At 63.2% G+C, this 53,686-nt stretch carries 45 protein-coding genes, 1 tRNA gene and 1 riboswitch; of the genes, 21 read left to right on the plus strand and 25 right to left on the minus strand.

The features are described from left to right. Positions 1–103: 103 nt before the first annotated feature. Positions 104–1,054: a ribosome biogenesis GTPase YlqF gene (gene ylqF / locus AAHB08_RS19390; protein WP_139437034.1), complete on the minus strand. Its 951-nt coding sequence runs from the start codon at positions 1,052–1,054 to the stop codon at positions 104–106. 326 nt (positions 1,055–1,380) lie between these two features. Between ylqF and AAHB08_RS19395 the strand changes: the two genes are divergently transcribed. From AAHB08_RS19395 to uhpC, 8 genes are all read left to right on the plus strand, one after another. Continuing rightward, positions 1,381–2,772, plus strand: coding sequence for an alkaline phosphatase (locus AAHB08_RS19395; protein WP_342059822.1), 1,392 nt, complete (start codon positions 1,381–1,383; stop codon positions 2,770–2,772). A gap of 23 nt (positions 2,773–2,795) precedes the next feature. Next, on the plus strand, positions 2,796–4,163 hold the full coding sequence (locus AAHB08_RS19400) for an alkaline phosphatase (protein ID WP_342059823.1): 1,368 nt from the start codon (positions 2,796–2,798) through the stop codon (positions 4,161–4,163). Between the two features lie 50 nt (positions 4,164–4,213). Next, the gene (locus AAHB08_RS19405) at positions 4,214–4,897 is read left to right on the plus strand and encodes a hypothetical protein (protein WP_342059824.1); all 684 of its coding nucleotides are present in this window, start codon (positions 4,214–4,216) and stop codon (positions 4,895–4,897) included. Between the two features lie 82 nt (positions 4,898–4,979). Beyond that, positions 4,980–5,714 (plus strand): substrate-binding periplasmic protein, encoded by a 735-nt coding sequence (locus tag AAHB08_RS19410; protein ID WP_342059825.1) that lies wholly within the window; start codon positions 4,980–4,982, stop codon positions 5,712–5,714. A 227-nt stretch (positions 5,715–5,941) separates the two neighbouring features. Then, on the plus strand, positions 5,942–6,337 hold the full coding sequence (gene rnk / locus AAHB08_RS19415; protein ID WP_025327497.1) for a nucleoside diphosphate kinase regulator: 396 nt from the start codon (positions 5,942–5,944) through the stop codon (positions 6,335–6,337). A gap of 210 nt (positions 6,338–6,547) precedes the next feature. Then, positions 6,548–7,138 (plus strand): transcriptional regulator UhpA, encoded by a 591-nt coding sequence (gene uhpA / locus AAHB08_RS19420; protein ID WP_139437025.1) that lies wholly within the window; start codon positions 6,548–6,550, stop codon positions 7,136–7,138. Then, on the plus strand, positions 7,135–8,652 hold the full coding sequence (gene uhpB, locus AAHB08_RS19425; protein WP_342059826.1) for a signal transduction histidine-protein kinase/phosphatase UhpB: 1,518 nt from the start codon (positions 7,135–7,137) through the stop codon (positions 8,650–8,652). Before uhpA ends, uhpB begins: the two co-directional genes overlap by 4 nt. A 27-nt stretch (positions 8,653–8,679) precedes the next feature. Further along, complete coding sequence (gene uhpC, locus AAHB08_RS19430; RefSeq protein ID WP_342059827.1) at positions 8,680–10,014, plus strand: MFS transporter; 1,335 nt, start codon at positions 8,680–8,682, stop codon at positions 10,012–10,014. Positions 10,015–10,116: 102 nt separating this feature from the next. Here uhpC and AAHB08_RS19435 read toward each other — a convergent pair whose 3' ends face one another. Further along, a complete protein-coding gene (locus AAHB08_RS19435) occupies positions 10,117–11,244 on the minus strand; it encodes a GGDEF domain-containing protein (protein WP_139437019.1) in 1,128 nt (375 codons plus the stop codon). A 485-nt stretch (positions 11,245–11,729) separates the two neighbouring features. Here AAHB08_RS19435 and AAHB08_RS19440 point away from each other — a divergent pair, with 485 nt between their 5' ends. The 4 genes from AAHB08_RS19440 (at position 11,730) to AAHB08_RS19455 (ending at position 15,339) form a co-directional block, all read left to right on the plus strand. Continuing rightward, complete coding sequence (locus AAHB08_RS19440) at positions 11,730–12,530, plus strand: transporter substrate-binding domain-containing protein (RefSeq protein ID WP_342059828.1); 801 nt, start codon at positions 11,730–11,732, stop codon at positions 12,528–12,530. Between the two features lie 96 nt (positions 12,531–12,626). Further along, positions 12,627–13,586, plus strand: a complete 960-nt coding sequence (locus AAHB08_RS19445) for an amino acid ABC transporter permease (RefSeq protein ID WP_342059829.1) — start codon at positions 12,627–12,629, stop codon at positions 13,584–13,586. After that, positions 13,570–14,313 carry an amino acid ABC transporter ATP-binding protein gene (locus tag AAHB08_RS19450; protein WP_342059830.1) on the plus strand — a complete coding sequence of 248 codons (744 nt, stop codon included), beginning with the start codon at positions 13,570–13,572 and terminating at the stop codon, positions 14,311–14,313. Before AAHB08_RS19445 ends, AAHB08_RS19450 begins: the two co-directional genes overlap by 17 nt. A 186-nt stretch (positions 14,314–14,499) precedes the next feature. Then, the gene (locus AAHB08_RS19455; protein WP_342059831.1) at positions 14,500–15,339 is read left to right on the plus strand and encodes a sterol desaturase family protein; all 840 of its coding nucleotides are present in this window, start codon (positions 14,500–14,502) and stop codon (positions 15,337–15,339) included. 86 nt (positions 15,340–15,425) lie between these two features. Here AAHB08_RS19455 and AAHB08_RS19460 read toward each other — a convergent pair whose 3' ends face one another. The 10 genes from AAHB08_RS19460 to AAHB08_RS19505 all read right to left on the minus strand — a co-directional run bounded on the left by AAHB08_RS19460 (position 15,426) and on the right by AAHB08_RS19505 (position 26,745). Beyond that, on the minus strand, positions 15,426–16,826 hold the full coding sequence (locus AAHB08_RS19460) for a basic amino acid/polyamine antiporter (protein WP_342059832.1): 1,401 nt from the start codon (positions 16,824–16,826) through the stop codon (positions 15,426–15,428). 9 nt (positions 16,827–16,835) lie between these two features. Further along, a complete protein-coding gene (locus AAHB08_RS19465; RefSeq protein ID WP_342059833.1) occupies positions 16,836–17,738 on the minus strand; it encodes a homocysteine S-methyltransferase family protein in 903 nt (300 codons plus the stop codon). A gap of 275 nt (positions 17,739–18,013) precedes the next feature. Next, positions 18,014–18,556, minus strand: a complete 543-nt coding sequence (locus tag AAHB08_RS19470; protein ID WP_162519225.1) for a hypothetical protein — start codon at positions 18,554–18,556, stop codon at positions 18,014–18,016. Positions 18,557–18,575: 19 nt separating this feature from the next. After that, entirely contained in the window at positions 18,576–19,895 is a 1,320-nt protein-coding gene (locus AAHB08_RS19475; RefSeq protein ID WP_139437003.1) for a hemolysin family protein, read from the minus strand. Between the two features lie 192 nt (positions 19,896–20,087). After that, positions 20,088–20,798, minus strand: a complete 711-nt coding sequence (phoU, locus tag AAHB08_RS19480; RefSeq protein ID WP_025327511.1) for a phosphate signaling complex protein PhoU — start codon at positions 20,796–20,798, stop codon at positions 20,088–20,090. Positions 20,799–20,969: 171 nt separating this feature from the next. Further along, positions 20,970–21,788 (minus strand): phosphate ABC transporter ATP-binding protein PstB, encoded by an 819-nt coding sequence (gene pstB, locus AAHB08_RS19485; RefSeq protein WP_005328825.1) that lies wholly within the window; start codon positions 21,786–21,788, stop codon positions 20,970–20,972. Positions 21,789–21,893: 105 nt separating this feature from the next. Beyond that, entirely contained in the window at positions 21,894–23,543 is a 1,650-nt protein-coding gene (pstA, locus tag AAHB08_RS19490; RefSeq protein ID WP_342059834.1) for a phosphate ABC transporter permease PstA, read from the minus strand. Between the two features lie 50 nt (positions 23,544–23,593). After that, complete coding sequence (locus tag AAHB08_RS19495) at positions 23,594–25,831, minus strand: phosphate ABC transporter permease (RefSeq protein ID WP_342059835.1); 2,238 nt, start codon at positions 25,829–25,831, stop codon at positions 23,594–23,596. 201 nt (positions 25,832–26,032) lie between these two features. Next, positions 26,033–26,572, minus strand: a complete 540-nt coding sequence (gene tadA / locus AAHB08_RS19500) for a tRNA adenosine(34) deaminase TadA (RefSeq protein WP_342059836.1) — start codon at positions 26,570–26,572, stop codon at positions 26,033–26,035. After that, positions 26,569–26,745: a hypothetical protein gene (locus AAHB08_RS19505; protein ID WP_342059837.1), complete on the minus strand. Its 177-nt coding sequence runs from the start codon at positions 26,743–26,745 to the stop codon at positions 26,569–26,571. The genes tadA and AAHB08_RS19505 overlap by 4 nt, the downstream gene beginning before the upstream one ends. A gap of 239 nt (positions 26,746–26,984) precedes the next feature. Between AAHB08_RS19505 and AAHB08_RS19510 the strand changes: the two genes are divergently transcribed. The 4 genes from AAHB08_RS19510 (at position 26,985) to aceA (ending at position 31,147) form a co-directional block, all read left to right on the plus strand. Then, positions 26,985–27,061: transfer RNA gene (locus tag AAHB08_RS19510), tRNA-Pro, on the plus strand. 247 nt (positions 27,062–27,308) lie between these two features. Further along, a complete protein-coding gene (locus AAHB08_RS19515) occupies positions 27,309–27,449 on the plus strand; it encodes a hypothetical protein (protein WP_163153711.1) in 141 nt (46 codons plus the stop codon). Between the two features lie 704 nt (positions 27,450–28,153). Beyond that, positions 28,154–29,761, plus strand: coding sequence for a malate synthase A (gene aceB, locus AAHB08_RS19520; RefSeq protein ID WP_342059838.1), 1,608 nt, complete (start codon positions 28,154–28,156; stop codon positions 29,759–29,761). Between the two features lie 72 nt (positions 29,762–29,833). After that, entirely contained in the window at positions 29,834–31,147 is a 1,314-nt protein-coding gene (gene aceA, locus AAHB08_RS19525; protein ID WP_025327517.1) for an isocitrate lyase, read from the plus strand. Positions 31,148–31,240: 93 nt separating this feature from the next. Here the strand turns inward: aceA and hda are convergent, their stop codons facing one another. The 3 genes from hda to upp all read right to left on the minus strand — a co-directional run bounded on the left by hda (position 31,241) and on the right by upp (position 33,843). Then, entirely contained in the window at positions 31,241–31,942 is a 702-nt protein-coding gene (gene hda / locus AAHB08_RS19530) for a DnaA inactivator Hda (protein WP_162519142.1), read from the minus strand. Between the two features lie 102 nt (positions 31,943–32,044). Next, complete coding sequence (locus AAHB08_RS19535; protein ID WP_247626565.1) at positions 32,045–33,073, minus strand: DUF2066 domain-containing protein; 1,029 nt, start codon at positions 33,071–33,073, stop codon at positions 32,045–32,047. A gap of 143 nt (positions 33,074–33,216) precedes the next feature. Next, the gene (gene upp, locus AAHB08_RS19540) at positions 33,217–33,843 is read right to left on the minus strand and encodes a uracil phosphoribosyltransferase (protein WP_005302745.1); all 627 of its coding nucleotides are present in this window, start codon (positions 33,841–33,843) and stop codon (positions 33,217–33,219) included. Between the two features lie 175 nt (positions 33,844–34,018). Here upp and purM point away from each other — a divergent pair, with 175 nt between their 5' ends. Next, positions 34,019–35,056 (plus strand): phosphoribosylformylglycinamidine cyclo-ligase, encoded by a 1,038-nt coding sequence (gene purM / locus AAHB08_RS19545; protein WP_182788445.1) that lies wholly within the window; start codon positions 34,019–34,021, stop codon positions 35,054–35,056. 8 nt (positions 35,057–35,064) lie between these two features. Next, positions 35,065–35,703: a phosphoribosylglycinamide formyltransferase gene (purN, locus tag AAHB08_RS19550; protein WP_265436670.1), complete on the plus strand. Its 639-nt coding sequence runs from the start codon at positions 35,065–35,067 to the stop codon at positions 35,701–35,703. 174 nt (positions 35,704–35,877) lie between these two features. Here purN and AAHB08_RS19555 read toward each other — a convergent pair whose 3' ends face one another. The 5 genes from AAHB08_RS19555 to AAHB08_RS19575 form a co-directional block, all read right to left on the minus strand. Continuing rightward, positions 35,878–36,639: a Nif3-like dinuclear metal center hexameric protein gene (locus AAHB08_RS19555; RefSeq protein WP_446699552.1), complete on the minus strand. Its 762-nt coding sequence runs from the start codon at positions 36,637–36,639 to the stop codon at positions 35,878–35,880. Positions 36,640–36,781: 142 nt separating this feature from the next. Next, a complete protein-coding gene (locus AAHB08_RS19560) occupies positions 36,782–38,116 on the minus strand; it encodes a sigma-54-dependent transcriptional regulator (protein WP_182788439.1) in 1,335 nt (444 codons plus the stop codon). A gap of 55 nt (positions 38,117–38,171) precedes the next feature. Continuing rightward, positions 38,172–39,206 (minus strand): sensor histidine kinase, encoded by a 1,035-nt coding sequence (locus tag AAHB08_RS19565; RefSeq protein ID WP_106886368.1) that lies wholly within the window; start codon positions 39,204–39,206, stop codon positions 38,172–38,174. Positions 39,207–39,311: 105 nt separating this feature from the next. After that, on the minus strand, positions 39,312–40,733 hold the full coding sequence (locus tag AAHB08_RS19570) for a sigma-54 dependent transcriptional regulator (RefSeq protein WP_342059839.1): 1,422 nt from the start codon (positions 40,731–40,733) through the stop codon (positions 39,312–39,314). 246 nt (positions 40,734–40,979) lie between these two features. Then, entirely contained in the window at positions 40,980–41,828 is an 849-nt protein-coding gene (locus AAHB08_RS19575) for a DUF2726 domain-containing protein (protein WP_342059840.1), read from the minus strand. 256 nt (positions 41,829–42,084) lie between these two features. Here AAHB08_RS19575 and AAHB08_RS19580 point away from each other — a divergent pair, with 256 nt between their 5' ends. The 3 genes from AAHB08_RS19580 (at position 42,085) to ppx (ending at position 46,223) form a co-directional block, all read left to right on the plus strand. After that, the gene (locus AAHB08_RS19580; protein WP_139434884.1) at positions 42,085–42,597 is read left to right on the plus strand and encodes a glycine cleavage system protein R; all 513 of its coding nucleotides are present in this window, start codon (positions 42,085–42,087) and stop codon (positions 42,595–42,597) included. Positions 42,598–42,673: 76 nt separating this feature from the next. Further along, positions 42,674–44,743: a polyphosphate kinase 1 gene (gene ppk1 / locus AAHB08_RS19585; protein WP_342059841.1), complete on the plus strand. Its 2,070-nt coding sequence runs from the start codon at positions 42,674–42,676 to the stop codon at positions 44,741–44,743. Continuing rightward, complete coding sequence (ppx, locus tag AAHB08_RS19590) at positions 44,733–46,223, plus strand: exopolyphosphatase (protein ID WP_342059842.1); 1,491 nt, start codon at positions 44,733–44,735, stop codon at positions 46,221–46,223. Before ppk1 ends, ppx begins: the two co-directional genes overlap by 11 nt. Positions 46,224–46,281: 58 nt before the next feature. On the opposite strand, the gene mgtE is transcribed toward ppx, so the two are convergent. The 5 genes from mgtE to AAHB08_RS19615 all read right to left on the minus strand — a co-directional run bounded on the left by mgtE (position 46,282) and on the right by AAHB08_RS19615 (position 53,628). After that, complete coding sequence (gene mgtE, locus AAHB08_RS19595; protein WP_202046125.1) at positions 46,282–47,625, minus strand: magnesium transporter; 1,344 nt, start codon at positions 47,623–47,625, stop codon at positions 46,282–46,284. A gap of 124 nt (positions 47,626–47,749) precedes the next feature. Further along, positions 47,750–47,919, minus strand: a riboswitch (M-box (ykoK) riboswitch). Positions 47,920–48,098: 179 nt separating this feature from the next. Further along, positions 48,099–49,307 (minus strand): flagellar hook-associated protein FlgL, encoded by a 1,209-nt coding sequence (gene flgL / locus AAHB08_RS19600; protein ID WP_342059843.1) that lies wholly within the window; start codon positions 49,305–49,307, stop codon positions 48,099–48,101. 3 nt (positions 49,308–49,310) lie between these two features. Then, a complete protein-coding gene (gene flgK / locus AAHB08_RS19605; protein ID WP_342059844.1) occupies positions 49,311–51,299 on the minus strand; it encodes a flagellar hook-associated protein FlgK in 1,989 nt (662 codons plus the stop codon). Positions 51,300–51,302: 3 nt separating this feature from the next. After that, positions 51,303–52,415: a flagellar assembly peptidoglycan hydrolase FlgJ gene (gene flgJ / locus AAHB08_RS19610; RefSeq protein WP_319916630.1), complete on the minus strand. Its 1,113-nt coding sequence runs from the start codon at positions 52,413–52,415 to the stop codon at positions 51,303–51,305. A gap of 115 nt (positions 52,416–52,530) precedes the next feature. Next, positions 52,531–53,628 carry a flagellar basal body P-ring protein FlgI gene (locus tag AAHB08_RS19615; RefSeq protein WP_111910118.1) on the minus strand — a complete coding sequence of 366 codons (1,098 nt, stop codon included), beginning with the start codon at positions 53,626–53,628 and terminating at the stop codon, positions 52,531–52,533. Positions 53,629–53,686 lie beyond the last annotated feature (58 nt).

Genomic DNA, 53,686 nt, shown 5'->3' on the forward strand with positions numbered 1-53,686 from the left:
TGGGTTGGGCCTACTTTTCCCTGCCCTCGCCCCTCACAAAAACGCCAATACGGTACCCGGCGACCCGGGGGGCGCCTCTTCATTATTCTTGCCACAATAGCGGTTATTTCTGACGCTTTCTGGCGTACTTGCGACGGGCCCGCGCCTGGCGCTCCTCTTCCCGCTCCGCCTTCTCCTTGGCCTTCTGCTCCGCCTCCTCGGCCGCCAGCACGATCTCGGCGCTCACCATCTCCGGGGTCTCCAGGGAGATGCGCCCCAGCATGCCTGAGCGGAACTCGTTGACCAGGATCTCGGAGGCCTTGTGCAGATCCGCCAGGCCGCCCTTGCGCATGAAGGCGCGCTGGCGGGCGATGAGCTCCAGCAGCTCGATCTCGGTCTCGGGCAGATCGCTAATCTGGTACCGCGCCTTGATCCGCTCCGGATAGGCCTTGATGAAGTAATCGGCGGCGAACATGGCGATGTCGGCGTAGTCGAAGACGGTGTCCTTGATGGCCGCTGTGATGGCCAGCCGGTAGCCGCAGGAGGGCGGGTTGAGCTTGGGCCAGAGGAACCCCGGGGTATCTGTCAGGATGACGTTGTTGTCCAGCTTGATCCGCTGCTGGGACTTGGTCACCCCCGCCTCGTTGCCGGTCCGAGCTATGATGCGCCCCGCCAGGGTGTTGATCAGGGTGGACTTGCCCACGTTGGGGATGCCCATGATCATGGCCCGCACCCCGCGCAGGTCGAAGTTGCGCTCCGGCAGCATCTCGTGGCACAGGGTCAGCAGCGCCTTGATCTTCTCCGGCTCCTGCTGGGTCAGGGGCAACGCCTTGATCCCCTTCTCTTGTTCCATGTGCGCCACCCACAGCTCGGTGATCGCCGGATCGGCGAGATCCGCCTTGTTCAGCACCTTGATGACGGGAGTATCCCCACGCAGCTCGGGCACCAGGGGGTTCTCGCTGGAGAAGGGGATGCGGGCATCGAGCATCTCGATGATGACATCGACCTGGGGCATGACCTCGGCAATTTCTTTGCGGGCCTTGTGCATGTGGCCGGGGAACCAGTTGATGGACATATCCGTTACTCTCTCATTGGGGATGCGGGCTCCCGCCGGGGGCTGCGGGCGCCTGGTGATGCGCCAGACCGCTGGCACTCATCGCAAGGGGGCGCATTTTACCTGCTGCGGCCCCGATTTGACAGGCCATTGTGGCAACGGGCGTACACGGCAGCGGCGCCGGTGCCACCACGACCGCCCGGGGCCAAAGGTCAGACAGCAATCAATAACTCATTGATACAACATAACATTTATCTGGCACCTTCATCGTATTGTCATCCAGACTCACTAAAAGTGTCATCTGCCCCCTCTAGGCTGCGCTCAGGTTTTACAAGGAGCGAACCCCAATGAGAAACATGGCAGGACTTGCAGTGATGATAGGCGCCACCCTGGTCGCCGGCTGCAACTCCAACAACGACAGCAGCACCCCGGAGCCCAGCGCCAAAAACGTCATCTTCTTCCTCGGCGACGGCATGGGCCTCAACACCCTGACCGCCGCCCGCATCTACGGCGTGGGGGAAGAGGGCAGCCTCACCATAGACAGCCTGCCGGAAACGGCCTTCATCAAGACCTTCTCCCACGACGCCCAGGTTACCGACTCGGCCCCCTCCATGGCGGCCTACATGACAGGGGTCAAGAGCAACAACGGCGTCATCAGCATGGACAGCGACGCCACCTATGAGAGCGACTGCAGCAAGAGCGCCGGCAAGCCGGTCACCACCCTGCTGGAGCTGGCCAAGGCCGACGGCCGCGGCACCGGCGTGGTCACCAGCACCCGGGTGACCCACGCCACCCCGGCCGCCACCTATGCCCACATCTGCAACCGGGACCTGGAGGCGGACATCGCCGCCCAGCTGGTACCGGGCGGCGCCGGCTACAACACGGCCCTGAAAGAGGGGCTGGACGTGGTGCTCGGTGGCGGCAGCAGCTTCTTCCTGCCAAAAGCCGACAAGGGCAAGCGGGAGGATGGCCGCAACCTCATCGACGAGATGCAGGCCAAGGGCTACCAGTTTGCCAGCACCCTGGACGAGCTGAACCAGGCCGAGGCGGGCAAGCCGCTGCTGGGACTGTTTGGCTCAAGCCACATGAAATATGACCTCGACAGGCCCGCCAGCGAGCCGTCGCTGGCCCAGATGACCCTGGCCGCCATCAAGCAGCTCAAGGAGAAGGAGAAGGGCTACTTCCTGATGGTGGAGGGGGGTCGCATCGATCACGCCCTGCACGACACCAACGCCAAGCGCGCCCTGCAGGACACCCTGGCCTTCGACGACGCCATCAAGGCCACCCTGGACGAGGTGAAGAAAACCGACCCCGAGCTGAAGAACACCCTGATCGTGGTCACCGCCGACCATGACCACACCCTGGTACTCAACGGCTACGCGAAGCGCACCGGCAAGACCACGGCTGGCAACCCCGGGGTGCTCGGGCTGGTGAAGAACTACACCGATGGCGAGCCGAGCAAGGACAGCGACGGCATGCCCTACACCATCATCGGCTTTGGCAACGGCTACAACCGGGTGGACGGCCCGCGCAGCAGCGTGGCGCCGCTGGACGATGCCACCGTCTCCGCCGACGACTATCACCAGGAGGTGGTGGTCAAGGTGGGCGAGATAGGAAACGAGACCCACGGAGGCACCGACGTCTTCCTCGGTGCCATCGGCCAGGGAGCTGACAGCTTCCACGGCTCACTCGATAACACCGCCGTGTTCGGCAAGGTCAAGGCTGCGGCCAAGCTGTGAGGATCATTCCCGTGAGAAAAACCATGAACAAGACCCTGGTCTGCACCGCCCTGTTCGCCGCCCTCGGCGGCCTCTCCCAGGCCCACGCCGCCGACGCCAAGAACGTCATCCTCTTTATCGGCGACGGCATGGGCCCCACAGTGCTCACCGCCACCCGCCTCTACAAGGTGGGGGAAGAGGGAAATCTCGAGATGATGAAGCTGCCACGCAGTGCCCGCATCAAGACCTTCTCCCACGACGCCCAGACCACGGACTCGGCCCCCTCCATGGCGGCCTACACCACCGGGGTCAAGATGAACAACGAGGTGATCGCCATGAGCAGCGACACCAGGGCCGTGGCGCCGTCCAAGGATGCCAACGGCAACAAGGGCATCAACAACTGCACCGGCGACAACGGCACCCCGGTGCCGACCATACTCGAGCTGGCCAAGGCGGCGGGCAAGTCGGTGGGGGCCGTCACCACCACCGAGCTGACCCATGCCACCCCGGCGGCCACCTACTCCCACATCTGCCACCGGGATGCCGCCTACGCCATCGCCGAGCAGGCGGTACCGGGCGGCGCCGGCTTCAACGCCGCGCTCGGGGACGGGGTGGACGTGCTGATGGGAGGTGGCGCCAATCACTGGACCCCCTACAGCGCCAGCAACAAGGGGGGCCGGGCCGATGGCCGGGATCTCACCGCCGAGCTCGGTGCCCAGGGCTATCAGTACGTCACCACCCAGAGCGATCTCGCCAAGGTCGGTAGCGGCAAGGTGCTGGGCCTGTTCAGTACCAAGTCCCACCTCGACTACGAGCTGGACCGCGTCGCCAAGGGAGCGGCCAACACCCAGCCGTCCCTCTCCGAGATGACCGCCAAGGCGATCGATCTCTTGAGCCAGAACAGCCAGGGTTACTTCCTGATGGTGGAAGGGGGCCGCATCGACCACGCCCTGCACGCCACCAATGCCAAACGGTCGCTGACCGATGCGGTGGCGCTGGACGAGGCGGTCAAGACGGCGCTGGGCAAGGTGGACCTGACCGATACCCTGATCGTGGTCACCGCCGATCACGACCACACCATGACCATCAACGGCTACTCCGCCAAGGGCAACCCTGTGCTGGATCTGGTGAAAAATAGCGACGGCTCGACCCAGAACGATGTGGATGGCAAGCCCTTCACTACCCTGGTGTTCGGCAACGGCCCGAACCGCGCGGATCAGCGCCCCACCCTCACCAGCAACGAGGTGATGGGGGACGACTACCTGCAGGAGACCGGGGTCAAGCTGGGCTCGGAGACCCACGGCGGCGGCGATGTGATGCTGTTCGCGGGCGGCGCCGGCAGCGGCCGCTTCAAGGGCACGCTCGACAACACCCTGGTGTTCGGCAAGCTCAGGGAGGCGCTCGGCCTGTAAGAAAGCGGGCCCGGTGTCACGCCGGGCCCGCTTCTTTCGAGCGATCACCCATGATGCGACTGTTACTTCCGTTATGGCTTCTTGGCAGCAGCCTCTGCTTCCCCCTGCTGGCCGACGAGGCGCCCGATCTGGCCGCCCGCATCCGCTATCAGGACAGGATCACCAGCAGCGACGGCATAGCCCGGGAGAACCACTGGCAGGAGAAATGGATCCGGGTCGGCAACCAGGTGTGGAGCCAGCGGCTCATCCCCCTGCCGCTCGCCCGCGCCTACCACGCCAGCCACGATGCCACCCCGGGCCACAAGCACTTCACCCACCAGATGGCGGCACGCTGGGTCAGCCGCAGTGATGAGGGGGAGCTGCAACTGCGCTACGCCGACGCCTGGCACAACCAGCTGGTGGAGGTGCCGCCGGAGGAGTATGGCCAGGTGGCCTTCACCCCCCACTGGGACAAGCTTCGCCACCTGGTGGATCCGGCCTTGCTGCAGGGCATGACCCCCCTCAACGACGCGGCCCCCGAGCAGGCCCGCTGGTACGAAAAACGCGAGGGCAGGCAGCGCACCCGCATCCTCTGGTCGAGCCAATGGCAGTTGCCCCTGGTGGTGGAGTCCGCGAGCCTGGACGGCTATCGCAGCTACCGGATGGAGGTGACCCTCAAACCCCTGCCAAAGCAGCTGCCCTGGCAGCAGCTGGGCGGCTACCAGACCCTGGATCTGCGGGACTTCTTCGACTGACGGCCCGCTCCCCCCGATGGGTTGGCTGACTTGGGGTAACGGGATGTTACACTCTGTGTACTCATCCCTGACCCGGTCTCCTATGCGCCTTTCCCTACTGTTTCTGCTCTGCTGCGCCCTCCTCTTCCCGGGCCCCGGCGCCCACGCCGTGGTGGTCCTGGCCGCAGACGTTCCCCCTTATGTCATTCGCTCCCAGCAGGGGGCCCCGAGCGGCATGGCCATCGAGGTGCTGGAGGAGGCGGCCCGCCGCCTCGGGGAGCCCCTGGAGATAGAGCTGATGCCGCTGGCCCGTGCCCTCAGCCAGACCCGCCACCGGGCGGACGTCCTGCTGTTGCCACCGGCCCGAAGTCCCCAGCGCGAACCCCTGTTCCTCTGGATTGCCCCCCTGCTGGAGGAGGCCTTCGTGCTGGTCAGCCACCGTCAGCACCACCCGGCCCCGCTCTCGGCCAAGGCGCTGACCGGCCTGACCCTGGGGGCGATGCGCGGCTCTCATGGTCAGAGCCTGATCCAGCCCCTGAAGGGGGTAACCCGGGAGCTGGTCACCGAGGAGGTCAACAATGCCAGCAAGCTGGCGCTGGGCCGCATCCAGGGCTGGGCCGTGGCCTGGAACACGGCCCGCTACAACCAGCAGCGGGCCGGCTTGCCGCTGGGGGATCTGGTGCGCGGCGACACCCTGCAAGAGAGCGCCCTCTATCTGGCCGCCAGCCCGCGGTTTCCTGCGGCCGAGGCGCTGCGCTGGCGCAAGGCGATCGAGGGGATGCGCGAGGATGGCAGCCTGGCGCACATCCTCAAGCAGTACGATTATCAGGCGCCCTGACCCTGGGCCGGACATTTGCCAAAGCCATTCAGAATGGTTATGGTATCCCCATGAAAGCGCTCATGATTTTTTCCAGTCTGCTCACACCCCGTTGAGCCCCCGCCCTCGCCCCTGACAGCGAGTCGCTCGGGGGCATCGCGCTTGCGATCTATTCTCACAATCCGAACCCTTTTTCGACCAGCTTGTCCGTCATCCTGGTCCTTTCAGCCATTGATAAGGAATACCCAATGCAACAGCCTCATCTCGTCATCTCCAACCTGGATCTGGATCGCATCGAGCAACTGCTCGGCAACCACCCGCAACACCTGGCCCTGCAAGAGGAGCTGAACCGCGCCGAGATCCGCGACCCCGCCGACATGCCGCCGGACGTGGTGACCATGAACAGCACGGTGCGCTTCAAGATGCAGAACAGCGGCAACGACTTCTGCCTGACCCTGGTCTACCCGAAGGACGTGCAGGGGGACGAGTCGAAGATCTCCGTGCTGGCACCGGTCGGCAGCGCCCTGCTTGGCTTGAAGGTGGGTGACAGCATCGCCTGGCCGGGCCCCGCCGGGCGCACCATACAGGTGGAGATCCTGGAGGTGGTCTATCAGCCGGAGCGCGCGGGCGAGCTGCACCGCTGACCGGGCCGGGCACGCTCTGCCGCCCAGGCGAGCAGGGCGTGCCTCTCCTTATATTGCCGCCCTGAATCCCGCACTCGGGTGAAGCACCCATCACAGCATCTCCTGCCCCGGGGTTCTCCTCCCCCTTGAGCCTCCCCTTGAGCAAGAAGGCGAGCGGGAGTATCTTGTTGGCCGCGCCAGCGCCCTGGCCGCAGATTTCAGGCTGACATCATGATAAAAATTGCCCTCATCGACGATCACCAGATAGTCCGCTCCGGCTTTGCCCAGTTGCTCAATCTCGAACCCGATCTGCGGGTCGTCGCCGAATTTGGCAGCGCCGCCGACGCCCTCGCCGGCTTGCCGGGCAGCGGCGTCCAGCTGTGCGTGTGCGACATCTCCATGCCGGATCAATCCGGGCTGGACCTGCTCAGGCAGCTGCCCGCCGGCCTCGCCGTGGTGATGCTGTCGGTGCACGACAGCCCGGCCCTCATCGAGCAGGCCCTGCAGGCCGGCGCCAAGGGGTTTCTCTCCAAGCGCTGCAGCCCGGAGGAGCTGATCGCCGCGGTGCGCACCGCCGCCCAGGGTGGCTGCTACCTCACTCCGGACATCGCCCACAAGCTCGCCAGCAGCCACAGGGATCCCCTCACCAACCGGGAGCGGGAGGTGGCCCAGCTGCTGGCCGGCGGCATGGAGGTGAAGGCCATCGCCGAGCGCCTCGGCCTCTCCCCCAAGACGGTGCACGTGCACCGCGCCAACCTGATGGACAAGCTCAACGTCAACAACAACGTGGAGCTGGCCCACCGCATGCTGGACAGCTGGTGATCTCCCGGTTTGCCAGCTATGTCGCCATCGCCCTGGCGGCCAGCTTCATCTTCGCCGCCGGCTGGTTCTGCCTCTGGAGCATAGGCCTGCACCTGGTGGAGAGCCCGGTGCTGGCGGTGCTGCTGTTCCCCTTCGGGCTGCGTCTGGGCCTGCTGTTGCAGAGCCCCCTCCCCTACTGGCCGCCCCTGCTGCTGTGTGAGGCCCTGCTGCTGTACTGGCTCGATGGGGAGGTGGGCATGCCCCTGTGGCCCCTCATCCTGGCCGGCAGCCTGCTCACCCTGCTGCCGCTGCTCATCGCCCGTCGCCAGCGGGTACGTGACGACTGGCAGCAACTGCTGGTGCTGCTCGCCACCGTCACTGTGGCGGCGGCCCTGCAATCCCTGCTCTGGCATCTGGCGGGGGAAGATGGCCTCACCGCCCTGCTGCTCACCCTCACCGGCGGCCTCACCCTCACCTCCACCTGCATGCTGATCTGGCACTATCTGACCCGCGCCACCTGGGTGCCGCTCGGTCCTGCCCTCATCGATCAGCCGGTGGACTGGCGCTTTCGCCACCTCATCTGGTACCTGCTGCTGTTCGTGCTGAGCCTGGGGCTGCAGCTCGGCCTGCCGGACTCCCTGGTGCGCTTCACCCCCTTCTGCCTCGCCATTCCCATCATGGCCATGGCCTGGCGCTACGGCTGGCAGGGGGCTCTGCTCGCCACCCTGATGAATACGGTGGCCCTGATGGCGGGCCAGGCCTGGCACGAACATCCCCTGGATCTGCTGCTCTCCCTGCTGGCCCAGAGCCTGACCGGCCTGCTGCTGGGGGCCGGCATCCAGCGCCAGCGCGAGCTCAATCAGGCGCTGATCCGCCAGCTCGCCCACAACCGCCAGCTCACCGAGCGACTGCTGGAGACCGAGGAGAGCATCCGCAAGGAGGTGGCCAGGGAGCTGCACGACGACATAGGCCAGACCATCACCGCCATCCGCACCCAGGCGGGCATAGTGCGCCGCCTCGCGCCGGACAACCCCAATGTCGGCCAGAGCAGCGCCCTTATCGAGACCCTGTCGCTCGGCATCTACGATGCGGTGCGCGGCCTGCTCGGTCGCCTGCGCCCGCGCCAGCTCGACGACATGAGCCTGGAGCAGGCGGTGCGCGGCCTGCTGCGGGAGCTTGAGCTGGAGCGGCGCGGCATCGTCACCCGCCTGGAGTGGGGGCTCGTGGATGAGGCGCTCTCGGACGCCCAGCGGGTCACCCTGTTCCGGGTCTGTCAGGAGGGGCTCAACAACGTGGTCAAGCATGCCAATGCCAGCGCCGTCACCATACTGGCCCGCCAGCAGGCCGACAGGGTGCTGCTGCAACTGGACGACGACGGCTGCGGCCTGCCCGAGCAGACGCCCCAGGGCTATGGCCTGCTCGGCATTCGCGAGCGGGTGCAGGCGCTGGGGGGCACGCTGCGCCTCTCCTGCGCCCAGGGGACCCAGCTGACTGTCAACCTCCCCAGCCGCAAGCGGGAGGAGTCCCATGACTGATCCAGGATCCAGCAGGCAGGGCGCCCCATGCTGAGCTTTATGAAGAGCCGCCCGGCGGCCCCTCTGGTGCGGGATCAGGCCGAGATCGATGCCAGCTATCGCCATTGGCGCCTCCACATACTGCTGACCATGTACCTGGGTTATGCGGTCTTCTACTTCACCCGCAAGAGCTTCAACTTCGCCATGCCGGACATGCTGGCGAGCGGCATCCTGGACAAGGCCGACATCGGCATGATGTGGACCCTGTTCTACCTCACCTATGGCTGCTCCAAGTTCGTCTCAGGCATCATCAGCGACAGGGCCAACCCCCGTTACTTCATGGGGCTGGGGCTGATGGCGACCGGGGTCATCAACATATTGTTCGGCCTCTCGTCGGCCCTCTGGATGTTCGTGGCACTCTGGATTGCCAACGCCTTCTTCCAGGGCTGGGGCTGGCCCCCCTGCTCCAAGCTGCTGACCAGCTGGTACTCGAGGACAGAGCGCGGCTTCTGGTGGTCTGCCTGGAACACGGCCCACAACGTGGGCGGGGCCCTGATCCCGCTTATCGTCAGCACCATAGCCCTGCAGCACGGCTGGCGCTACGGCATGATAGTGCCCGGCCTCATCGCCATACTGGCCGGGCTGCTGCTGTGCTGGCGGCTGCGGGACACCCCGAGCACCCTGGGGCTGCCCACGGTCGGACAGTGGCGAAATGACGCCCTGGAGATGGCCCAGCAGACCCAGGATGTCGGCCTGGACCCGCGCCAGATCCTGCACAAATACGTGCTCGGCAACCCCTACATCTGGCTGCTCGCCTGCTGCTACGTGCTGGTCTACGTGGTGCGCACCGCCATCAACGACTGGGGCAACCTCTACATGACGGAGCAGCGCGGCTTCAATCTGATGAGCGCTAACTCGGCCATCTCGATGTTCGAGGTGGGGGGCTTTATCGGCGCCCTGGTGGCGGGCTGGGGCTCGGACAAGCTGTTCAATGGCAACCGGGGCCCGATGAACCTCATCTTCGCCATGGGGATTCTGCTCTCGGTCGGGTCGCTCTGGCTGATGCCCTTCTTCAGCTACGTGATGCAGGCGGCCTGCTTCTTCACCATCGGCTTCTTCGTGTTCGGCCCCCAGATGCTGATCGGCATGGCGGCCGCCGAGTGCTCCCACAAGGATTGCGCCGGGGCCGCCACCGGCTTCGTCGGGCTGTTTGCCTACATGGGGGCGGCGCTGTCGGGGTATCCGCTGGCCAAGGTGATGGAGATCTGGCACTGGAACGGCTTCTTCGTGGTCATCTCGGTGGCGGCCGGGGTCTCGGCCCTGCTGCTGCTCCCCTTCCTCAAGGCCCAGGCGCCGCGTACCCTAGCCACCGAAGCGGGCTAAGAGGCCGCCTCCCGACCCTGCTGCCGCACCTCTTCAGGCTCAAAGCCCAGGCGCCGCGTACCCTCGCAGCCGAAGCGGGCTGAACATCAGGGTCATCAAAGATCAGGCCGGCAGGCAGACCCGGTTCTTGCCGCTGCGCTTGGCCTGATAGAGGGCGCGATCCGCCTGCCCGAACAGGGTGTCGAGATGCCAGCCCCGGGCATAGGGCACCAGCCCCAGGCTGGCGGTGACCTGGATGCCGTCCAGGGGCAGCGTCGCTATGCCCTGGCGGATCTGCTCGCAGCGCGCCTGCTGGGCCGGGGCATCCCCCTCGGGCAGCAGCAGCACGAACTCCTCGCCGCCGAAGCGGCTGGCCACCAGATCCCCCTGACCGGCCAGATAGGCCCCCACCGCCGCCAGCACCCTGTCCCCCGCCTCGTGACCGTGGCGATCGTTGATCTGCTTGAAGTCATCGAGATCCAGCACCACCAGGGCTCCCTGTTTGGGCGCCTGTGCACAGCGCTCCATGAAGCCACGCCGGTTGAGCAGACCCGTCAGGGGATCCTGGCTCGCCTGCCGTCGCAGGGCCAGGGCCCGGTACTGGGTACAGAGCAGCAACACCCCGAAGGTGGAGAGGTAGTTGCCCATCAGCATGGAGAGGAAGGGCAGCACATTGACCACGTGCTGATCCATCAGCACCCTCACCTCGCCGCTGAGCAGGGCCCCCATCCGGATCAGGTTGAAGCCGTAGAGCAAAATGTTGACCACGGTAAACACTAGAATGGCGGGCAGATAGGCGGGATAACCGTGGCGCCACACCTGCCACACGATCACTGCCCCCAGCACCATGTAGCTCAGGCAGGCCAGCAGCACCCGGGGCGCCATCTCGTCGTTGAACAGCACGCTCCAGCAGAGGATCAGCAGGTAGACCAGCATGAAGAGCGCGAAGGCCCGCCAGGCCGGCGGCTCGCCGAAGAAGCGCTGCAGGGCCAGCGGCATCAGCGCGATGCAGAGGGTGATGAGCAGGTTGGCCAGCCAGATCCCCGCGATGTGGGGGGCGAACGCCTGCATAAAGAACAGCGACTGGGCCGCCAGGGCACAGAGGCTGGACCACCACCAGAGCCCGAGGCCGGGGATCTCCCTGTGGGTCGACCAGATGATGGAGAGGGTGATGAACCCCAGGCTGTAGCCCCCGAGGGCCATCAACATCAGGGTAAACACGTCCAGATTGAGCAGAATTGAGGCGTCCATTCCCGAACCTTACTATGGGGATGGCTGAGTATATGGGAAGCCCATGACAAGACACAGAGGGAGCCCTCTGGCGCAAAGAAATATTTTCCAGACAGCCAACTGGCCCCCTCTCACTCGGCCAGCCGGCCTGATGCCTACGTTCCAGGTTCGTTCGGACCCAGATTTCCCGCCGACCACACAGCAAAATGCCTGCCAACTATTTTTGCACTTGAACCCGCGCCCTTAGATAGATATGTTGTTTTCATGTGGTTTTATGAGCCGTGCCGCGAGGAAAAAGTGCCACTAACCTATTGAGTCGTCTGACACAATCGGATTTTGGTACATTTTTCACTCACCGGATGGAGAATAGAATCTCATATGGGGCTTTTGCCTCAATCAAGACAATAATCCTGTCTTGCCTGCTGCCGGATGCAGCAGTCTCTTGTGCCATGGAGTCGCACGGAGCAGGTTCAAGGCCGAACACACTTACGACAGAGACGTCACTTATGATCAAAAAACTCATTCTCTCTACCCTGCTGCTGTGCGGGCTCGCCAATGCTGCCACCAGCTCAGCCCCCAGCTCCACCCTGGACGCCGTGCTGGAGCGCGGTGTGCTGCGGGTCGGCTTCGACGCCGGCTATCAACCCTTCGAGATGACCAACAAGCAGGGCCAGTACATCGGCTTCGACGTGGATCTGGCCAAGATGGTCGCCAAGGAGATGGGCGTGAAGGTGGAGTTCGTCAACACCGCCTGGGACGGCATCATCCCGGCCCTGCTGACCGACAAGTTCGACGTCATCATGGGCGGCATGACGGTCACCCCCCAGCGCAACCTGCGCGTCAACTTTGCCGATCCCTACATAGTCGTGGGCCAGACCATAGTCCTTCGCAAGGACAAGGCGGGGGAGATCAAGTCCTTCCAGGACCTCAACGACCCCAAGTACAAGATCGCGGTCAAGCTCGGCACCACCGGCGAGCAGGCGGTCAAGCGCATGATCCCCAAGGCTACCCTGCTGCAGTTTGAAACCCAGGACGACGCCAAGCTGGAAGTGATCAACGGCAAGGTGGATGCCTTCGTCTACGACCTGCCCTACAACGCCATCTTCGCCTCCCAGAACACCGGCGCCGTGGTGCACCTGGACAAGCCCTTCACCTTCGAGCCGCTGGCCTGGGCCATCCGCAAGGGGGATCAGGACACCCTCAACTGGTTCAACAACTACCTGCGCCAGATCAAGGGCGACGGCAGCTACGACCGTCTCTACAAGAAGTGGTTTGAATCCAACGCCTGGCTCAACCAGCTCAAATAACCTCTCAAGGGGCGGCTCGCCGCCCCTTCACGCAGACCCCACACAATAACGACAAGAGAGGTTGTGACAGTGATCAACCCCAAAATCACAAGACAGATGGAAAAACAGCCCAACCTGCTGCTCTGGCACGGCGTCTTCCTGCTGATGGTGCTGGCCGCCATCTTTGGCATCTACAAGGCCGTGCAGGCGGTGGATTACACCTGGCGCTGGGAACGCATTCCCCAGTACATCGCCTATCAGGCCGAACAGAAACAGTACGCAGAATTTGACGGCACAGTGGTGACCGGCACCACAGCCGCAGAGAAGGGGCAGCTCTTCCTGCAAGACGATCTCGACCCCAACCGTCGCCAGGCCATCGCCAGCACAGGCGCCCAGGTTGCCGAAGGGGATACCGTCTTCCTCGGTGACACCCTGGATGTGCAACTGAGCTGGACCGCCGGCCCCATCGCCTGGGGTGTCTGGGTCACGGTCAAGCTCTCCCTGGTGGCTGGCGTCTTCGCCATCCTGCTGGGCACCCTGGCCGGCCTCGCCCGCCTCTCACCCAATCCCGCCCTGCGCAACCTGGCGGTCACCTATGTGGAGCTCATTCGCGGCACCCCGCTGCTGGTGCAGATCTTCATCGTCTACTTCTTCATCGGCACAGTGCTCAACCTCGACAGATTCACCGCCGGGGTGGCGGCGCTGGCCGTCTTCACCGGCGCCTATGTGGCCGAAATCGTGCGCGCCGGCATCAGCTCCATCCACAAGGGGCAGATGGAGGCGGGCCGCAGCCTGGGCCTCACCTCGGCCCAGACCATGCGCTATGTGATCCTGCCCCAGGCGTTCAAGCGGGTCTTGCCGCCGCTGGCGGGCCAGTTCATCAACCTCATCAAGGACTCCTCCCTGGTCTCGGTCATCTCCATCACGGATCTCACCAAGGCGGGACGGGAGGTGGTCAGCTCCACCTTCAGCCCGTTCGAGGTGTGGTTCACCGTGGCCCTGCTCTACCTGGTGCTCACCGGCACTCTCTCCTTCCTGGTACGCCGTCTGGAGGTGAAATATGCGCGCAGCAACTGATCCCATTATCAAAGCTCGCGGTGTAGAGAAGTTCTACGGCACCGAGGTGCACGCCCTCAAGAACGTCAGCACCCAGGTGGCGGAAGGGGAAGTGGTGGTGATAGTGGGCCCGAGCGGCTCTGGCAAATCCACCTTCCTGCGCACCCTCAACCAGCTCGAGACCATCAACGACGGCCATATCGAGGTCGATGGCATCAGCCTGACCGAGCCGGGCGACGTCAACAAGCTGCGGGAAGAGGTGGGCATGGTGTTCCAGTCCTTCAACCTCTTCCCCCACTTGAACGTGCTGGACAACATCAGCCTCGCCCCCCAGAAGGTGCGAGGGTTGTCCCGCCAGGACGCCGAGGAGCGGGCCAAGGCCCTGCTGCTGAAAGTGGGGCTGTCGAACAAGGCCCAGAGCTACCCCTCCCAGCTCTCCGGCGGCCAGCAGCAGCGGGTGGCCATCGCCCGGGCGCTCGCCATGCAGCCGCGCATCATGCTGTTTGACGAGCCCACCAGCGCCCTGGACCCCGAGATGGTGGGAGAGGTGCTGGACGTCATGAAGGGCCTGGCCAAAGAGGGCATGACCATGGTGGTGGTGACCCACGAGATGGGCTTTGCCCGGGAAGTGGCGGACAGGGTGCTCTTCATGGAGAGCGGCGAGCTGCTGGTGGATGAAAAGCCCAGCGACTTCTTCGACAATCCCCCCTCCCCGCGCCTGCGCCAGTTCCTGAGTCAGGTGCTGTAAACAGGAGCAGAAGAGGGAGCCCTGGGCTCCCTCTTCACTATTCTCACCTCGCCACCTCCCCCTGATCCTTCACTGGGCTGCAAGCCGTCATCTGGTTGCCCGTCGCGCGGACGGTGACAGGATGTTAATGAAATTTTAAATCCATTCGGTATGCTGGAACCCAACTGGTCCAACCGGATGCCTCACATGGATGTGCAACTGCTGCTGCTCTACCTCTCCCCCCTCTTTCTGGCCTTCGTCGGCTGGGAGATGCTCTATCTGCGCAAACACGGGGCGGCCTTTCCCACCGCCACCTATCATTGGCGCGACCTGTTCGCCAATGCCGCCCTGGCCCTGATGCACCAGGGGGGCGATGCCCTGGCGGCCATCGCCATCGCCTATCTCTATGACGCGCTGTGGGGCTGGCGACTGTTCGACATAGAGCTCAATGTCTGGAGCCTCTTGCTGCTGTTCCTGCTGCAGGATCTCTGCTACTGGCTGTTCCACTTCGCGAGCCACCATGTGCGCTGGCTCTGGGCCTCCCACGTGGTGCATCACAGCTCGGAGCGGCTCAACCTCTCCACCGCCTTTCGCCAGAGCCTGATGTATCCGGTCTCCGGCATGTGGCTGTTCTGGATCCCCATGATCCTCATCGGCTTCCCCCCCGAGGCGGTGGTCGCCACCGTGCTGCTCAGCCTGGGTTTTCAGTTCTTCGTCCACACCCAGGTGGTGGGCAAGCTCGGCTGGCTGGAGGCCATCTTCAACACCCCCTCACACCACAGGGTGCACCACGCCAGCAACCCCAGATATATCGACCGCAACTTCGCCGGGGTGCTGATCATCTGGGACAGGCTGTTTGGCACCTTCGTGGAGGAAGACCCCGCCGAGCCCTGCCGCTTCGGCATCACCAAGCCTATCCACAGCTTCAATCCCCTCACCCTCACCTTCCACGAGTGGCGCGACATGGTGCAGGAGGCCCGAGGCCTGCCCTGGTCAGAGAAGCTCAAGGTGCTGTTTGGCAAACCGGCGGGTCCCGCCAGCCGCTAAGTCCTTGCCGCAGCTAAAACAAGTCCGTGCCGCAGACAAAAAGAGAGCGCCCCTGGGCGCTCTCTTGCATTTGATCATCAGCTCGCTCAGACGTGGGCAAAGGACCAGATGGCGGGCACCAGGCTCACCAGGGTAATCCCGGCCAGCAGCCGCTCACGCCCGCTGAGCCGCTGATCCGCCCCGAGCTGGCGGCGGCTGTAGAGAAACAGCAGCAAACCTGGCCCGTAGAGCAGCAAGGAGAGCAGCAGGTACTCCACCCCGGCGGCATAGAGCAGCCAGAGACCGTAACCGCTCGACACTAGGGCCACCGCCCGCACCAGGCCATTGCCCTGCCCGCTTAAGGAGAGCTTGAGCAGGAACAGGCCGATGAGCAGGTAGGGCACCAGGATCATCGAGGTGGAGATGAGCAGCAGGTTGGTGTACCCCTTGCCGAGCAGCCACACCAGCAGCAAACAGCCCTGCACCGTCAGGCTGGTGAGCCAGAGCGACGCTATGGGGGTGCCGTTGCGATTCTGGCGCCGGAAGATGGCCGGGAAGGCGCCGTGACGCGCCGCGCTGAACGGCACCTCGGCCGAGAAGAGGGTCCAGCTCACGTAGGAGGCGAGCACCGACACGATGAGACCGGCGCTGATGAGCACCTTGCCCCAGGATCCCGTCATCTGGGCCATCAGTCCCGCCATGGAGGGGTTGGGCAGGGCCGCGAGCTCGGGGCGACTCAATATCCCCAGCGCCAGCACAGAGATGAGCACATAGAGCAGCAGCGCCAGCACCACGCCGAGCACTGTGGCCGTGCCCACGTCCCGCTTGTTTCTGGCCCGGGCCGAGAGCACCGCCGCCCCCTCGATGCCGGTGAAGACCCAGAGGGTGATGAGCATGGTGTTGCGCACCTGCTCGGAGACCGGCGTTGCCAGGGTACTGCCCTGCTGATCCGCCGCGAAGGTGACAGGATCGAACCAGTAGCAGGCGAACAGGATGAACAGCAGCAGCGGCAGGCTCTTGGCCAGGGTCGCCACCAGGTTGAACAGGGCCGCCTGCTGCACGCCGCGGGCCACCAGCAGGTGCACAGCCCAGAGGATGCAGGACTCGCCGATGAAGGCCCCTAGGGTGTTGCCGTCACCAAACCAGACCTTGTCAGGGGTATCGACGAAACTGCCCAGCGCCGCGAAGGCGATGACCAGATAGCCCACCACGCCGATGGTGGCGCAGAGCCAATAGCCCCAGGCGGAGAAGAAGCCCACCAGATCGCCAAAGCCGGCGCGGGCATAGCTGTAGATGCCGCCGTCGAGATCCGGTCTTAGCCGCGACAGATAGAGGAAGCTCGCGGCGAGCGCCAGAATGCCCACCCCGGTCACCCCCCAGCCGATCAGCACCGCGCGCGCCCCCGCCACCTCGGCCATGTTCTGGGGCAGGCTGAAGATCCCCGCCCCCACCATGGAGCTGAACACCAGGGCGGTGAGGGACCAGAGCCCTATCTTGCTCTCTTTCATGGGATCTCCTTAGCGCAGCCGGCTGGCCAGCGCCTCAATGTGTTCCGGGCCTATGCCGCAGCAGCCGCCGATGAGGTTTGCCCCGGCTGCGCGCCAGCGCTCGGCCCAGCCGAGGTAATCCAGCGGCCCCAGATCGGCGCGGATCTCGTCCAGGCCGTCGTTGGCGGTGGCCTCCTTGGGCTGGGGCGGGAAGGCGTTGGCGTAGGCGCCGAGGCGAATGCCGCTGCGACCCAGAGCCTGCAAGCCGGCGCAGGCCACCTTGAGCGCCCCCTCAATCACCTCGGGCTGGCAGCAGTTGAACAGGATGGCGTCCACCCCGGCCGACACCAACGCGGTCACGGCATCGGCCACCCGCTCCCCGGAGCGCAGGGTCGGCTCGCTGCCCGGCGCCTCGTCCTCCAGGGTGAAGGAGACCCAGAACGGCTTGCCGTCCTCAGGCAGCAGGGCCTTGAGGGCCAGCGGCTCGGCAATGAGGCTCATGGTCTCCGCCAGCCAGAGATCCACCCGAGGGGAGAGCGCCCGAACAAGCGGGGTCGCCAGCTCGCTCACCCTGCCCGCGTCGAACAGGTCGGCACGGTAGGAGCCAAAGAGCGGTGGCAGGGAACCGGCCACCAGCACGGCGCCCCCCTGGTCGTCGGCCACCTCCCGCGCCAGTTGCCCGGCCAGGGCCGCAAGCCGCTCCCCATCCGCGGCGAAGCGCTCGTCACCGATATGAAACGGCACCAGGGCATAGCTGTTGGTGGTGATCACCCGGGCCCCGCTCGCCACATAGGCCTGATGCACCTCGCGCACCGTCTCTGGCGCCTCCATCAGGGCCAGGGCCGACCACTCCGGCTGGCGAAACGGTGCGCCCCGCCGTGCCAGCTCGCGCCCCATGCCGCCATCCAGTACCCACAAATCCTGTGTATCCATCTCTGTCTCTCTGCGTCTCCCCGTCATGACGGGTGTTTATTGTGTGGAACAACATTAAGCCATCAAAACATCTAGACGGCTATATGTCCTGTGCATCATGGCGCAAAGCAGGGGGAGAGGCAATCGGGAACGAGGAACAAATCCGGACAAGCTCAGGATGATAGCGGCAAAGGAAGGCCCCCCGTCCTCGCCATCCTGGGGCCGGGGCCATGGCCCTGAACGACAAGAGGCCACCCCGGGGGGTGGCCTCTTGTGAAGCATGGATGGCTGGCGACTCAGCGCCCTGCCAGTACCCGCTTGGTCTGCTTGACCCAGTCGGAGACACGCCCCTGCTGGGGGAATCCTTGCCAGATCTGCTCCCACTGGGCGGGGCTGAGCGGGCGGCCCAACCTGCGCTGCACCCCGGCATAGAGGTAGTCGTGGGCCGTGGTACGGGCCTGGGCCGAAGTGAGGAACTTGGCCACAGGGTCGGTCAGGCGCACGTCCCGCATGCCGAGCAAGGGGTAGTCGCTGTGCACCGCCGCCAGCATGGTTTCACGCATGGCAGATTCTATGTAGCCACGGGCGAACAGGGCAGTCACCGACTCCAGCGACCCCTGATCCGGACCATGGTACTCCTCATCGAACACCGGGCTCGGCTCTGCCACTGCACTCTGCACCACGGCATCGGGGTCCGGCTGCGGCGCTACCACGGCAGCCTTGGGGGCCACGGGCTTGGGAGCGGCGGAGGGTTTGCGGGGCGCGCTCTGGCTGCAGGCCCCCAGCGCCAGGGCGAGAGCCACACAGCTCAACGCACGGGAATAAGACGGCATCTTCATGACTCCTTGGTAACTCCTTTCACGATTCCAGGGCGGGTTTGTCGATCACATTGGGTTCAATGCGGGTGACCAGCAGCTGATCGATCTTGTAACTGTCGATGTCCACCACTTCGAACTTGTAGCCCGCGTATTTCACCGAGTCGGTGCGCTTGGGGATCTTGCGCAGCATGAACATGATGAAACCGGCGATGGTCTCGTAGTTCTGCGCGTCCGGGAACTCCTCGATGTCGAAGGCCCGCATGACGTCGGAGATGGGGGTGACCCCGTCCACCAGCCAGGAGTTCTCGTCCCGCTGGACGATCTGCTCTTCCACCACGTGGGTGGCCCACTCCCCCATGACGGTGCTCATCAGGTCGTTCATGGTGACTATGCCCACCACCAGGGCGTACTCGTTCATCACCACGGCGAAGTCGCCCCTGTGGTTCTTGAAGTACTCCATCGCCTCGTAGAGGTTCAGGGTGTCGGGAATGATGATGACACTCTGCACCAGGGAGCCGCTGTTGAGATCGATGCTCTGGCCGCTGATGACGCGGATCAGCAGCTCCTTGGCATCCACGAACCCCTTGATGCTGTCGAGGTTGTGGTCACAGACCAGGAACTTGTTGTGGGGGTGCTCGGCTATCTTGGCCTTGATGCTCTCCTCCCCCTCTTGCAGGGTGAAGTAGATGAGGCTTTCGCGGGCCGTCATGGCGGAGGTGACGCCGAGGGACTGCAGCTCGAACACGTTCTCGATGAGCTGGTGCTCTTCGCGCTGGATGACGCCGGCCTCGGCCCCCGCATCCATCACCGCGTAGATGTCGTCCGAGGTGATCTCGTCGTTGCGCACCATGGAGACCCGCAGCAGGCGGAACAGGGCGTTGGCCATGCCGTTGAAGAACCACACCAGCGGCATCAGCAGGGTCACGCACAGCAGCATGGGACGCACCACCACCACCGCAACCCGTTCCGGCATCGTCATGGCGAGGCGCTTGGGCATCAAGTCCGCTATCAGGATGAACATGCCGGTGACGAACACGAAGGAGGCGATCGAGCTTATCTGGGAGAGCCAGGGGCCCTGATAGAAGCCGGAGATAAGCTCCTTGATGGCGGGGTTCAGGGCGGATTCGCCCAGGATGCCGCCCAGGATGGCGACGGTGTTGAGGCCTATCTGCACCACGGTAAAGAAGTTACCCGGCTGGGCCTGCAGTGCCAGCACTTTTTCGGCATGGCGATTGCCCTCGTCGGCCATCACCTGCAACTTGATCTTGCGGGAGGCGGCGAGGGAGATCTCGGAAAGCGAGAAGAACACGCTGCCGGCGACCAGCAGCATCAAAAAGAACAAACTATCGGCAAAACTCATGATTAACCTATTGCGACAGCCGCCTTAGCACAAGACGGCAAACTGGGCCCGGGAAACCGGACCGTGACTCCATCCGGGACTCACACAGGGGCCATATTCTAGCAGAAAAGCGCCCAGTGGGGCGCGTTATCTTAAGCCGTCCCCCAATGCAATAAAAAAGGCGCTCAACGCGCCTTTTTATTCATCGTGGATTCAATGCTTGCCGAGCAGGTCGCTCAGTTCATCCGCCTTGGTGTGGCGCACGTCCTTGCCCTTGACGTAGTAGACGATGTATTCGCAGATGTGCTGGCAGCGATCGCCGACCCGCTCTATGGCCCGGGCCGCCCAGAGCACGTTCAGTACCTGGGGTATGGTGCGGGGATCTTCCATCATGTAGGTCATCAGCTCGCGGATGATGGACTCGTACTCCCGGTCCACCTTGTCATCTTCCTTGTAGACGGCGATGGCCGCTTCCAGATCCATGCGGGCGAAGGCGTCGAGCACGTCGTGCAGCATCTTGATGGTGCGACGGCCCATGTTTTCGAGGGACACCAAAGGCGGCTGCGGCTTGTTGGCGTTGTCGGTCAGCATGCGGGCTATCTTGTCCGCCACGTCGCCGATGCGCTCCAGATCCGTGATGGTCTTGATGATGGCCATCACCAGGCGCAAGTCGGAAGCCGTGGGCTGACGCTTGGCGATGATGCGGGTGCACTCCTCGTCGATGGCCACTTCCATGGCGTTGACCTTGTGGTCGTTGGCCACTATCTTGCGCGCCGCATCCAGATCCTGGATGTGGATGGCGGAGATGGCGTCCGTCAGCTGCTGCTCCACCAGACCGCCCATCACCAGCACCTGGTTGCGCACGTTCTCGAGCTCGGCATTGAACTGACCGGAGATGTGTTTATTGAGGTTCATATTGTCCATACAAATAATCCTTGTTGCTCCGAGTATGCCTTAGCCGTTGAACCGACCGGTAATCTGTTTATTGATGCTCATCTTGTTCATACCAATGATCCTTGTTGCACCAACCATGCCTTAGCCGTTGAACTGACCGCCAATCTGTTTCTTGTGGTTCATGTCAGTCATTCTCATCTCTTAGCCGTAACGACCGGTGATATAGTCCTCGGTCTTCTTCTTGGCCGGGGTGGTGAAGATGGTGTTGGTGTTCGAGTACTCGATGAGCTCGCCCATGTACATGAAGGCGGTCTGATCCGACACCCGCGCCGCCTGCTGCATGTTGTGGGTCACTATCACCACGGTGAACTGGCTCTTGAGCTCGTTGATCAGCTCCTCGATGGTGAGGGTGGAGATGGGGTCGAGCGCCGAGGTCGGTTCATCGAGCAACAGCACTTCCGGCTCGATGGCGATGGCACGGGCGATCACCAGACGCTGTTGCTGGCCACCTGAGAGACCGAACGCGTTGTCGTGCAGGCGATCCTTCACCTCTTCCCACAGGGCCGCGCCGCGCAGTGAGCGCTCGGCGGCCTCGTCCAGGGTGCGTCTGTCGTTGATGCCCTGCAGGCGCAGGCCATAGACCACGTTCTCGTAGATGGATTTCGGGAAGGGGTTGGGGCGCTGGAACACCATGCCCACCTGACGGCGCAGGGCGGAGACATCCACGCTCTTGTCGTAGATGTTGTGGCCGTGCAGCTGGATCTCCCCCTCGATGCGGCAGATCTCCACCAGATCGTTCATCCGGTTGATGCAGCGCAGCAGGGTCGACTTGCCACAGCCGGACGGGCCGATAAAGGCCGTCACCTGCCCTTTCGGGATCTTCATGTTGACGTTGAACAGCGCCTGCTTGTTGCCGTAGTACAGGTTGAGATCCTTGACCTCAAGGGCGGTCTGCTCCGGGCTCAGGTTGAGCAGGTCCAGGGCGGTATGCTGGGTCGAAGTCGGTGTTACGTTGATCATCTGTTACCTCAAATCAGTTCAAGGTGGCCGGATACACTCCGGCGACCATCATGCTGTTGATGGCGGCCGCCGGGCCGCGCATCTCTTGTCTCAGGGGTGGCTGGATTAATGCTCCAGCGACCGGAATTTCTCGCGCAGGTGGTTACGAATACCGATGGCCGTCAGGTTGAGGCCCACGATCACCGTCACCAGCAGGAAGGAGGTGGCATAGACCAGGGGCCGCGCCGCCTCGACGTTCGGGCTCTGGAAGCCGACGTCATAGATGTGGAAGCCCAGGTGCATGAACTTGCGCTCCACGTGCAGGTACGGGAAGTTGCCATCCATCGGCAACGTGGGAGCAAGCTTCACCACCCCCACCAGCATCAGCGGTGCCACTTCACCGGCGGCCCGGGCGATCGCCAGGATGAGGCCGGTCATGATGGCCGGGCTCGCCATGGGCAGCACGATGCGCCACAGGGTCTCGGCCTGGGTGGCACCCAGTGCCAGGGAACCCTGGCGTATGGTGCTCGGGATCCGCGCCAGCCCCTCTTCGGTGGAGACGATCACCACCGGCAGGGTCAGGATGGCCAGGGTCAGCGCCGACCAGATGACGCCGGGTGAGCCAAAGGTCGGGCTCGGCAGCGCTTCCGGGTAGAACAGCTGGTCCAGGGAGCCACCGAGGGTGTAGACGAAGAAGCCCAGACCGAACACGCCGTAGACGATGGAGGGCACACCCGCCAGGTTGATCACCGCGATGCGGATGATCTTGGTCAGGCTGTTCTTGCCCGCGTACTCGTGCAGGTAGACGGCAGCCACCACCCCAAGGGGCGTCACTATGATGGCCATCAGCAACACCATGAAGACGGTGCCGAAGATGGCCGGGAATACGCCGCCCTCGGTGTTGGCCTCACGGGGATCGTCGGAGACGAACTTGCCAATCTGGTGGAACCAGTGACCCACCTTGGCGGGCAGGCTCATGTCGTTGGGCCAGACCACGTCCAGCACCTTGGACATGGGCATGGTCACCTGCTCGCCACGCATGTCCTTGACCGTGATGGCGTCACGGTCCGCCTGGGCACGCAGGGAGAAGAGCTCCTTCTCCAGCACCTGATAGCGATCGTTCAGGGCCTGGCGCTGCGCGGCGAGGTCCGCCTTGAGCACGTCGGTCAGCTCCCCTTCCAGCTCCGCCTTGCGCTCTTTCAGGCGCAGTCGCTCCAGCTGGTAGTTGATGCCGCCGATGTCTCCCTTTTGCAGATCGTTGGCCTGCTCCGACAGGGCGTTGGCACGGGCCAGTACCCGTTGCAGGGCGGGATGCAGATCCTGGGTCAACTCGCGGCCATCCTCCTTCACCGAGGTGATGTAACCGTAGAAGTTGCCGTTGGTGGCACGCTCGACCATGGCGAGCTCGGCGGGCTGGGTACGGGACTTGATGTCGGTCTCCAGCACCCAGCGGAAGTCGAGGTCGACGAACTCGCGGTTGCCGGTCTTGACCAGATAACGGGTCAGCAGCTCGCGCTCCTCCCCCTCCAGCGCCTGACCCGCGGCGCGCAGCCGCTCCACAGGTACCAGCTCGCGGTCGTTGATCTCGCCGATCAGCACGCTCTTGTTGCCCTGGGCGTCTTCAAGCTGCCACTCATAGATGGGGTGCGGCCAGAAGTAGACCAGACCACGCCAGCCGATCAGCAACAGCAGACCCAGTACGGCCACCAGACTCAGGCTGACGGCGCCCCCCGTCATCCAGATCCAGGGGGCCCCCGATTTAAACCACTTACCCATTATCGATTCCTTGTTCATATACAGAGCGCCGCTTTTGATGGAACGGCTCATTACAGAGAGCTGTACTTTTCACGCAACCGCTGACGGATGAACTCGGCCAGGGTGTTGAACATAAAGGTGAATACGAAGAGGACGAAGGCTGCGAGGAAGAGCACCCGGTAGTGGGAGCTGCCCACTTCCGACTCCGGCATTTCCACCGCTATGTTCGCCGCCAGGGTACGCAGCCCCTGGAACATGGAGAAGTCCATGATGGGGGTGTTGCCGGTGGCCATCAGCACTATCATGGTCTCGCCCACGGCGCGGCCCAGGCCCATCATCACAGCCGAGAAGATGCCCGGACTCGCGGTCAGGATCACCACCCGGCTCAGGGTCTGCCAGGGGGTGGCGCCGAGCGCCAGCGAGCCCTGGGTCAGGTGCTTGGGCACCGAGAAGACCGCATCTTCGGCGATGGAGAAGATGGTGGGTATGACGGCGAAGCCCATGGCGATACCGACCACCAGGGAGTTGCGCTGGTCAAACTTGATGCCCATCTCGTGGGTCAGCCAGATGCGCGAATCCCCGTGCATGAAGGCATTCTCGATGAGCGGGCTCAAGGCGAAGGCGCCCCAGCCAATCAGCAGCAGCACAGGAATGAGCAGGATGGCGTGCCAGCCCTCCGGCAGCCAGGAGCGGCCGCGCTCCGGCAGGTAGTTCCACACCAGGGCGGTGAGCAACATGCCCATCGGCAGCAACAGCAGCAGCAGGATCACCCCTGGCAGCGCCCCTTCGATGATGGGGGCCAGCCACAGACCCGCCAGGAAGCCGAGGATGACGGTCGGCAGCGCCGCCATGATCTCCACCGTCGGCTTGACGTATTTGCGCAGACCCGCCGACATGAAGTAGGCGGTGTAGATGGCACCGGCGACGCCGAGCGGCACCGCAAACAGCATGGCGTAGAAGGAGGCCTTGAGGGTCCCGAACACCAGGGGCACCAGGCTCAGCTTGGCTTCGAAGTCGTTGCTGGCAGAGGTGGACTGCCACACATACTGGGGCTCCGGATACCCTTCGTACCACACCTCTTGCCACAGGGCGGACCAGGTCACCTCGGGGTGATCGTTCTCCACCTCGAATACCTTGAAGTCATTCCCCTGCTGGGTCAGCAACAGGTTGTGACGGGGAGAGATGGCCAGGGCCGCCAGGGCGCCCCCTTCTATGGTCTCGCCAAGCAGCTTGGCCTCGCCGGTGGCGTGGAAGAAGTTGATGGTCCCGTCGTTGGTGGCGCTGATGAAGCCCTTGCGGAAATGCTCCGGGGTCAGCAGCGCGACCGGGCCGTCGCCCTTGAAGTCACGGATCTGGGTGAACTGGCGCTTGCCATCCTTCGCCACCTCGAACCACTGGGAGATGACGCCATTGTCATTGCCCACCATCAGGGAGGAGGCGCCGGAGAGCAGGGCAACCTGGGTCACGTCGGCGTTGGGGGCATTGATCTCCATGACGTCGCGCAGGGAGATGTCGCTCAGGTTGTGGATGTCATAGACAGACAGGCGATTGCCTTCACGCACGAACAGGATGCGAAGATTGGGGGTCAGCAGCATCTGATCCACGTGACGAGGCAGGGAAGGAATGGCGTAGTTCTGGCGGCTCCACTCGATCTCGCCGGAGAGGAAGTTCTCCTCACCGCTCATCACCGTCATCACGCCACGGCCATCCTCGGTCACGGCGGCGGTGGCCATCTTGTCCTTGGTCGCCTCGAACACCATGCGGGTCAGCGCCTTGCCCTGGGGATCTATCACCACAGGCTCTTCGCCGAAGGGATATTGCAGGCTGGGCTCGATGACGCGCACATCGTTCGGGTAGGAGACCTTGAACGAGGGCTGCACCACCATGGCCTTGCCATCGGCAAAGCCATAGGCGATGAGCTTCTGGCCCGGCGCGGGAGGGGCGACGGCGGTGACGTCACCGGCCACACTGGCCTGACCCAGCACCTGACCCACCTTGACGCCGCCATCCGCCTTGACGGCGAAGAAGCTGACCTGACCCTGGTCGTTGAAGCGATACCCTATCTCGTTCTGCTCCTCGACGCCGAGCCAGGCCGTCTTGCCCTGCGTCGGCAGGGTAAAGGAGGAGGTCGCCTCCACGCTGGCGCCATTGAAGATGGGTTTCACCACATAGAGCAGGTAGAAGAAGATAAGCAGCAGGGCCACCAGTACCAGGGCTCCCCCTGTGGTGACGCCGTATTTGGCCAATTTATCCTTGATCCGGCGTTTTCTACTGCCCGCCATGACCAGGTTTAACGATTCCGATGACATGCAAGACCTCAATGTGAGCTAGGCTTGGCGGCATTATATGGCGGTTGCATGACAGTTTTGTTACATCGAGAGCCTCTGTGAAGAGGTTATTTCAGGAGGGATACAGACCGGAGGTCGAGGGCAAGCCGAAGTGCCAACCCTCTGTTTTATATGTGGATATGTGAATAAATCCGGGACGGGCAAGACGATGCCCCGCCCGCCTCAGAGGGCCGGGCCACCACTTTGTTTCAGCGCCTCTCTGGCCGCCTTCTTCTCGGCGCGGCGCCGCTTGAAGAAGTCCGACAGCTGGGCCGAGCAGGCCTCTGCCAGCACGCCTCCCGTCAGCGCCACCCTGTGGTTGTGGCGCGGATCCTGCAAAATGTCGAACACCGAGCCCGCCGCCCCCGTCTTGAGATCGCGGGCCCCGTAGACCACCCGCTTCACCCGGCTGTGGATCAGGGCACCGGCACACATGCAGCAGGGCTCCAGCGTCACATAGAGGGTGGTGTCGAGCAGCCGGTAGTTCTCCAGCGTGATGCCGGCGGCACGGATCGCCATGATCTCCGCATGGGCGCAGGCGTCATGGGCGCTGATGGAGCGGTTCCACCCCTCGCCGACCACCTCGTCCCCCAGCACCAGCACGGCACCGACCGGGATCTCCCCTATCCCTTCCGCCCTGGCCGCCAGGGCCATGGCATGACGCATCCAGCGCTCGTCCTGCCGTGCCTGATCGAAGAGATCATTGTTTTCTGATGGCGTCACGCCCTTACCTCTCTGTCGCTATGCAGCCTGCGCACCTCGGACAGCAGCACAGTGCCGACCAGGATCTCACCCGTTTCCCCTTCCGCCCTGGCCGCCAGGGCCATGGCATGACGCATCCAGCGCTCGTCCTGGGTGAACTGCATCTCGGCTGCATTCTTCTGTACTGGCTCCACGGCCGATCCTCTCATTTATCTGCATTCATCATCAAAGACGGCCCTGTCCGCTCGGCCCGGATCCAGGGCCACCTGCACCAGGCGAGGTGGGCGGCGATTATGCCAAAACTCCCGCCAAGGCCCAAGTTGCATCTTGGTTGAGCAATAAAGAAGCAATCGGCATCTCCCTGATAAAAAAGGAGTTGCACCCTTCTGATCATCCTATTAGACTCCCTTCCCGTCAGCCGAGCTGACTCCGTCGGTGTGTAGCGCAGCCAGGTAGCGCATCTGCATGGGGTGTAGAGGGTCGGAGGTTCGAATCCTCTCACACCGACCATTTTCCCCGAAAATAGCCCAGTCAAACGACTGGGCTATTTTTTTGCCTTCTTTCTGCCCGTCCTCTTCTTGTCTCACCCCGGTGGCTTGCACAGAGGCGGTGATGGCATGAATTTTATACAGAACCACTTGAAGCTTTCATAAAGTCCCGCTAGGATACGCAACTTTTCCGCCGGCCATCAGACAGGGAGGTGGCATCAGGGTGAGGGAATCACCAACCGGCTTGCAATCCATTGAGGCAAGCACCCATGAACCAAGCAGTCGACACTCAGCCCGATCAGCCCCTTCTCTCCTCACCCCATTCAGATCTCGAATCCACCGACACCGGCCTCGGCGGCACAGTGCATCTCGATGTGATCGATCTCGCCGCGCCGGATGATGACTACTGAGGCGGATCTGGCCCAGCCCCTCTCCAAACCCTGCGGATGAAAGGCCGGTTTTGTTGTCCGGCACCCCGTCCCGACCCGGCTAAAAAGCCGCCAACGAAAATAACCATAAAATGCTGATAAACATCTAGGGATTGGTGTTATTCACTACTCCGTTCCCCGTCATCTCCCTCCCCCCTGCCCCCGCCCCTTGATACAAACCTACGTTATTGCTCGTCATTTCTACCACTCGCCCCCCTATGCCCCCACTTCGCAAGATTTGACCATTTCGTTTTAAACAGCAGTTCACCTGTCAATGACGTCACATACCAGATGCAGACTGTGTTGGTAGCAGGCATTTCATACAGCTGTTTTCGCAAAGCCTGGAGTAAGGTCGGGATTTGTTTTTGCATTGGTAATTTTATTACGTAATTAATTACATTTTTGATGTGCCGCACCCGGCGCTTTCATCCCCCCTGACAGCCTTGTCGGCCGAGAGCATAACCATCTGCGTAGAGCTTTTATGCTAATCACATAACCACTTTAAAAACATCAACTTAAACACCAACCAAAAACACCTGTTTTAAAATTCAAGTTGACGAACCAAGCATTATTTTGCACCTTATGAGTCGTGTTACCCCGCTGTTACGGGGAGTTTAAGAGAAACGGATATAGACGTTAGTCGTAGTTAGTAAGTTCAAAATGTAACTTTCAAAGGAGTGAAACCTATGTCGGCACCGGCCCAGACCATCAGCAGCACCCGTCTGCGCATCCAAGGCGAGATGCTTCCCGATTACGCGCAGATCCTGACGCCGGATGCGGTGGCCCTGGTATCCGAACTGGTGGAACGCTTCGCTCCTCAGCGCAATGAACTGCTGAAACAACGGGTGGCTCGCCAAGCTCGCATCGATGGCGGCGAGTTGCCGGACTTCCTGCCCGAAACCGCCCACATCCGCGAAGGCAGCTGGACAGTGCGCGGCATTCCCGCCGATCTGCAGGACCGCCGCGTGGAGATCACCGGCCCGGTCGAGCGCAAGATGGTGATCAACGCCCTCAACGCCAACGTCAAGGTGTTCATGGCGGACTTCGAGGATTCACTGGCGCCCGCCTGGAACAAGGTGATCGAGGGGCAGATCAACCTGCGCGATGCGGTCAATGGCACCGTCTCCTACACCAGTCCGGAAGGCAAGGCTTACACCCTCAATCCCGATCCCGCCGTGCTTATCTGCCGGGTTCGTGGTCTGCATCTGCCGGAAAAACACGTCACCTTCGATGGCGAGGCCATCCCCGGTGGCCTGTTCGACTTCGCCCTCTACTTCCTGCACAACCACAAGGCGCTGCTGGCCAAGGGCTCGGGCCCCTACTTCTATGTGCCCAAGCTGCAGAGTCACCTGGAAGGTCGCTGGTGGAGCGAAGTGTTCGCCTGGACCGAGGACAAGTTCGGTCTGCCCCGCGGCACCATCAAGGCCACCGTCCTCATCGAGACCCTGCCGGCAGTGTTCGAGATGGACGAGCTGCTCTATCAGATGAAGGATCACATAGTGGCGCTGAACTGCGGCCGCTGGGACTACATCTTCAGCTACATCAAGACCTTGAAGAACCACCCTGACCGTGTTCTGCCGGACCGCCAGGTGGTGACCATGGACAAGCCGTTCCTCTCCGCCTACTCGCGCCTGCTGATCAAGACCTGTCACAAGCGCGGCGCCCTCGCCATGGGCGGCATGGCCGCCTTTATCCCGGCTAAAGATCCTGCGGTGAACGAACAGGTATTTGCCAAGGTGAAGGCTGACAAGGAGCGTGAAGCCAACAACGGCCACGACGGCACCTGGGTCGCCCACCCCGGCCTCGCCGATACCGCCATGGCGGTGTTCAACGCCGCCATCCCGGCTGGTGCCAAGAACCAGATAGGCGAACTGCGCGAGCAGGATGCCCCCATCACCGCCGCCGATCTGCTGGCCCCCTGCGAGGGGGAGCGCACCGAGACGGGCATGCGCACCAACATCCGGGTCGCCCTGCAATACCTGGAGGCCTGGATCAACGGCAACGGCTGCGTGCCCATCTACGGCCTGATGGAAGACGCCGCCACCGCCGAGATCTCCCGTACCTCCATCTGGCAGTGGATCCGCCACGGCAAGAGCCTCACCAATGGCAAGGTGGTGACCGAGGCGCTGTTCCGCCAGATGCTGGCCGAGGAGCAGGAGGTGGTCAAAGCCGAGGTGGGCGAGGCCCGCTGGCAGGCAGGTCGTTTCGCCGAGGCGAGCGAGCTGATGGAGCAGATCACCTGCGCCGACACCCTGATCGATTTTCTGACGCTGCCCGGTTACGAGCGGCTCTGAATCCGGGCCCCGGGAGGGGCTCGTCCATAACAAATCAATGGAAACGTGAAATCAATGAAAGAGGGAACTGATATGGCACTGACCCGTGAGCAACAGATCCAGGCTATCGAGAAAGACTGGGCAGAAAACCCCCGCTGGAAAGGGATCAAACGCGGCTACAGCGCCGAAGACGTGGTGAACCTGCGCGGCAGCCTGCAGCCGGCACACACCCTGGCCCAGCGCGGCGCCGACAAGCTGTGGGAACTGATCCACGGCGGCGCCAAGAAGGGCTACGTCAACTGCCTCGGCGCCCTGACCGGCGGCCAGGCGGTGCAGCAGGCCAAGGCGGGCATAGAGGCCATCTACCTCTCCGGCTGGCAGGTGGCGGCGGACAACAACTTGTCCTCCACCATGTATCCGGATCAGTCCCTCTACCCGGCCAACTCGGTGCCGTCCGTGGTGGAGCGCATCAACAACTCCTTCGCCCGTGCCGACCAGATCCAGTGGGCCAACAAGGTGGGCCCGCAGGATGCCGGTTTCATCGACTACTTCCTGCCGATCGTCGCGGATGCGGAAGCCGGATTCGGCGGCGTGCTGAACGCCTTCGAGCTGATGAAGGGGATGATTGAAGCGGGCGCCGCCGGCGTGCACTTCGAAGATCAGCTGGCATCGGTGAAGAAGTGCGGTCACATGGGTGGCAAGGTGCTGGTGCCGAGCCAGGAAGCGGTGCAAAAACTGATCGCCGCCCGTCTGGCCGCGGATGTCTGCGGCACCACCACCCTGGTGATCGCCCGTACCGACGCCAACGCCGCCGACCTGCTGACCACGGATGCCGATCCCTACGATGCCGGCTTCCTGACCGGTGAGCGTACCGCCGAGGGCTTCTACAAGGTGCAGGCCGGTATTGAGCAGGCCATCTCCCGCGGCCTGGCCTATGCCCCTTACGCCGACATGGTGTGGTGCGAGACCGCCAAGCCGGATCTGGACGAGGCGCGTAAGTTTGCCGAGGCCATCAAGGCCCAGTACCCGGACAAGATCCTGGCCTACAACTGCTCCCCGAGCTTCAACTGGAAGAAGAACCTGGACGATGCCACCATCGCCCGCTTCCAGCAGGAGCTGTCCGACATGGGCTACAAGTACCAGTTCATCACCCTCGCGGGCATCCACAACATGTGGTTCCACATGTACGAGCTGGCCTACCAGTACGCCCGCGGCGAAGGGATGAAGCACTACGTCGAGATGGTGCAACAGCCGGAGTTCGCCGCCGCCGAGCGTGGTTACACCTTCGTGGCCCACCAGCAGGAAGTGGGTACGGGTTACTTCGACAAGGTAACCACCGTCATCCAGGGTGGCCAGTCCTCAGTGACAGCGCTGACAGGTTCCACCGAAGAAGATCAGTTCCACTGATAGACATTGAGATAGCAAAACCCCGGCCTGGTGCCGGGGTTTCTTTTTGCTCGCCACTCAAAGATGTGGCGCAGACAGGCAATCACCGTTGGCTCAGAGCTCGAGGATCTCTTTGACAAAGGGGATGGTGAGCTTGCGCTTGGCACGAAAGGAGGCGTTATCGAGCTGATTGAGGGTGGTGAGCAGGGTGCGCATGTCGCGGGACAAGCGGTTGAGCAGGAAGCGGCCCACGTCTATGGGCAGTTTGAAGCCCCGCAGCTCGGCACGCAGCTGCAGGGCACTGAGCTTGCCTTCATCATCGAGCTCGTCGAGATGGAAACTCACTCCCCAATCGAGGCGAGAGGCGAGATCCGGCAGTTGCAACCCCAGCTTGCGCGGGGCGCTGCAGCCGGTGACCACCAGGGTACCCTCGCCTTTCTCTTTCCAGCGATTGTAAAAATCGAACAGGGCCCGCTCCCACAGGGCGTTGCCGGCGATGGCTTCCAGGCTGTCGAGACAGACCAGGGGCAGGCTTTCGAGGGCGTCGAGCATGCTGGGATCCAGCTGTTCGAACTGGTCGAGGGAGAGATAGGCGGCGGCGGCGTCGCGGGCATTGACCTCGGCACAGGTGGCGTGCAGCAGGTGGGAGCGTCCGGAGCCCTTGGCTCCCCAGAAATAGAGGAAAGGAGCGCCCTGACCGATGGCCGCATTCTTGAGGGCGGTGATCAGATGGGCGTTGTTGCCGGGATAGAAACTGACGAAGGTTTCATCATCCGGTAATTGTACGGCTAAAGACAGTTGGGCCGGTTGCTTCACTCGTTGGGCTTTGACTGTGATATTTGCGCCCAAGTGTATCATTGCAGCGGCAGATAGAGAACCGCCCGGGTCATGCCGGGCGGTTGGGATCAGCAGAAAGCGTCAGGGCTGCGACCACTGGTAACGCAGACCGCTCTCGTTGTCTTCGATCTGGTGCAGGCGACTCTCCAGTTGCAGGCCCCTTACCAGCTCGGCCTTGTCCCCCTGAAGCGACAGGTTGAAGGTCACCTTGTCCCCCTCCAGCTTGCCGATCGCCACCTTGGTGACGCTGGCCATGCCCTGCAGCATCTTCTGTATCTGGATCATGCCATCGATGCCGGACAACCCCTCCACCACCAGGGTCTGGCTGGAGACGACCCCGGACAGGCGAGTGCCGTACTGTTGCACCAGCCAGCCAGCCAGGGCATCGGCCATGCCCTGCGCCACCTCGGCCTGGGTACCCGAGCCGGCCCCCTTGGTCAGCTCGGTCAGCTCTGCGCCGCCCTGAGCTCCCGGCTTGGCGCCATAGAGCCCCCAGTCGATGCTCCACTTCTCCCCTTCCGGCGTCAGCTTGCCCAGCACCACCATCTCGGCGCCATAGCGCTCGCTCGCCTTGAGGATGGGGTCGGCGAAGCGGCCCCAGACATCGGTGGCGCTGACCGCCATGTTGTCGTCCAGATCCATCAGCGGGATGCTGACCGGCAACCCCATGGCCTGGGCCTGGCCGCGCAGGGCGGCGGACCAGCCGTCGCTGGACTGATCCGGCAGTATGCGGCGCTCCCCTTCATCTATTACCAGCCAGAGTGCCATTTGCGGGCGGACGGGCCCGAGCAGGGGGAACTTGCTCTGGCCTACCAGGGCATTGACCTTGGCCACGTTGAAATCGGCCTTGAGAAACTTGACCGGTCCCACATCCTGATAGCCGTAGTGCTGCACATAGTCACCGGGGGCCGCCAGCGCCTTGGCCACCTCGGGCTGGGTGAGGATGTCGCGCCTGCCGGTCACCTTGACGAGTACCTCCCCCAGTGCCTGGGACTGGGCGGCCGTCATGTCGCCGCTGGTCGGCGCCTTGCCCTGATAGAGGTCGGTCACCTGGGCAGCCGACACCATGAGTGGCAGACAGCAGAGGAGAGTCGCTAAGCGTTTCAGCATAAAGAAGATTCTCGAAATGGGGGATGCTGCTTATGGTAGCGGCAAGGCGCGCATGGCAGCAAGCCGGAGGGCGGGATAAACGACGGAGCCGGCAAGGTGCCGGCTCCGTTTGCGCTCAGAGAGAGCGGCTATGGCGTCAGGGGTTACTTGGTGCCGAAGATCTTGTCGCCGGCATCCCCCAGACCCGGGACTATGTAGCCCTTCTCGTTCAGTCCCTGATCGATGGAGGCACAGAACAGCTCCACGTCGGGGTGAGCGGCTTCCAGCGCCTTGATCCCTTCCGGGGCGGCAACCAGCACCAGCACCTTGATGGACTGGCAGCCTTTCTTCTTCAGCAGATCGATGGTGGCAATCATGGAGCCGCCGGTGGCCAGCATGGGGTCGATGACCAGGGCCAGACGCTCTTCGATGTTGCTGACGATCTTCTCGAAATAGGGAACCGGCTGCAGGGTCTCTTCATCGCGGTAGATGCCGACCACGCTGACACGGGCACTCGGCATGTGCTCGAGCACGCCATCCATCATGCCAAGACCGGCGCGCAGGATAGGCACGACGGTGACCTTCTTGCCCTTGATCTGGTCAACTTCCACTGGCCCGTTCCAGCCATCGATGGTAACTTTCTCGGTTTCGAAGTCAGAGGTCGCTTCGTAGGTCAACAGACTGCCCACTTCCTTGGCCAGTTCACGGAAACGCTTGGTGCTGATGTCGCCTTCGCGCATCAGGCCGATCTTGTGCTTGACCAGGGGGTGTTTGACTTCAACGACTTTCATTATTATCTCCTCGAACCGGCGCCAAAAAATCGCGGAATCATACAACAAAAGCCGCGGCTTGTAGAGCATTTCTGCGCAAAAACGCGCAAACGATTTTCTTTCTGCTTTTACCCGCCCACTGGTAGAATACGCCCCGAATTTTACCCTCCACTTCTCTATATGACGGGGAATACGCGTGACTGACAAAACCTCACTGAGCTACAAGGATGCTGGCGTGGATATCGATGCCGGCAATGCACTGGTTGAACGTATCAAGGGCGTGTCAAAGCGCACTCGTCGTCCTGAAGTCCTTGGTGGTCTTGGCGGCTTTGGGGCCCTGTGTCAAATCCCTGCTGGCTACAAGGAGCCGGTACTGGTCTCCGGTACCGACGGTGTGGGCACCAAGCTGCGTCTGGCCATCGATCTGAAGAAGCACGATACCGTGGGCATCGATCTGGTGGCCATGTGCGTCAATGACCTCATCGTGCAAGGCGCCGAGCCCCTGTTCTTCCTCGACTACTATGCCACCGGCAAGCTGGATGTGGACACCGCCGCCGCCGTGGTCACCGGCATAGGTGCAGGCTGCGAGCAGTCGGGCTGCGCCCTGGTGGGCGGCGAGACCGCCGAAATGCCTGGCATGTATGAAGGGGAAGACTACGACATCGCCGGCTTCTGCGTCGGCGTGGTGGAGAAGAGCGAGATCATCGACGGCAGCAAGGTCGGCGAAGGGGATGCCCTGATCGCCCTGGCCGCGAGCGGCCCCCACTCCAACGGCTTCTCCCTGGTGCGCAAGATCCTGGAAGTCTCCCAGGCCGACGTGCATCAGCCGCTGGGTGACACCACCCTGGCCAACGCCCTGCTGGAGCCGACCCGCATCTATGTGAAGCCGGTGCTCAAGCTCATCAAGGAGTGCGAGATCCACGCCCTGTCCCACATCACAGGTGGCGGCTTCTGGGAGAACATCCCCCGCGTGCTGCCCGCCAATACCCAGGCGGTGATCGACGAACAGAGCTGGCAGTGGCCGGCGGTGTTCAGCTGGCTGCAGCAGGCTGGCAACGTCACCCGTCACGAGATGTACCGCACCTTCAACTGCGGTGTCGGCATGATCATCGCCCTGCCGGCGGATCAGCTGGACAAGGCGCTGGCCCTGCTCAAGGCCGAAGGCGAGAACGCCTGGCACATAGGCCACATCGCCAAGGCGGCCGATGGCGAAGAGCAAGTCATCATAAAATGACCTCCCCCATGAAACGGATCCTGGTGCTGATCTCCGGCAATGGCAGCAACCTGCAGACCATTCTCGACCACTGCGCCAGCGGCAAGGTTGCCGGTGAGGTGGTCGGCGTCATCAGCAACAGGGCCGATGCCTATGGTCTGGTTCGCGCCAAAGAAGCCGGAGTGGCCACCGCCATCCTGGCCCAACAGCAGTTTGCCAGCCGGGAGGAGTATGACGTCGCCCTGCTCGCCCTGATGGCGGACTATCAGCCGGATCTGGTGGTACTGGCCGGCTTTATGCGGATCCTGAGCGCCGATCTGGTGCGTCACTTCGCCGGGCGGATGATCAACATCCACCCCTCGTTGCTGCCGAAATACCAAGGGCTGCACACCCACCAGCGCGCCATCGACGATGGGGAGCGCGAACACGGTGCCAGCGTCCACTTCGTCACCGAGGAGCTGGACGGCGGCCCTGTGATCCTGCAGGCTCGCGTCCCCATCTTCGAAGGGGACAGTGCCGACGAGGTGGCTGCCCGGGTTCAGGTCCAGGAGCACAGCATCTACCCCCTGGTGGTGCAGTGGTTCTGCGAGGGACGGCTCAAGATGCAGGAGGGCGCAGCCCTCTTGGATGGCGCCGAACTCGGCCCGGCGGGTCACGCCAGCGAGTAAGCTGACGTCTTGTCGAAATGTGAAAAAGGAGGCCGATGGCCTCCTTTTTGTTTCCTGAATTTTCCCACCACAGGCACAGGCTTAAACCTGTTCACGACCTGCAGCGAGAAACTGTCAATAAGCGAGCAGCACATGAGCCTTGATCACGGCTTCGTAGCCAGATCGTGGACAGGTTTAGACCGGGTTGTCGATATCGATAAAGGTCACCTCCAGCCCGTGCACGGTGGCGAGCCACTCCCCCAGCGCCTTGACGCCGTACCGCTCGGTGGCGTGGTGACCAGCGGCGTAGAAGTGCATCCCCATCTCGCGGGCGGTGTGGATGGTCTGCTCTGAAGCCTCACCGGAGATGAAGGCATCGATCCCCTGCTCCGCCGCCTGGTTGATATAGCTCTGGCCGCCGCCGGTGCACCAGGCCACTGAGCTGATGAGCTCGGGGCCGCTGTCGCCGCAATGGAGCGGCTCACGGCCGAGCCGCTCGGCAATCAGTCTGGCAAAGTCAGCTCCGCTCATGGGTGTCTCCAGCTTGCCCACCATGGCCACGCTCTTGCTGTTCCAGGGTTCGAGACCACGGCGCACCTTGATGCCGAGCAGCCTGGCGAGCTGGGCGTTGTTGCCCACTTCGGGGTGCACGTCCAGCGGCAGGTGGTAGGCAAACAGGTTGATGTCGTGGGTCAGCAGGGTCTTGAGGCGGCGCTGCTTCATGCCGGTGATCTGGGGTGGTTCCCCGCTCCAGAAGTAGCCGTGATGGACCAGGATGGCATCGGCATCCTGGGCCACGGCCGCATCGATCAGGGCCTGGCTGGCGGTGACGCCGGTGACCACCCGGCGAATGCGCTCGCGCCCCTCCACCTGCAGCCCGTTGGGACAGTAGTCCTTGATGGCGTGAGGCTCGAGCAGGTGGTTGAGCACGGTTTCCAGTTTGCGATGAGAGATCATAGGAGTCCCTTGTAAAGGCGCTGCTCCCCCTTGTCTGCGATCAGGCTCTTGTCTGCAGTCACAACGGGGCCCAGGCTCATGATGCCGAGGGCCCCATGATAATCGAGCCGGGCCGGCAAGGCCATGACACCGGCAACAGGTGCTAGGCGGGCAGCTCTATGCCGGCGTCACGCATCTGGGCCAGCTTGTAGCGCAGGGTGCGCGGGCTGATGCCGAGCTTGTCGGCCACCTCCTTGCGACTGCCGTTGCACTCCTGCAGGGTGTCCAGGATGATCTGATGCTCCTGCTGCTTGAGCTCGCCGCCGAGCCCCTCCCCCGACAGACGCTCGAGGGGGCGCACCAGCTCCTCGTCCGTCTCCTCCAGGATCAGGTGCTCGCAGCCTATGAGCCCCTCGGGGCAGAGGATCAGGGCCCGCTGCACCACATTGTCCAGCTCGCGCACGTTGCCGGGCCAGGGGTGGGTCAGCAGGCGCTCGCGCGCCGCATCGGCCAGCTGCGGTGTCGGCAGCCCCTGCTGACTGGCATGGAGCGCCAGCAGGTGCTCCGCCAGGGGCAGTATGTCGCCGGGCCGCTCCCAGAGGGAGGTCCAGCGCAGGGGGAAGACGTTGAGACGGTAGTAGAGATCCTCGCGAAACAGGCCGTCCTGCACCGCTTTTTTCAGATCCCGGTTGCTGGTGGCGATGACCCGCACGTCCAGCGGGATCATCTTGCGGCTGCCGAGCCGCTCCACCTCTTTCTCCTGCAATACTCGCAGCAGCTTGGCCTGCAGGCCGAGATCCATCTCGGTGATCTCGTCGAGCAGCAGGGTGCCACCCTGAGCCTGCTCGAACTTGCCCGGGCACCCCTGCACGGCGCCGGTGAAGGCCCCTTTCTCGTAGCCGAACAGGGTCGCCTCCAGCATGTTCTCCGGAATGGCGGCGCAGTTGATGGCGACGAAGGCCTGCTCGGCCCGGCTGGAGTTGTCGTGGATGTAGCGAGCCAGCACCTCTTTGCCCGTCCCGCTCGGGCCTGTCACCATGACGGTGGCCTCGCTTCTGGCCACCCGGGTCGCCAGCTGGAACAGCTCGGCAGTCCTGGGATCCCCGTACACCACGGCGCGCTTCTCCACCTTCTGGGCCGGCACGTAACGGCTGACCTGGTTGAGCAGCACCTCGGGGGAGAATGGTTTGGCCAGATAGTCGATGGCCCCCTCCCGCATGGCGCGCACGGCACCGTCGATGTTGGCGTAGGCAGTCATCAGGAGCACAGGCACCTGGGGATACTGCTGGCGGATGTTGGCCAGCAGGGTGAGGCCATCCATGCCCCCCATCTGGATGTCGGAGATCACCATGTCGAAGCGCTGGCGAGAGAGCGCCAGCAGGGCCCGCTCGCCGCTGTCCACCTCGCGGCACTCGTAACCGCCGAGCAGCAGGGTATCCACCAGCGCCTCGCGCAGACCGTTGTCGTCTTCCACCACCAGAATACGGGCCTGGGTCATGCTACACCTCCAACCACGGGCCCGCAGGCCTTGCACCACAGGGACAAGATGGGATTCATGCTACACCTCCAAGCTGCACCGCTTGCTGATGCAGGGGGAACGACAGGGTAAAACAGGTCCCTTCTCCGGGCACCGAGGCCACGCTGACCTCCCCCTGATGGGCACGCACCACGGATTGCACCACGGCAAGCCCGAGGCCCGTGCCCTGGGAGCGGGTGGTGAAGAAGGGTTCGAAGATCTGGCTGAGCAGCTGGGCAGGCATCCCCTTGCCATTGTCGAGGACCCGCATCTCCACCCGGTTGCCGCTGCGCACCGCGCTCACCAGGAGCGAATCGGCCCCGGCCTGTCTGGCGTTGGCGATCAGGTTGTTGATGGCACCGGCCAGGGCGCTGCTGTTGGCGAGCAGACAGAGATCCGGCTCAGGCGCCTCCATGTGCAGCGCGCAGCCCTGCTGCTGGCAGAAGGCCTCGGCACCGGCCTGCACCTCCGCCAGCAGCCCCTGTACCGAGACAGGGGCCACCACCTGGTTGTCGCCGTTGCGGGCAAACAGCAGTATGTCGTTTATCTGCTTCTCGAGATCCTGCAGCCGGGCCATCAACTTTTGCTGAAACTGGGTGCGGGATTCCGGTTTCAGGGTGCGGTTCGCGAGGTTGGCCGCATAGAGCATGGCGGCGGAGAGGGGGGTGCGGATCTGGTGCGCGAGGGAGGCCGCCATGTTGCCCAGGGCCGACAACCGTTTCATGTGGTTGACCCTGTCCTGCAACTGGCGGGTCTCGGTGAGATCCGTGATGAACACCAGCTGGCCGGGCTGATCCGGCAGCGGCTGGGTGGAGAGTTGCACCCGGCGACCGTCCCGCAGGGAGATCTCGTGACCATCGTCTTCTCTGGGCTGGAAACAGCGGGCGATGATCTGGCGCCAGGCCTGCCCCTCCAGCGGCTCTCCCAGCAGGGTCAGGGCAGCCGGGTTGGCGCGGGTGATCCGCCCCTCCCCATCGAGCAGCAGCACGCCGGTCGGCAGTGCCGTGAAGATGGCATAGAGCTGACTCACTTCGTGTGACTGGAGCGGATTGTCCTGCTGCGAGATTGTCATAAAGCTGACCTCAAACTGGCGATTGGGTCAGCTTATTCAATTTCCATGCCAGTAAATTATTTTTTATATATCAATACCTTGACTATGGCCGTCAAAGCATTGACCTCAGTTGTCCTTGCTCATGCCGTATTTTTTCATCTTCTCCACCAGGGTGGTGCGGCGCATGCTCAGCAGGTCGGCGGCGCGGGCCACCACCCCGTCCTGGGACTCCAGCGCCTGACGGATCAGCTCCACCTCGAGATCCGCCAGCATCTCCTTGAGATTGAGCCCCTCCTGGGGCAGCTGCATGGGCAGCGGCGCGGCAAGGCCCGGATCCAGCGCAGGAGGCGTCTGGAACACGGCAGCCAGGGCATCCCGCTCGTCCATCTCGGTGAGCCGCTCGTCCCTCGGCTCGCTTGGCAGCAGACGGTAGCGACCGGGCAAGTCCGCCACGTCGATGATCTGGTTCGGGTAGAGGATCAGCAGCCGCTCGATGAGGTTCGACAACTCCCGCACGTTACCAGGCCAGGGGTACTGCATCAGGGACTCCATGGCCCGCTGGGTCAGGCGGATGATCCCCCTGTGCTGCTCCCCGTGGCGGTTGAGCAGCTCCTGCAAAAGCAGGGGAATATCGTCGCAGCGCTCGCGCAGGGGCGGCGTCTCTATGGGGAAGACGTTGAGGCGATAGTAGAGATCCTCGCGAAAACCCTGGGTGCGGATCATCGCCTCCAGATCCCTGTGGGTCGCCGCTATGATGCGCACATCGGCCTGGATGGGCTTGCCGCCACCGACCCTGTCGAACAGTCGCTCCTGCAGCACCCGCAGCAGCTTGACCTGCATCGGCATAGGCATGTCGCCGATCTCGTCGAGGAACAGGGTACCCCCCTGGGCCAGCTCGAAGCGGCCGCGACGGGCGGCGATGGCGCCGGTGAAGGCCCCCTTCTCGTGGCCGAACAGCTCGCTCTCAAGGAGCTCAGCCGGAATGGCGCCGCAGTTGATGGGCACGAAGGGGCCCGAGCTTCTGGCAGAGAGCTCGTGAATGGCGCGGGCCACCACCTCCTTGCCGGTCCCGGATTCCCCCAGGATCAGCACGTTGGCGTCAGTCTGCGCCACCTGGCCTATGAGGCGGCGCACCTCCTGGATCCCCCGCCCCTTGCCCACCAGCAGTCGCAACAGGGTCTGACCCTTGTCGTGCACCTGCTGGCGGGGATGGAGGGAGATGAAGGCCTGACAGAAGTGCAGGTGGCGCGTCAGGGACTCATAGGTATAGGGCTCGTCACTGCCACCGATGAAGTTGCTGTTGGGGTGATCGGCCTGCATCAGGGAGAGGAAGGGGATGCGGGGGAAGGCGGCCAGCAGCTCGCCGAGGGAGCGCTCCAGCAGCTTGCCCGTCAGTATCCCTTGCAGCGGGCCGGAGGATTCGATGGCCACGTCCAGATCGGCTTCCACCACCTCCTGCCAGGGGATCCCCATGAAGGAGAGCACTGTCCCCAGTTGCTGACGCCGCTGTTCATCGGCATCAACGATCAACACCTCCATAGCCATCATATTTATTTTCCTTACACACCTAACGCCAAGTTATTGTTTTTTAAGTGCTTATGATAATGAGCCATGCACTGTGTTGTAGGGTGCACAAAGTGCCAAAATTCTGGCGGTTTGTCAAAACTTGTCGCGCTCGGCGCGGTCCGACCGGGATGGGGATCACACTCGGACAGCCGCTGTCGGCCAGGCGCCCGGGGTGGAAGCGGTGCAAGAGAGGCAAGGCGCCGGCCGCAGCCGGCGCCAGCGCGGGGATCAGTGTCTGGCATGCTCCTGGGGGGCGGCGTAACGACACTCGGGGAAACGGCTGCAGGCCAGGAACAGACGGCCGGCATGGGGACCCTTCTTCGCTTCCCGGGCCACCAGGGGCGCCGCGCAGCGGGGGCAATGGGGCACAGAGGCGGAGGCTTCCTCCTCCTCTTCGTCCGGGCCGATGAAGGGGTTGTCCATCAGCACCGGCCCCTGCTCGTCAGGCTGAGGCGGCTCGGCCTGTGGCGCCCTGGGCATGCGCCCCCCATGGTGGGATGCACTCAAGTCCACTCCATCGAGCAGCAAGGGGTTGAAGGTCGGCTCGCGGCGCTCCCCCGGCAACAGATCCTCCACCGGGAGGCTCGTCTTGACCAGCAGGGGCAGCAACAGCTCGCGCAGCTCGTCGACCTGGTAATGACTGCTGGCCGGGATCTGCAGCAGCGGCAGGCCGGCGCTGTCACAGGCGGACTTCAGGAAGAGATCCCGCACCTTGCGCTTCTGGTGGCGATGGGCGCTGTCATCGAGTTCCACGGCGCACAGGAAGGAGAGATCCGTCGGGTGGCAGAGCAGGTAGTCGAAGCGCTTGGCGCTGATCATGTCGAACGCCTGTTGCCACTTGCCCTTGCCCAGGCGCGCCTGCGGGGTCAGCACATCTGCCACCCTGACCTTGGCAAAGACCCGGGCCTGGTCGCCCACCGCCAAGTCCAGCACCCCGAGGAAGGCGCGCTCGGCGGGGCTGAACAGGGTCTCCTGCAGCTCATAGGGCTCGGCCTTGCCCCTCTTGCTCCTGCGCCAGAGGATCACCAGCAGGAGCAGCACCAACAACACGGATCCCGATACGACAAGGCTATTCATAAACACATACCCCGTTCACAAGACATATCCAGTTCATCAAACACGAAGGGGCAACACTCTACCACGGGGGAACCCCGGCAGGCAGAGCTGAAATCAACGCCGCTCCGGCATTCGCGTTTTTTCACTAAATTTGCGTGGAGCGGGCTTCATATGGCCTGTCGCAGCAGGCACAATGCTAGAGCCTATGGACGTTTCGGCGCACAGAGTCGCGGCCAGGCGTCAATGACCCCACGCAGTCCCATTCAAGGAGAGCAGGATGCAAAAGCAATTGGTCGTCACCGTGATCGGCGCAGACAAGCCCGGCATCGTCGAGAGCCTGGCCGACACCATCACCCGGCAGCAGGGCAACTGGCTGGCCAGCTCAATGAGCGAACTGGCGGGGCAGTTTGCCGGCATTTTGCACGTCGCCGTGCCGGACGAACACTACCGCAGCCTGTGCGAGGCACTGGTGATGCTGCCGGGTCTCACCGTGAGCTTCGCCGAAGGCCAGCTCAGCCCCGAGCCCGCCAACCAGTTGATGCTGAGCGTCACCGGCAACGACAGGCCCGGCATAGTCCACGAGGTGGCCAGCATACTGCGCCAGCTCAACATCAACGTCGCCGACCTCACCACGGGGTGTGAGCCCGCCCCCCACTCCGGGGCCCCGCTCTTCTATGCCCATGCCCTGGTGGCCCTGCCGCCCCAGCTCGAACTCGACGATCTGATCACGGCGCTGGAGTCCCTCTCCGACGATCTGGTGGTCGACATCGATCACGATCTGACCGAATAACGCGGGTTGTCATAAATTTGTCATGGTTTGACGCCATAACTTCCGCGCAGACGCAACCTGAGTACAGAGGCACCAGATGAGCACCGACAGGCAGTATGAAGAGAAAGAGCTTAGCTGGCTCTCATTCAATGAACGGGTGTTGCAAGAGGCAATGGACAAGACGGTCCCCCTCATCGAGCGGGTCCGTTTTCTGGGGATCTTCTCCTCCAACCAGGATGAGTTCTTCAAGGTACGGGTCTCGGACGTCAAGCGCCGCATCCTCATCAACGAGGTGCACGGTGGCGATGACGAGGCCAAGGTGTTGCTGCGCGCCATCCAGCAGAAGGTGATGGCGCTCGGCGAGGCGTTTGACAACACCTACAAGGAGTTGCTGATCGCCCTGGCCCGCCACAACATCTTCCTGGTCAACGAGAACCAGCTCTCAGAGGCGATCCAGCAGTGGCTGCGGGTCTTCTTCAAGGAGAAGGTGCTGCGCCACATCATCCCCATCCTCCTCAACAAGGAGGTCAACCCGGTCAAGTTCCTCAAAGACGAGCACACCTATCTGGCCATCGAGATGAAGAAGAACGGCCAGGTGATCCAGTACGCCCTGGTGGAGGTGCCGACCGACGATCTGCCCCGCTTCTTCCAGCTGCCGCCGGAGGGGACCCGCCGCAAGAAGCAGATCATCATCCTGGACAACGTCATCCGCTTCTGCCTGGACGAGATCTTCAAGGGCTTCTTCGACTACGACGAGATAGCGGCCTATGCGGTCAAGCTGACCCGGGATGCGGAGTACGATCTCTCCGACCAGCTGGATCTGAGCCTGGTGGACAAGATGAGTGACGGCTTGAAGCAGCGCCTCACCGCCATGCCGGTGCGCTTCGTCTACGAGCGGGAGATGCCCGCGGCCATGATAAGCTTCCTGAAGCTCAAGCTGCAGATCAGCTCCTACGACGCCATCATGCCGGGCGGGCGCTATCACAACTTCAAGGATTTCATCGGCTTCCCCAACGTGGGCCGGGACTATCTGGAAAACCCCAAGCTGCCGGCCCTGGATTGCCGCGATTTCGATGGCTTCGTCAACGCCTTCGACGCCATCACCAAGCAGGACATACTGCTCTATTACCCCTATCACAAGTTCCACCACTTCACCGAGCTGGTGCGCCAGGCGGCGTTCGATCCGGCGGTCAGCGCCATTCGCATCAATATCTACCGGGTCGCCAAGAAGTCACGGATCATCCACTCCCTCATCGACGCCGCCAACAACGGCAAGAAGGTGACTGTGGTGGTGGAGCTGCGCGCCCGCTTCGACGAGGCGGCCAACATCGACTGGGCCAACATTTTGACCGATGCCGGGGTCAAGGTGGTGTTCGGGGTGCCCAGCCTCAAGATCCACTCCAAGCTCTGCCTCATCACCCGCCACGAACATGGCGAGGCGGTGCGCTACGCCCATATCGGCACCGGCAACTTCAACGAGAAGACCGCCAAGATCTACACCGACTTCTCCCTGCTGACCCGCCACCCGGACATCACCGCCGAGGTGGAGGGGGTGTTCGAATACATCGAGTACCCCTATAAACGCTACAAATTCAACCACCTGCTGGTCTCCCCCATCAACAGCCGCCGCCAGCTCTATCGCCTCATCGACAACGAGCTGGCCAACGCCAAGGCGGGCCAGCCCTGCGGCATCACCCTCAAGATCAACAACCTGGTGGACAGAGACCTCATCAACCGCCTCTATGCCGCCGGCCAGGCCGGGGTGCCCATCCAGATGATCATCCGCGGCATGTGTGCCCTGCGTCCCGGGGTGCCGGGCCTGAGCGACAACATCCAGGTCATCAGCATCATCGACCGCTTCCTCGAGCACCCCCGGGTGATGGTGTTCCACAACAAGGGCAACCCCCAGCTGTTCATCTCCAGCGCCGACTGGATGAGCCGCAACATTGACGGCCGGATCGAGGTGGGCACCCCCATCTACGACGAGCGGCTGAAACAACGCATCCTGGACATCCTCGAGCTGCAGCTGAGCGACACCTGCAAGGCGCGGGTCATCGATGCCGATCAGAAGAACGAATACGTGAAGCGGGGCAACCGCCGTAAGGTTCGCTCCCAGGTTGCGATTTACGACTATCTCAAACGTATCGAGTCAAACAATGGACAATAGTCTGTACGCCGCTGTCGATCTGGGGTCGAACAGCTTCCACATGGTCATCGCCCGCCTCAACGAGGGGCGGATGCAGATCGTCGATCGCATCAAGGAGCGGGTTCGCCTCGCCGAGGGGATGGATGAGCAGCGCCGCATGTCGGCGGAGGCCATGGCCCGGGGGCTCGACTGCCTCGCCCTGTTCGCCGAGCGCCTCACCAACATCAAGCCGGATCAGATCCGCATCGCCGGCACCTACACATTGCGCCGCGCCAGCAACGCCCGGGACTTCGTGCGCGAGGCAGCCGAGGTGCTCAACCACCCCATCGAGATCATCAGCGGCCAGGAGGAGGCACGCCTCATCTATCAGGGGGTCGCCCATACCCAGCACATCGAAGGCCAGGTGCTGGTGGTGGACATCGGCGGCGGCAGCACCGAACTCATCATCGGCGAGGGCTTCGAACACAAGGCCCTCACCAGTCGCAAGATGGGGTGCGTCAGCTTCACCCAGAGCTTCTTTGCCAACGGCAAGCTGAGCGAGAAGGCCTTCAACAGCGCCGTGCTGGAGGCGCAGCACCAGCTCGCCCCCATCATCAACCAGTACCGCAAGCTGGGCTGGCAGAGCTGCCTCGGCAGCTCGGGATCCATTCGCACCGTGCGCGACGTCTTGCAGGGGGAGGAGTGGACGGATGGCGCCATCACGCTGGCGGGTCTGGAGCGGCTGAAAGAAGAGATGCTCAGGCACAAGCGGGTCGACCAGCTCAAACTCGCCGGCCTCACCGAGGAGCGCCAGGGAGTCTTTGCCGCCGCCGTGGCCATACTGCTCGGGCTCTTCACCTCATTGCCCATCGAGCGGATGGAGTACTCCGACGGCGCCCTGCGCGAGGGGCTGCTCTATGAGTTCGAGGAGCGGCTGCAGCACCACGACATTCGCGAGCGCACCGCGCTCGCCCTCAGCTCCCACTACCACATCGACAAGCGCCAGGCCACCCGGGTGGAGCGGAGCGTCCTCGATCTGTTCGACGCCCTGAGCGATCCCTGGGAGATGCCCATCGAGCCCTATCGCGCCATCCTCGGCTGGGCGGCGCGGCTGCACGAGATCGGCCTTGCCATCAACTACAGCGGCATCCATCGCCACTCCGCCTACATCCTGCAAAACACGGATCTGCCCGGTTTCAACCAGGACGATCAGGTCCTGCTGGCGGCCCTGGTGCGCTTCCAGCGCAAGGGGCTCAAGCTCTCGGAGCTGCCCGCCCTGCCCAACCACGACGAGCAGACGGTGCTGCGCTGCATCCGCATCCTGCGCCTCGCGGTGGCGGCCCACCACAGGCGCCAGGACAACCTGTTGCCGGAGTGGCGGGTGCAGGCCGCCGGGGATCAGCTGGTGGTCACCCTGCCCACCGACTGGTGCGAGGAGAACCGCCTGCTGATCCAGAACCTGGAGAAGGAGCACCGCTATTGCCAGGAGCAGGGCTGGCCCCTGCTGTTCCAGCTCGGGTGATCGTTCACCTCAAACGAAAGAAGGCAGCCGATGGCTGCCTTCTTGCTTTCTGTCGTTGTCACTGCAGCTCGGGCAGCAACCATTTGGCGATTTCGAAATAGATGATGAGGCCGGTGCCATCCACCAGGGTGGAGATGAAGGGGGCAGAGACCACCGCCGGATCGATGCGCAGGCGACGCAGCACCATGGGAATGATGGAGGCGACCGCGGCGCTCCAGAGCACGATGGCAATGATGGTCAGGGTGACCACCATGCCGATCTGGGGACCCACCCCCAGGCTCCAGGCCCGTACCCAGGCGGCCAACGCAATGGCGGCCGAGATAAGCAGACCGGTGGAGAGCTCCTTTCTCAGCACTGTGCCGAGGTTCTTCAGGCTCACCTCCCCCACCGCCATGGCCCGCACTATGGTGGTGGTGATCTGGGTGCCGCTGTTGCCGCCGGTGCCGATGAGCAGGGGGATGAAGAAGGCCAGGGCGATGGCCGCCTCCAGCTGCTCCTCGAAGGCCCGCAGCACTGTCCCCGTGTAGGCCTCCGCCACGAACAGGATCAGCAGCCAGCCCACCCGCTTGCGCCACAGCTGCCAGGGAGTGGCCTGCAGATAGGGGGTATCCAGGGGGGATGAGCCCCCCTGTAACTCCGCATCCTCGGTGGATTCGAGCTCCAGGATGTCGGCGGCGTCATCCACGTGGAAGACCCCCACCAGGCGCCCCTGATCCTCCACCGGCAGGGTCGAGATGTCGCGATCGATCAGCAGGCGGGCGGCCAGCTCCTGATCCGCCCGGGCGTTGATCCGCACCGCCTCCCGCTCCATCAGCTCGCTCACCGGCCGCAGGGGATCGGCGATGAGCAGGGACTTGAGGGAGACGCTGCCGAGCAGGCGCCGCTCGCCGTCGACCACATAGAGGTGCTGAAACAGCTGGGCCTTGTCCCAGGCGTCGTGGATCCGCCGCTTGGCGCTCTCCACCGTGGTGCCCTGGTCGACGGCCAGGTATTCGTGGCGCATGTTGGCACCGACCGACTCGCTCGGCCAATCGAGCAGGGCATCGTAGATGGCCTGCGCCTGGGTCGGGAAGCGGGCCAGCAGCCTGGTGCGATCCTGGGCACCCAGCTTGCGCAGGATGGCCACCATATCGCGCCGGGGAATGGCCTCCTGCAGCACGCCCACTATGCTGCCATGCAGGCGCAGCAGCAGCTGGCCCGCGCTCTCCGCCGACAGGGAGGCGAGCAGGGCGGCTCCTCGCGGCGCAGGGAGAGTATCGAAGACGCAGTTGAGCTCTTCCGGGCGCAGGGTCAGCAGTTGATCGGCCCGCTGCACCGGGTCCAGGTTGTGGTCAAGCCAGCCCTGCAGGGCGGCGAGATCGAGCAGTTGATGACGGTTGAGCAGGGTGTGTGTTTTCTTCATCACAGATATCCTCATGTGATTTCAGGCAGGGCCTGAAGGCAACCGGCACGCACCGGTCGCTGTCGACAAGAAAACAGCAATTTGATTGACGAGTAACAGGCAGGAAATGACGCCGTCCGGCGTGTTTTCATCCCCACGTACCAGCTTTAGCACTGCATAACGTATCCGGCATGCCGGAAGCCACTTGGGTTGACACCTTAATCCGATGAAAACTGTCCTGATCTTGGGCGTCTCTGGACGTCGTGAGATCAGTGGCCTGTGTTTATGCAGGAGCCTCGCCTAACGAGATGCTGCGAAAAATGCGCGCCACCTGGGTGGTGCGGGCGGCATCATCTGTCCGGGGCCTCCCCGAGTCAAGGCCATTGGGCTCCTGGCAACGGGTTGTTACAAATTGGGCGGGAAGCGGGCCGCCCATGAAAAGAACGCTCCCCCGGGCCTGGGCCACGGGGGAGCGGGCGATCAACGGGTAGATATCAGCGGATATAGTCGAACAGGGTCAGCTTGCTTATCTTGCTGAAGGCGAGCTGGGAGGCGCTCATGGCCGCGTCCTCCTTGGAGAGCGCCGCAATCACCTCGTACATGTCCGCCTCGGAGACCTTGGCCCGCGCCTGCTGGTTCAGGGTGCTGAGCCCGTCGTTCGACCCCATCACCTGCTCCAGGCTGTTCATCCGGCCACCCAGCTCGCCGAGCCCCCTGTCTATCTTGGTCCTGGCGTTGTTCATGTGGGTGGTGGCATCCGCCACCGCCAGCTGGAAGCCGTCCGCCGAGAGCGTGGGGTCGCGCAGGGCGGTGAGGAAGTCGGACATGCCGTTGAGCACGCTGTCGTTCTTCGGCTTGTCCAGCACGAAGGTCTGATCCGCCCCCCCTGCCGGCAGGTCCAGGGTCAGCTCCAGCCCGTTGAAGGTGATCTTGTTGCCCGCGCTGTAGTCCCCGTCCTGGATCAGGCCACCGCCGCTGTCCCGGATCTCGTACCTGTCCGGCGGGCCCACCTGAGTGCTCACGGTGAACGAATTGCTGGCAAGAGACGAGTCGTAGTTGTTGCGATAGAAGCTCTCGAAGTTCCCCTGATCCCCGACCCCTACCTGGATGTTGGCGCTGGTGCCACTGGCGGTGCGCCGGGTCGCCACCATCTCGAACAGATCGAAACCGGAGTCATTGGCCGGGATCTGCACCGTGGGGGAGACCTGGATGCTGCGCTGCCCGGTGTCCCCCTGGAACACATAGTTGCCGCTCGCATCTTTTACGAAGGGCTGAGTCTTGCTCTGGTTGCCGCCGAAGATGAACTCCCCCTGGGAGTTCTTGCTGTTCATCAGATCGAACATCTGCTTCTGCAGCCCCTCCAGTTCGCTCGCGATGGCGTTGCGCTCCTCCGAGCCCATGGCCGAGCTGTTCGCCTTCTGGATCAGGGTCTGGGCGCTCAGCATGGCGTTGTTAAGGGAGGTGAGCACAGTCTCCTCGTGGCCCAGGCTGTTCTCCAGCAGGCTGCCGTTGACGCCGTACTGCTTGAAGAGATCGATCTCCTTGGTCAGCGCCAGCTTCTGGCCCATGCCGGAGGGGTCTTCCCCCGCCCGGGAGAACTTCTCCCCCGTCATCAGCTGTTCATAGGCGGTATTCTGGCGCTCGCTCACCTTGCTCATGGAGGCCAGGTTGCGGTCATAGATCATGTTGGTGGTGATGCGCATGACTTACCTCACGGAAGACAACAGGGTATCGAAGATGGTCTTGGCGGTATTGACTATCTGGGCCGAGGCGGCATAGGACTGCTGGAAGCGGATGAGGTTGGCCGCTTCCTCCTCCAGGTTGACCCCGGAGACGCTCTCGAAGATGGCGGTGCTCTGGGTCAGCTTGGCCTCATTGGCCTGCAGCAGGGTCTTGGCCTGGCTGGCCTTGTTGCCCACCCCGGTCACCAGAGCGCTGTAGGCGTCGTTGAAGGTCATCTTGTCGTTGCTGGTGGCGGCATTGTTGTTCTTGCGCACCAGCTCCTTGTTCTGCAGCTCCGCCAGCGCCAGCCCGTTGCCGTTGTCGGCAAAGCCGTCCTTGTTGTAGCTCAGGGTGAAGCTGTCGCTGGCCTCCACCTTGCCGGTGATGCTGAAGTCGTAGCCCGGGGTCAGGGCCGGTACTATGGGTGTGCCCAGCGGCAGCTCGAGGGCGGACATCAGGTTCTGCCCCTTGGTGGAGGCGGGGGCCACCCCGAGCAGGTTGTTGTTCTTGTCATAGACCTCGTAGTTGCCGCTGCCGTCGATCTTGATGACCTGGGGAGCGCTCGGGTCCAGGGTATTGGTGCCAAAGCCCGACCCCGTGCCTGTGTTGTAGACGCTGTTGACCTTGATCTCGCCCGAGCCCAGGTTTTGGGAATGCTTGTCCGCCTTGATGGGGGATGCCAGCGCGATGTCTTCCGGCCTGGTGGCGGCCTGCGCCATGCCGGCGGCGGCGTGCTTGGTGGGTTGCAGCACTATCTTGTCGCCCCCGACCGGGGTGCCGGACAGGTCGATCTCGATGCCGTGCCCGGCCACCTCGAACTTGGCGGGGGGCGTGGTGCCGGTCGCCACCGAAGTCCGCTGCCCTGAGCCGTCGATGGAGAAGACCTCATAATCGGTGCCGTTGTTGAACTGCACTTCGTAATCGAAGGTGGTCACTTCCGAGCCCTTGCCGGGCACGAAGTTCACGCTGGCCGCCCCGCTGCCCTGGTTGCTGGCATAGGGGAGCCCCTGGCTCCCCTTGAGGGAGAAGAGATCCCCTCCCAGCTCGTTGTCCAGATCCATGCCGAGGCGGTTCTGCTGGTTCATGGCATCGGCCATGGCGACCGCCAGCTGGCCCAGCTCCCGCTTGGCGGGCTCCAGATCGTTGCGCGCCGTGAAGAGGCCGCCGATGGCGCCCCCCAGATCCTTGTCATTGATGTTGGCCTGGTTGGCCCCCAGGGTGAGTTGCAGCCTCGCATCCCGGGAGTCCGGGCTGCCCGGCACCACCTTGAACTGGGCCACGCCGCCGTCCAGCACCAGGGAGTGCCCCGTGCTCATGTTGACCAGCATGCTGCCGTTGGGCTGGGTCACGGTGCGGACTTCCATCTTCTCGGAGAGCTGGCGGATCGCCTCGTCACGCTGATCGAACAGCATCAGGTTCTCTTCCGGCGAGCCCTGGGTCCGGACTATGGCCTGGTTCAGATCGTTGATGCTGCTGAGCAGGCTGTTCACCCTGTCCGTCTCGTCCCCTATGGTGGCGTTGATGGTGTCGCTCTGCTTGTCGAGCTGGGCGGAGAGGGTGTGGAAGCGATCCACCATGCCGCTGAGCTCGCTCAGGGTGGTCTTGCGCCCGCCCACTTCCGCCGGCGATTCGTTGGCGGTGTGGAAGGCCTTGAAGTAGGAGGTGATGGTGGTGCCCACGCTGTTGCTGGCATCCCCCAGCAGGCTGTCGAGCTGGAACAGCTGATCGTAGCGCGAGCCTGCGGCATGGTAGGCGGAGGTATCCCGGCGCACCTCAGCCTGGGCGTAGGCGTTGATGACCCGCTCGCTCACCATGTCGCCCGTGCCCAATCCGACGGAATTGGTGTAGATCAGGGTGCGTTCACGTACATAGCCCTGGCTGTTGACGTTCACTATGTTGTTACTGGTGGTCTGCAGCAGTCGCTGCTGGGCCAATACACCCGAAGTCCCGATTCCAAGCAGATCGCTTGCCATAGCTTACAGCTCCATCTCTGTGTTCCTGGTCGCAGCGTTGCCGGGCATCGAGTAGCCGGCGATGGCATCACTGCGCAACACTTGTTTAAGTTTGCTGGCGTACTGGGGATCGGTGGCATAACCGGCCTGCTGCAGCGCCTCGAAATAGCGATCCGGGCTGTCCACCTTGGCCAGCGCCCCCTTGTAGCGACTCCCCGAGGTCAGGAAGTCCACATAGTCGTTGAAGCTCTCTTCAAACGACTCGTAGGAGCGGAATGCCGCCTTCTGGCGCGACGCCACCCCTTGCTCGTACTCCAGGGTGCTCACCACGGCCTTGGGCCCTTCCCAGCGGGGATCGGCCTTGATCCCGAACAGGTTGTGGCTCATCTGCCCCTCCCCGTCCTTGATCACCCGCTTGCCCCAGCCACTCTCAAGGGCGGCCTGGGCCACCAGCACCGCCGGGCTCAGCCCCAGCTTGTCCGCCGCCTTCTTGGCCAGCGGCATCAGGCGCTCGACGAACTCCTCCGGACTGTCGAACACCTTGGCGCTCTCATCCAGGGCCGAGGCCCGCGGGCTGCTGCCCATGGGCGGCACGGTGCGATGGGGGCGTCTGGGCAGGTTCAACGAGGACTCGGCCCCATTCAGTCCACCCTTCATCTCGCTCTTCATTTCGTTATCAGCAAAATCTTTGCCAACTTTGGAAGCGGCGATCAGATCGTTGGAGGCACTGGGAGCTTCATAGGGCTTGTAGACCCGCTCGGTGCGTTGGGGCAGCTTGAGCACCCGGCCGTCGTTATGGGTGAAGGTCTTCTCGGGGGAGAACTGCTTGGCCACCATCTCGGCGATGCCAAGGCCCCCCTTGCTCGACATGTCGGAGACCCGCTGCTCGTCCAGCATCCCCTCGTAGAACTGGGTGTAGCTGCTGTTCATCGGGTTGCCTTCAGTCAACACCGAGTTGGCCTGGCGCATGCCCTTGAACAGGGTCTGGGTGAAGATGGACTCGAACTGGCGGGCCGCCGCCATCAGTGCCTCTTGCTTCCCTTCCTTGCTGTGGCTCATCTGGCGCAGCTTGTCCAGGTTCTGAACGTCCTGCACCATGCCAAGATTGATACCACTCTGGGTGTCGAACTCTGCCATAACCTTCCTCTTTGCCGCCCGTGGCAACCTCTTGCCGCTCAAGAAATGACTGTATTACCTGTTGGCTCTCCGGGCCGGCTGCTGCGCCAGCCCGGAGATTCGCCGAGACAGCCTGTTACAAGATGACCAGCTGCCCCTGAATGGCCCCCGCCTGCTGCAGGGCCTCCAGGATCGCCATCAGATCCCCCGGCGCTATCCCCACCTGATTCACCGCCCGCACCAGGTCATCCAGGGTCGCCCCGGTGTCGAGCTTGAACATGCGCCCCGGATCCTGCTGCACGTTGATGGTGGAGTTGTTGGTGACCGCGGTCTCGCCCCCCGCCAGCGGATTGGGCTGGGAGACCTGCTGGTTCTCGGCGATGGTGACCGTCAGGCCCCCATGGCTGATGGCGGCGGGCCTCAGCTTGACCTCGCTGCCGATGACTATGGTGCCGGTGCGCGAGTTGACGATGATCTTGGCGGACTCGGTGGCCGGATCCACTTCCAGGTTTTCGATGGTTGCAAGGTAGGCGACCCGCTGACTCGGATCCCGCGGCGCGAATACCTTGATGGAGGTGGCGTCCAGGGCCTGGGCCGTGTTGGGGCCTACCAGATCGTTGACCACGTCGGCCACCCGGCGGGCCGTGGTGAAGTCGGGCCGGTTCAGGTTGAAGGTGATGGTGTCCCCCTGGGAGAAGGAGTTCGGCACTTCACGCTCCACGGTCGCCCCGTTGGCGATGCGCCCCACTGTGGGGGTATTGACCACCACCTTGGAGCCATCCGCCCCCTCGGCCCCGAGCCCACCGACCACCAGGCTGCCCTGGGCCACCGCATAGACGCGGCCGTCCAGCCCCTTGAGGAAGGTCTGGAGCAGGGTGCCGCCCCGCAGGCTCTTCGCCTCGCCGATGGCGGAGACGGTGACATCTATGGTCTGACCCGGCTTGGAGAAGGGGGGCAGATCGGCGTGGATGGCCACGGGCGCCACGTCCTTGATCTTGGGCTTGATGTTGTCCGGCACCTTGATGCCGAAGTTGTTGAGCATGGTCCTGAAGGTCTGCTCGGTGAAGGCGTTGTTCTTCTCGCCCGTCCCGGGCAGGCCCACCACCAGACCGTAGCCGATCAACTGGTTGCTGCGCACCCCTTCCACCGAGCTGAGATCCTTGATGCGGGAGGCGTGCGCCAGCCCGAGCGGCAAGATACAGCACAGCAGGCCAAGCAAACGGAGTCGGTTCATGACATCTCCTGACTAAACCATTCCGGCCCCCCGGGGGGGGGGGGGGCGCCCGGGGGGC

The organism is Aeromonas sp. OTU364 (assembly GCF_038440395.1).
In the GTDB taxonomy this organism is placed as follows: Bacteria; Pseudomonadota; Gammaproteobacteria; order Enterobacterales; family Aeromonadaceae; genus Aeromonas.

What these genes read in the sequence shown, in the direction of transcription:
- ylqF (WP_139437034.1), bottom strand. Translation starts at nt 1,054, where the DNA reads ATGTCCATCAACTGGTTCCCCGGCCACATGCACAAGGCCCGCAAAGAA.
- AAHB08_RS19395 (WP_342059822.1), top strand. Translation starts at nt 1,381, where the DNA reads ATGAGAAACATGGCAGGACTTGCAGTGATGATAGGCGCCACCCTGGTC.
- AAHB08_RS19400 (WP_342059823.1), top strand. Translation starts at nt 2,796, where the DNA reads ATGAACAAGACCCTGGTCTGCACCGCCCTGTTCGCCGCCCTCGGCGGC.
- AAHB08_RS19405 (WP_342059824.1), top strand. Translation starts at nt 4,214, where the DNA reads ATGATGCGACTGTTACTTCCGTTATGGCTTCTTGGCAGCAGCCTCTGC.
- AAHB08_RS19410 (WP_342059825.1), top strand. Translation starts at nt 4,980, where the DNA reads ATGCGCCTTTCCCTACTGTTTCTGCTCTGCTGCGCCCTCCTCTTCCCG.
- rnk (WP_025327497.1), top strand. Translation starts at nt 5,942, where the DNA reads ATGCAACAGCCTCATCTCGTCATCTCCAACCTGGATCTGGATCGCATC.
- uhpA (WP_139437025.1), top strand. Translation starts at nt 6,548, where the DNA reads ATGATAAAAATTGCCCTCATCGACGATCACCAGATAGTCCGCTCCGGC.
- uhpC (WP_342059827.1), top strand. Translation starts at nt 8,680, where the DNA reads ATGCTGAGCTTTATGAAGAGCCGCCCGGCGGCCCCTCTGGTGCGGGAT.
- AAHB08_RS19435 (WP_139437019.1), bottom strand. Translation starts at nt 11,244, where the DNA reads ATGGACGCCTCAATTCTGCTCAATCTGGACGTGTTTACCCTGATGTTG.
- AAHB08_RS19440 (WP_342059828.1), top strand. Translation starts at nt 11,730, where the DNA reads ATGATCAAAAAACTCATTCTCTCTACCCTGCTGCTGTGCGGGCTCGCC.
- AAHB08_RS19445 (WP_342059829.1), top strand. Translation starts at nt 12,627, where the DNA reads ATGGAAAAACAGCCCAACCTGCTGCTCTGGCACGGCGTCTTCCTGCTG.
- AAHB08_RS19450 (WP_342059830.1), top strand. Translation starts at nt 13,570, where the DNA reads ATGCGCGCAGCAACTGATCCCATTATCAAAGCTCGCGGTGTAGAGAAG.
- AAHB08_RS19455 (WP_342059831.1), top strand. Translation starts at nt 14,500, where the DNA reads ATGGATGTGCAACTGCTGCTGCTCTACCTCTCCCCCCTCTTTCTGGCC.
- AAHB08_RS19460 (WP_342059832.1), bottom strand. Translation starts at nt 16,826, where the DNA reads ATGAAAGAGAGCAAGATAGGGCTCTGGTCCCTCACCGCCCTGGTGTTC.
- AAHB08_RS19465 (WP_342059833.1), bottom strand. Translation starts at nt 17,738, where the DNA reads ATGGATACACAGGATTTGTGGGTACTGGATGGCGGCATGGGGCGCGAG.
- AAHB08_RS19470 (WP_162519225.1), bottom strand. Translation starts at nt 18,556, where the DNA reads ATGAAGATGCCGTCTTATTCCCGTGCGTTGAGCTGTGTGGCTCTCGCC.
- AAHB08_RS19475 (WP_139437003.1), bottom strand. Translation starts at nt 19,895, where the DNA reads ATGAGTTTTGCCGATAGTTTGTTCTTTTTGATGCTGCTGGTCGCCGGC.
- phoU (WP_025327511.1), bottom strand. Translation starts at nt 20,798, where the DNA reads ATGGACAATATGAACCTCAATAAACACATCTCCGGTCAGTTCAATGCC.
- pstB (WP_005328825.1), bottom strand. Translation starts at nt 21,788, where the DNA reads ATGATCAACGTAACACCGACTTCGACCCAGCATACCGCCCTGGACCTG.
- pstA (WP_342059834.1), bottom strand. Translation starts at nt 23,543, where the DNA reads ATGGGTAAGTGGTTTAAATCGGGGGCCCCCTGGATCTGGATGACGGGG.
- AAHB08_RS19495 (WP_342059835.1), bottom strand. Translation starts at nt 25,831, where the DNA reads ATGTCATCGGAATCGTTAAACCTGGTCATGGCGGGCAGTAGAAAACGC.
- AAHB08_RS19515 (WP_163153711.1), top strand. Translation starts at nt 27,309, where the DNA reads ATGAACCAAGCAGTCGACACTCAGCCCGATCAGCCCCTTCTCTCCTCA.
- aceB (WP_342059838.1), top strand. Translation starts at nt 28,154, where the DNA reads ATGTCGGCACCGGCCCAGACCATCAGCAGCACCCGTCTGCGCATCCAA.
- aceA (WP_025327517.1), top strand. Translation starts at nt 29,834, where the DNA reads ATGGCACTGACCCGTGAGCAACAGATCCAGGCTATCGAGAAAGACTGG.
- AAHB08_RS19535 (WP_247626565.1), bottom strand. Translation starts at nt 33,073, where the DNA reads ATGCTGAAACGCTTAGCGACTCTCCTCTGCTGTCTGCCACTCATGGTG.
- upp (WP_005302745.1), bottom strand. Translation starts at nt 33,843, where the DNA reads ATGAAAGTCGTTGAAGTCAAACACCCCCTGGTCAAGCACAAGATCGGC.
- purN (WP_265436670.1), top strand. Translation starts at nt 35,065, where the DNA reads ATGAAACGGATCCTGGTGCTGATCTCCGGCAATGGCAGCAACCTGCAG.
- AAHB08_RS19555 (WP_446699552.1), bottom strand. Translation starts at nt 36,639, where the DNA reads ATGATCTCTCATCGCAAACTGGAAACCGTGCTCAACCACCTGCTCGAG.
- AAHB08_RS19560 (WP_182788439.1), bottom strand. Translation starts at nt 38,116, where the DNA reads ATGACCCAGGCCCGTATTCTGGTGGTGGAAGACGACAACGGTCTGCGC.
- AAHB08_RS19565 (WP_106886368.1), bottom strand. Translation starts at nt 39,206, where the DNA reads ATGACAATCTCGCAGCAGGACAATCCGCTCCAGTCACACGAAGTGAGT.
- AAHB08_RS19570 (WP_342059839.1), bottom strand. Translation starts at nt 40,733, where the DNA reads ATGATGGCTATGGAGGTGTTGATCGTTGATGCCGATGAACAGCGGCGT.
- AAHB08_RS19575 (WP_342059840.1), bottom strand. Translation starts at nt 41,828, where the DNA reads ATGAATAGCCTTGTCGTATCGGGATCCGTGTTGTTGGTGCTGCTCCTG.
- AAHB08_RS19580 (WP_139434884.1), top strand. Translation starts at nt 42,085, where the DNA reads ATGCAAAAGCAATTGGTCGTCACCGTGATCGGCGCAGACAAGCCCGGC.
- ppk1 (WP_342059841.1), top strand. Translation starts at nt 42,674, where the DNA reads ATGAGCACCGACAGGCAGTATGAAGAGAAAGAGCTTAGCTGGCTCTCA.
- ppx (WP_342059842.1), top strand. Translation starts at nt 44,733, where the DNA reads ATGGACAATAGTCTGTACGCCGCTGTCGATCTGGGGTCGAACAGCTTC.
- mgtE (WP_202046125.1), bottom strand. Translation starts at nt 47,625, where the DNA reads ATGAAGAAAACACACACCCTGCTCAACCGTCATCAACTGCTCGATCTC.
- flgL (WP_342059843.1), bottom strand. Translation starts at nt 49,307, where the DNA reads ATGCGCATCACCACCAACATGATCTATGACCGCAACCTGGCCTCCATG.
- flgK (WP_342059844.1), bottom strand. Translation starts at nt 51,299, where the DNA reads ATGGCAAGCGATCTGCTTGGAATCGGGACTTCGGGTGTATTGGCCCAG.
- flgJ (WP_319916630.1), bottom strand. Translation starts at nt 52,415, where the DNA reads ATGGCAGAGTTCGACACCCAGAGTGGTATCAATCTTGGCATGGTGCAG.
- AAHB08_RS19615 (WP_111910118.1), bottom strand. Translation starts at nt 53,628, where the DNA reads ATGAACCGACTCCGTTTGCTTGGCCTGCTGTGCTGTATCTTGCCGCTC.